The organism is Paraburkholderia sediminicola (assembly GCF_046030555.1).
Classification (GTDB): domain Bacteria; phylum Pseudomonadota; class Gammaproteobacteria; order Burkholderiales; family Burkholderiaceae; genus Paraburkholderia; species Paraburkholderia sediminicola_E.
The window spans coordinates 56,819-112,843 of the sequence record NZ_JAQQCH010000023.1 but is presented as its reverse complement, the minus strand read 5'-3'; the positions used below and the strand labels follow the sequence as shown (position 1 = coordinate 112,843).

The following is a 56,025-nucleotide window of genomic DNA, read 5'->3' as shown; positions in this document are numbered from 1 at the left end:
GGTCCCATGCGGAGCGCGCCGATCGAGCAATCCTGCTGACTACGTTGCCCAATCAATAAGGCTCGCCGACGCGCACGATCTTCAGCGTATTCGTGCCGCCTGCCTGGCCCATCGGCTCGCCGACGGTCAGCACCACCATGTCGCCGCGTGACGCGTAACCCTTGCTGACCACGGTTTCCAGCGCCTGCTGCAACGCGGTGTCGCGGTCGGTGCTCGTGTCCAGATGCAAGGACGTGACATTGCGGTAGAGCGCCATGGCCCGTTCGCTGCCGACGCGCGGCGTGAGCGCGAAAATCGGCACGTGCGTCCAGTGACGCGACATCCAGAGCGCGGTCGAACCCGATTCGGTCAACGCAACGATCGCCTTCGCGCCCAGGTGGAACGCCGTGAACAGCGCGCCCATGGCGATGGACTGGTCGATTCGCGTAAACGTGCGGTCGAGGAAATCCTTGTCCAGCTCCGACTGCTCCGACTTTTCGGCTTCGAGGCAGATCGCCGCCATCGTCTCGATGGTCTGCACCGGGTACTTACCCGCTGCGGATTCGGCTGACAGCATCACCGCGTCCGTACCGTCCAGCACCGCGTTGGCGACGTCCGACACTTCGGCGCGGGTCGGCACCGGCGCGTAGATCATCGATTCCATCATCTGGGTCGCGGTGATCACGAACTTGTTCGATTCGCGCGCCATACGAATCATGCGCTTTTGCAGCGCGGGAACTGCGGCATTGCCCACTTCCACGGCCAGGTCGCCGCGCGCGACCATGATGCCGTCCGATGCGTCGAGGATGCCTTGCAGTGCCGGAATCGCTTCCGCGCGCTCGATCTTCGCGATCATCTTCGGCTTGATGCCGTAAGGCGCCCCCGCGATGTTCGCGAGCTGGCGAGCCATTTCCATGTCGGTGGCGTTCTTGGGGAACGATACCGCGACGAAATCCACACCGAGCGACATCGCCGTGCGGATGTCTTCCATGTCTTTGGCCGTCAGGGCCGGCGCCGTCAGACCACCGCCCTGGCGATTGATGCCCTTGTTGTTCGACAGATCGCCGCCGATCTTCACGGTGGTGTGGATCTCGCTGCCGAGCACGCGCACGACGTCCAGCACGATCAGGCCGTCGTTGAGCAACAGCACGTCGCCCGGTTTCAGGTCTCGCGGCAGGTCCTTGTAGTCGAGGCCGACGCGGTCGTCGTTGCCGAGTTCGCATTCGGCGTCGAGGATGAACGGGTTGCCGGGAACGAGCGTGGTCTTGCCGTTTTCGAATTTGCCGACCCGGATCTTCGGGCCTTGCAGGTCAGCCATGATGGCAACTTCACGGCCGGCCTGGCGGGCCGCCTCGCGCACGAATTCGGCGCGCTGGCGGTGGTCGTCGGCGGTGCCGTGCGAGAAATTGAGCCGCACCACGTCGGCCCCTGCCTGAATCATTTGCAGCAGGATTTCCGGCGTACTGGAAGCCGGTCCGATGGTAGCGACAATCTTGGTGGCGCGATGCATGAGTCTCCTCGTCTGGGTGGGATCGCTGGAATGAGCGCTGCGAGTCGGATGCGGAGGCTGCGCACCGAAGGGTGCTGCTGGGGACTGCGCGCCGGTTGAAACCAGCGTCGCTTTATGGGGTGAAGCGGTGTTCGATACCAGCACGGGGGGGGCCGGTGGGGGGGCGAGCGCGACCTCTTCGTCCGGGAGTTCTGCCGGCGAGTGGGCGGTTTGTCCGGTGGACAATTCCGCTGCCTCGCTGGCAGTGGTCAACTCCGCGAGCGCGAGGGACAACTCGGATTCCTGCTGCTGCGGGGCCGCGGCTTCAGCCACGGCCGTTGTGGCGGCGGAGCGCGCTTCGCGCTCCCCTGCCTTTGCTGCTGCGGTGTTGCGCGGCTTGCCGGTAGGCTGGCTGCCGCGCGCTTTTGCAGACTTCGCTGAGGGGGAGCGCGTCACCACGTTAAGCCCGTGATTCCAGAACTTCGACCGCGGGCAGCTTCTTGCCCTCGAGGAACTCGAGGAAGGCGCCGCCGCCCGTCGAGATGTAGCTAACCTTGTCGTGGATGCCGTACTTGGCAATCGCCGCGAGCGTATCGCCGCCGCCTGCAATCGAGAACGCCGACGATTTGGCGATCGCGTCAGCCAACGTCTTCGTACCGTTGCCGAACTGGTCGAATTCGAACACGCCGACCGGACCGTTCCACACAATCGTGCCGGCTTTTTCCAGTTGTGCGGCGAGCACCCTGGCGGTTTCCGGTCCGATGTCGAGGATCATGTCGTCGTCCTCTACATCCGCGACAGCCTTGACTTCAGCCTTGGCGGTGGGCGAGAACGCTTTCGCCGTGACCACGTCGGTCGGGATCGGCACTGACGCGCCGCGGGCTTTCGCTGCGTCGATGATGACCTTGGCTTCTGCGACCAGATCGGCTTCGGCGAGCGACTTGCCGATCTTCAGGCCAGCCGCCAGCATGAACGTATTGGCGATGCCGCCGCCGACGATCAACTGATCGACCTTGTCGGCCAGCGACTTCAGAATGGTCAGCTTGGTGGACACCTTCGAGCCGGCGACGATCGCCACCAGCGGACGCTTCGGCGCGCCCAGCGCCTTGCCGAGCGCTTCGAGCTCAGCGGCCAGCAGCGGGCCGGCGCAAGCGACCGGCGCATATTTGGCGATTCCGTGCGTGGTGGCTTCAGCGCGGTGCGCGGTGCCGAATGCGTCATTCACGTAGATGTCGCAGAGCTTCGCCATTTTCTGCGCGAGCTCGTCGGAATCTTTCTTTTCGCCCTTGTTGACGCGGCAGTTTTCCAGCAGCACGACCTGGCCCGGCGCGACGTTCACGCCATTTTCGACCCAGTTGGCGACCAGCGGCACGTCACGGCCGAGCAGCTCGGCGAGGCGCTTCGCGACCGGCGCAAGCGAATCTTCCGGCTTGAACTCACCTTCGGTCGGGCGGCCCAGGTGCGAGGTGACCATCACGGCGGCGCCCGCGTCCAACGCGGCCTTGATCGCAGGCACGGAGGCGCGGATACGGGTGTCTTCGGTGATGTTGCCTTGATCGTCCTGCGGCACGTTCAGATCGGCGCGGATGAACACGCGTTTGCCGGCTAGCTTGCCTTCGGCGATCAGATCGGAGAGACGCAATACCTTGTTCATGGGCTTTTGTGCATGCGAGTTGATGGGAAGGCGGTGGCGGACAACGCGCTGGGGTCCCAAGCGCGGCAAACTCCAGCGCTTCGGCACGGCAGCGGCTCCACTGAATCGGGTGCCGGCGGCATGGCCGCGGCTGTCGCGCCATGCAGCGGCGCGCTTATCCCGGAAACGACCATTTTAACTGATCCACACTACCTTCTGACCCGCGACCAGGCGAATGTCCCGTATTTGAAGGATGCACCGCGCATGTGGCGGCGCAGCATTTTCCGTTCGATCAATTACATGAAGAGGCGCAAGAGCGTGAACACGACCATTCCCACCACAATCGTGCCGAGCATGGTGCGCCGCCACAAAAACCACGCAAGACCGGACAACGTTGCGTAAAACTCATGGTTCGACGGTGCGAAGGAGAGCCCGTCCGGCGTCGCCAGCACATCGGGCAGCACGACGGAGGCAAGCGCGGCGGCCGGCGCATAGCGCAGCATCCGCTGGACACGCGCCGGCAAAACCGTGCGCTCGCCGCCGATTAGAAACATCGCGCGTGTCACCGCGGTGACGAAGGTCATGCCAATAATGGCCAGCCAGATCTGCGTGGATGTCATCGGGAATCTCCGGCGCTGTTACGGATGCGGCGCAAATCGGCGCGCTCGACCATCAGATCGGCCGCGCTGCCGGCGACAATCGCCGCGATGACCGCGAGCGGCAGCGCGAGCCGGTACGGCAGGTCGAAAGCGAGCAGCGACACCACACCGGCGACGCTGACGGCGACCAGCGTGGAACGCGTGGCGATCGCCGACACCATGATGGGCAGCAGCGCCAGCGTGCCCGCGAGCGCGAGGCCCCAGTTGTCGGGAATCAGGCTCGCCAGCAGAATGCCAACGATCGACGACACCTGCCACGACAGCCAGCTGCACGTCGCCATGCCCCAGAAATACGCCTCCTTGCCCGGCACGTAACCGGTCTGGAAGCTCTTTTTCTGGAATAGCAGATAGATCACATCGCCGTTGAAATAACCGAGCACGATGCGCCGCCACATGGGCAAATAGGAGAAATGCGGCGCGAGGCCGGCGCTGAAAATCACGAAACGCGTATTGACCATCGCGGCCGTGAGCAGCACGGTCCAGATCGGCAATTTGGCGGCGAGCAGCGGCAGCACGGCCAATTGCGACGATCCGGCGTAGCACAGCAGCGACATGCTGAGCGCCTGCGGCAGCGTGAGCACGGATTTGCTCATTGCGATGCCGGTGACGAGACCCCAGGAGAAAATCGCCATCAGCGTGGGCGAATAGTCGCGCGCGCCCTGACGAAAGGCACGGCGATCTGTATCTGACAGACGAGCGAGCATGAGGCGAAACGCATTGGCACCAGGGGGCGCCGCAACGAAGGGAGGTCGGCGCCAGGTCGTCAAGCACCCGCTGGCGCATCCGGATATGAATTATGCGTGCGCCGAATTATAGCGCCCGCCGTGCGGCCAAATGCCCGTTTCGTGTGCAAAAGACGCTAAAATGACGCTCTCACACCCTACACCGCACCCGCTGGAGAATCGTATGTCAATGGCCGACCGCGACGGCAAGATCTGGATGGATGGCAAGCTCATCGACTGGCGCGATGCCACGATCCACGTGCTCACCCACACGCTGCATTACGGCATGGGCGTTTTCGAAGGCGTGCGCGCCTACAAGACGGCGGACGGCGGCACAGCGATTTTCCGTCTCCAGGAACACACCAAGCGCCTGCTGAATTCGGCCAAGATCTTCCAGATGGACGTGCCATTCGACCACGAAACACTGGCAGCCGCGCAGTGCGAAGTGGTCCGCGAAAACAAGCTGGAGTCCTGCTACCTGCGCCCCATCATCTGGGTCGGCTCGGAAAAGCTCGGCGTGTCGGCCAAGGGCAACACGATCCACGTGGCGATCGCCGCCTGGCCGTGGGGCGCTTACCTCGGTGAAGACGGTATTGCCAAGGGCATCCGCGTGAAGACTTCGTCGTTCACGCGCCATCACGTGAACGTGTCGATGGTTCGCGCCAAGGCGTCGGGCTGGTACGTGAACTCGATCCTCGCCAACCAGGAAGCGATTGCCGACGGTTACGACGAAGCGCTGCTGCTGGACGTGGACGGCTACGTGTCGGAAGGCTCGGGCGAAAACTTCTTCCTCGTGAACAACGGCAAGCTGTACACGCCGGATCTGGCATCGTGCCTCGACGGCATCACGCGCGACACGGTCATTACGCTGGCGCGCGACGCGGGCATCCAGGTGATCGAAAAACGCATCACGCGTGACGAGGTCTACACCTGCGACGAAGCGTTCTTCACCGGCACCGCCGCGGAAGTCACGCCGATCCGCGAACTCGACAATCGCACGATCGGTTCGGGCGCACGCGGCCCGATCACCGAGAAACTGCAGTCGGGCTTCTTCGATATCGTGAACGGCAAGAGCGACAAGTACGCGCACTGGCTCACCAAGATCTAACGTACGCTGCGCCGCCCTTCGGCCCTCGGCCTTCCGGCGGCGCAACGCACGCACTCTGCATACAACGAGAAAGTCCCCATGAGCGAAATCAAGGAAATGCCGCTGGTCGAACTGTCGGCAAAAGACCTGCCGGCGTATTGCCCGAATCCGTCGATGCCGCGTTGGAGCACGCACCCGCGTGTCTTTATCGACGTGACGCACGGCGAAGCGCGCTGTCCCTACTGTGGTACGCGCTACAAGCTGCGCGACGGCGAAGTGGTCAAGGGTCACTAACCTTGAACACTGCGCGCTGATCGCTGATCGCTTGCGGCGCTCTTTGCCGACGCGCCTGCTGCCTGGTTCGTCATGTGACGGACCGGCTGTGCTTTTGCAGCAGAGGGTGGCGAGGCAAGCGCTTCGCAGCAAAACCGCAGCCGCGGCGGCGCCGGCCATGCCGGATCTGCGCCGCAAGGCACGCGGCTTTTCCTCTTTTACACAATCGAACGCCACGCGCATGACTCGCGCGGCGCTTCGTTTCGACACCGGACACTCACTCTGATGCGTCGCGCGTTGGTTATCGCACCGAACTGGATCGGTGACGCATTGATGGCGCAGCCGCTGTTTGCGCGCCTCGTGAAATTGCATCCGCGCATCGTGATCGACGCGGTCGCGCCCTCATGGGTCGCACCCGTGCTCGAACGCATGCCCGAGATCCGCGACGTCTACGCCACGGACCTCGCGCACGGCAAGCTGCAGATGCTGCGCCGCTGGCAACTGGCGAGCGACTTGCGCGATGTCGGCTACGACGCGGCCTATGTCCTGCCGAATTCGCTCAAGTCGGCGCTGATTCCGTGGATGGCGGGCATTCCGCTGCGCATCGGCTACACCGGCGAAAGCCGTTACGGCTTGCTGAACGTGCGCCATGCGAATCCGCGCAAGGACGAGCGCCCGCCGATGGTCGGCCACTACGCCGCCCTTGCCTACGCACCAGGCGCCAAAATCCCCGACGACCTGCCGATGCCGCGGCTCGAAGCGGACCTGAACGAAGCCTCGCGCGTCTCCGCGCGCTTCAATCTGGATACGCGCGTGCCACTGCTGGTGTTCTGCCCGGGCGCCGAATACGGCCCGGCCAAGCGCTGGCCGCCCGAGCATTTCGCAGCGCTCGCGCAGATGGTCGGTCAATCGTTCCCGTATACGCAGATCATCGCGCTCGGCTCGCCGAAAGATGCGCCGCTTGCCCAGGCCATCGCCGAGAAGGCGCCGAACGTGCGTAACCTGTGCGGCCAGACCGCGCTGGGCGAGGCCTGTGCGCTGATCTCACGGGCCAATGCAGTCGTCACCAACGATTCCGGCCTGATGCACGTCGCAGCGGCGCTGCGCCGGCCGCTGGTGGCCGTCTACGGTTCAACCGATCCGCGCCACACGCCGCCCTTGTCTGAGCTCGCGAAGGTACAATGGCTTCATCTTGAATGCAGCCCCTGTTTTCAGCGCGAGTGTCCGCTCGGGCATCTGAACTGTCTGAAGCAGTTGAGCGCCGAGCAGGTATTCGGCGATTTGCGCGGCATGTTGCTTGCGCAACGTTGAACCCGGTTGATTCGACTGATACTTGCACGCAACACCGCGCGCCCCTGAGCGCGTCGCGTCATGTTCGCGCCTTGCGGCGCGGGCATTCTCGCGCTTAGGTGCGATTGTCCGGTGCTCCGGACTGTCCCGCTGACCGCTGACCGCTGCCCCGCAACCGCGCGCCGCGCACAAGAGACTGACGAGCCATGCCACGTTTTGCCCATATCTTCGAAGCCGCCGCCGATACGCTGAATGCCTATTACCAGGCCGTCGCCGAGGTCAATATCGACAGCTTGATGGGCCTGTGGATCGATGAGGAGTTCGTTAGCTGCATCTGTGCCGACGGCTCGCACCTGCACGGCCTCGACAGCATTCGCGCCGGCTTGCAAATTCAGCTCGAAACCACGCCCGTTTCAATCGAACCGCTCGATATTCGCGTCTACGACAGCCTCGGCACCGTCGTCTACGCCATTGCCGAAGCACACCGGCCGGCCGATCCCAAGGCTACGCCCGCGATGGTGTTCACGACTTACGTCATGGTCCACGAGCGCGGCGAATGGCGGATTGCGCATATCCATGCGAGTCCGATGCCGAATGAGGCCGCCAGTCAGTTCGCTACAAAGATGCGGCATGGTCAGGGGTCGCTGCACTGACGCCTGATGGGCGTCACCTCTGTTTTGCGGGTTTTACCTTTTTTGCTTCGACGCTGGTATGAGTACGCCTCGCAGGAAGTCGCTCGCCCCGAAGGCCGTCCCCGCAGGGGATTGGGAAACGACGCACGATAAATCCGCTTCTGCCGGCGCAGCACGCGCCGCGGCCGCTGTCGAGGCCACCGTCGATCTGCTCTATCGCGCGCCGCTCTGGTTGCCGAACCGGCATGCGCAGACCATTGTCCCGTCGCTGTTTGCGCGCCGTCCAGCCATTACCTTCCAGCGCGAACGCTGGGATACGCCTGATGGCGATTTCATCGATCTCGATTGGGTGGTGCATGACAGCGCGACAGCCTCCGCGCTGGCCCCCGCGTCCCCACCTCAAGCTCCCGCAGACGATGCTCCGCTGTTCGTCCTGTTTCACGGCCTCGAAGGCGGGTCCACATCGCACTACGCCGCCACATTGATGGCGGCCGCGCGCGAATACGGCTGGCATGGCGTCGTGCCGCACTTTCGCAGTTGCAGTGGAACGCTGAATCTCTTGCCGCGTTTCTACCATCTCGCTGACAGCAACGAAGTCGACTGGATCCTGCGGCGTTTGCGCGCCACACATCGTGGGCCGATCGTGGCGGCGGGCGTGTCGCTCGGCGGCAATGTGCTGCTGCGCTGGCTCGGCGAGCGGCGTGAAGATGCGTCGCCAGTAATCTCGGCTGCCGCGGCGATTTCGACGCCGATCGACGTGCATGCCGGCGGCCGTGCATTGTCCCAAGGCTTCGGCATGGTCTACACACGCAGTTTCCTGAAGACGTTGAAGCAGAAGGCCGAGCAGAAGCTGGTGCAGTTTCCGGGGCTGTTCGACCGCGACACAATGCTGGAGAGCCGCACAATGTACGACTTCGACAACGTGGTGACGGCGCCGCTGCACGGCTTTCGCGATACCGACGATTACTGGAGCAGCGCGACCACGCGACCGCTACTGCCTGGGATTGCCGTGCCGACGCTGGTGCTGAACGCACGCAACGACCCGTTCTTGCCGGCCGAAGCATTACCGGCGCGGCACGAGGTGTCGGCGTCAGTAGAACTCGATCAACCCAGGCACGGCGGCCACGCCGGCTTTATGACCGGACCTTTCCCGGGCCGCATCGACTGGTTGTCGCGGCGCGTGCTCGGTTATCTGGAGCGGTACGTCGATCATGGATGACATCGTCAAGCAGGCCCTGGCCAAATGGCCGAATGTGCCAAGTTGCATCGGATGGTTGATGCTGGACCGGCGCGGCAACTGGCGCATGCGCGATGAAGCCGCCCAGGCCAGTGGTGCGCCAGGTACGCCGATCCGGCATGAGGCGTTGCTCGGATTTATCAATCGGAATTACGACGCCGATGAACACGGTCAGTGGTTCTTCCAGAATGGGCCGCAGCGCGTGTATATCGAGTTGGGTTATACGCCGTGGGTGGTGAGGTTGTCCGCCGATGCCGCTGGGGTGCTTTCCTTGACGGATCAGGCCGGCGGGGCTTTCGAGCCTTCGGCCGTGTTTGTCGATGATGAAGGTGGGATTCTGTTTGTCGATGGCTCGGCGCCACCGAGAGTCGCGGTTTTGCACGATCATGATCTCGAGGTTTTTTCTGATCACGCAACGTTGGGCGACGACTCGCTGAGCGGGGCGTTTCGCTGGAACAATGGGGTTGTGCTGCCCTTGCAGGGTGTGCAGCGAAATGAGGTGGCCGCGCGGTTCGGGTTTGTCGAGAGTCCGGCGGCGAATGCCTAGTCTTTTGCCCGTTTGGCGTCCGGGTCCCTTGCGTGGTCCACGGTCTGGTCAGATCGCGAATGCCAGCAACCACTAACTCTTCTCATCAAGCCGTTCCTCTTTGTAGCGGCTTTCCATTTCATGTAACCGGGCGTCGACGGTAGCGAGATCGTAGTAGCCGATCGCCTTCAGATCACGCGCTTCCTTCAGTTGCCGGATGGCCGACGGCCAGGCCCCCTCGAGTGCGAATTTTTCGGCCAGCGCCCGATGCTGCGTCAACGCATCTCCACTGCCGGCGCTTGCCTGCGCGAGATACATCCACCAGGCAGGTTGATCGGGTTGTGCATGCGTTGCTTTAAGCGCCAGAGCCTGCGCGTCGGCAAATCGCTTCAAGGTCAGTAACGTCTGGATATGCATGTCGATCGCGGCGTTCGACTGCGGCCAGCGTTTCTGCGCAAAATCGGCAAGACGCGCCGCCTCGTCGTCACGCCCGGTGCGACGCGCAATGTCGGCCGCCAGCACGTCGAGGCTCGGCGAACTGCGCATGGGCTCACCTTCACCGCGTTCACCCGCTGCAAACGCAGCACGCGACGAAGCCAGCGACGCAGCCGCATCGTCGTATCGCTCAAGCAGCATCTGCCCGTAAGCAATCCCGTACCAGTTCGCGGCGACGTTCACCGCGGTACGGTCCTCGATTTCGGAGCGCAGGCGCGATATCTCGTCCGCGTATTCACTGCGCGAGCGATCCTGCAGCAGGCGCGCCCGCGCCCGCACAAAACCATATTCGGACGTCTGATGCGGCTGCCGGTAAGGCGCGCGCCGCGCACGGTCTTCCATGTCGGCGATTCGTTCGCCGGTCAGCGGGTGGGTGCGCGCGTAGGCCGGTATGCCCGTGTCGCTCATTGCCGCACGATCGAGGCGGCCGAAAAACGTCGTCATCGCGTAAGGATCGTAGCCGGCGCCGGCCAGCAGCAGAAAGCCGACGCGGTCCGCTTCATGCTCGGCGGAGCGCGAGAAACGCAACTGATTGTCGACCGCATAGGCCTGACCGCCGATCGCAATCGCACTGCCGAGATCGCCGCTATGCGCGAGCACACCCGCCAGAATGCCGAACAACAGGCCGGCGAGCGCGGCGTAGGAACTGCGCTCGCCGGTCGTAATCATCCGCGAAATGTGCCGCTGCAAGACGTGCCCCATCTCGTGGCCGAGCACAGAGGCGAGCTCGGACTCGGTTTGCGTCGTCACGATCAGGCCGGTGTTCACACCGATAAAGCCGCCCGGCAATGAGAAGGCGTTGATCTGCGCGTCGCGGACCGCGAACAACTCGAAGTCCGGACGATAGCCACCGATGTAGAGCGCGCTCGCCGCTGCGGCGAGTTTCGCGGCGACCGAGTTCAGGTAGTCGCGCACGAGCCAGTCGTCGAGATAATCGGGGTCGCGGCGCAATTCGCGCATCACGCGCTCGCCGAGTTTGCGCTCGGCTTGCGGCGTCAGCGAGCCGGATCCGCCGTTGCCGAGGTCGGGCAGTTGCTGCGTGACGATCGCGGCGCGCCAGCCGGCGGTCGCGCCACTATTGCCGGAGAAGCGGCTCTGCGCGCCGCCATAGACGCCGAATACACCTTGGGCGATGTCCGGCGGCACGGTGGGGTCGGCAAAGGTTTCGACCGGGCCGCTTTCCAAGGGCGGTTCCGCGGACTGCATATTGAGTGCGAGGCTCGTACTCGAAGCGGCGCGCGATTGCGCGAACGCGCCCGGCGGAGCCGCGAGCGCGACAGACAACAACGCTGCAAGAAACCGTTTCGAACGCATCGCGAGGTCGGTATGACGAAGTCGAAAAGCGACGCCCGCCGCTCGGACTAAGATAGCGGACATAGCGTAATTGTAATCATCCCGGCCCGTCCGACCACACTGCTATGATAGGCGCCCTCTGAAGGAGCCCAACCATGCCTGAACTCACTCATTTCGACGCTGCCGGCCAGGCGCATATGGTGGACGTCGGCGGCAAGCAGGAGACCAAACGCATCGCCATCGCGCGTGGCTCGATTCGCATGCTGCCGGAGACGTTCGCGCTGATCCGCGACGGCAACGCCAAGAAGGGCGATGTGATCGGCATCGCGCGCATCGCCGCGATTCAAGGTTCGAAGCGCACCGCCGATCTGATCCCGCTATGTCATCCGCTCGCGCTGACGCGCGTGAAAGTGGATTTCGAGCTCGATGAAAAGCTGCCTGGCGTGCATTGCACGGTGCAAGTGGAAACGCTGGGACGCACGGGCGTGGAAATGGAGGCGCTGACGGCCGTTCAGGTCGGCCTGCTGACGGTGTACGACATGTGCAAGGCGGTGGATCGCGGCATGATGATCACCGATGTGAAAGTGCTGGAGAAGCACGGCGGGAAGTCGGGGGATTGGGTGGCGGGTTGATGACGTCCAGCGTCGCCGCCCCGCTCCACCTCGTCAGCTACAGCTACAGCTACAGCTACAGCTACAGCTACAGCTACAGCTACAGCTACAGCTACAGCTACAGCTACAGCTACAGCAAAGAATAAGGCTACAAAACGACAGCGCGGCTCAATCGTCGTCGCTGTCGTCGTCCTGATTGACGTCGCCTGGCGGCATGCCATAGCGCTTGACCAGTTCCGCCTTGAAACCGGCCAGCGTCTTCTGCTCGTCGCATAGTGCATACAGGTAGGCCAGCTGCGACGGCCAGTCCTTCAGCTCCTGAGCAAAGATCTTCAGGCGCTCGACGGTGTCGAACGCTCCCGCCGTATCGCCGCTCAATGCCTGCAGCACCGCATACCGGCGCAGCACGGTTTCACCCGGCAGCAGCGCGATCGCCTGCTTGTGCATGGCGAGCTTGTGTTGCAAGTCCATCGAATTCATCGGCAACAGCGTCGCGAGCCCGTACTCGCCCCACGCCTGGAACAGGAACGACGGGGCGGCGCGATATTGCTCGGCGGGACGCGAGCCGTAATACAACACCTCGGCGCGCGCGTAGTCGCGATACACCGGATACAGCGAGGCCAGGCCTCCGAACACGATCACAGCAAACGCACCGAACGACAGGCGGCCAGGCACGAGGCGCAGCGGCCGTGTCTCGAGCAAGCCGAACACGAGCATCGCCGGCAGCAGGAAGAACATGTACTGCTGCGGATACTCGACCAGCGCATGCATGACCAGCACACCGATCAACGCGATGCCGAACACACGTGCGGCGCTCTGCGGCGCGCGGACCACGCGCATCAGCCACGTGATCAGGCCGAACAGCACGATCGCGAGGCCGATCAAACCCGTTTTCGCGAGCAGGTCGATGAAGATGTCGTGCGAATTATTGGCAATCTCGACGCCGCCCAGTGACTTCGCATACTCGAACTGATAGCTCGGAAACTCGCCCCAACCGACACCCAGCAGCGGATGCGCCTTGAACATCGTCCAACCGTATTTCCACAGCGCAAGGCGCGGCGCGATCTGGCCGGCGTCCTTGAAACGCTCAGCCGCGGACTGGCCGAGCTCCAGGTGGTAGTGCACGTTGGCCCAGCGGATCAGCGCGTTCACGACAAAGAACAGTACCGCCAACGCGATCGGGATCAGCCATTCGCGATTGCTGCGGCGCAGGAGCGGCTCACTACGCGTCTGCGCGAACGCCATCCAGAAACCCGCCACCACAATCACGCCCATCTGCAGCCAGGGGCCGCGCGATACGGTCAGCGCGAGCCCGATGGCGAAAATCGTCGAGACGAGCAGCCAGATGCTGACGGCAAGGCGGCGTGTCTGCACGAGGAACAGCGCACCCGCCATTGCGAACGCAATATAGGTGGCGAGGTGGTTCGCTTGCGCCATATTGCCGAACGGCCGGCGCTCGACGGTCACGTTATACGCGACGACCAGCGGCGACACGCGCGTCTCGAGGTGGAACAGCTGGATCACCTGGCAGAACACCGCAAACAGGCCGCCGACGATCAACGCCCCGGCCACCCAGCGCAGCGCTGTTTCGTTCAGCTTGACGCGTGCGAAGCCGTAGCCGGCATGCGTCGCCATGAATGCGGCGAGCAGGTAACCACCGCCAAGCCAGTTCATCGACGGCTGCGAGACCGGCAGCAGCGCGGATTGCGCCACCAGCACCAGCCCGAACAGCAACGGCACCAGCGCGACAACCGGCGACGCAAACGTCACACGCGGCCTGGCAGTCCACACCAGCTGCACGACACCCGCGCCCATCAGTAGATACAGCGCGAGCGCCGTGAATTCAGCGTAGAAGGTCGGTATCGGATACGTGTGGTTGACGACTGCATAAGGCAGCACCAACGCGAGAGCCAACAGAATGAGAGACAGGTAGCGCGCAAATGGGGTGGGCATCGAGTAACCGGTGGGCGTCAGCAACCGGCGCACTATACAAAAAAATCCTCCTGCTGTGCGCCGGCCGGGCTGAAATATCCCGAAAATCAGCCTTTTACGTTCGGATAACAACTCACCCGATCTTTCACCCCATCGCTTACGAGCGGCACTCCGGTGGTGCAAGGTTCGACGGTAATGACGGCGCATCGGCAGGTGCGGGTCCGGCGCCCGGTGCTGGCAACGAGGAGGCCGTTTTGCCGCCGGCGAAACACTCCCAGGTGACTGCGCCCGCCTGCACGGCGCCCTTGCTCAAGGCGATCCGCGCAGTTGGCGCGTCGGCATTGTCCGGCACCGAGGGCACCAGGGTCAGCGTATTCGACCCGGCAGGCGCGACGCGCGTCGTGAAAGCGACGGTGATCTGACCGGTGTCGTCGTCGACGTGAACGGATTCGACGTTGCGGGTGCCGGGTGGCGACGCATAACCGCCGCCGAACGCATTGCCGCTAGCGGCGTTTTCGGACACCGCGAGCCGCGCGGATGCCGCCAGCGAGAGCCCTTCGCCCACGCGACTGCGGGCCAGATAGTCCTGATACGCCGGAATCGCATAGGCCGCGATTACACCGACAATCGCCAGCACGATCATCAGTTCGATCAACGTAAAGCCGAAACCGAAACGGCGGCAGACGCGTGCAAACGGCGCGGTCCAGCGCGCCCGTTCGAACGCATTCCTTGGGGAAAGCGTGGTGTGTGAACAAGGGGAATACGGCAAAGTAACGGTCATCGGCAGGCTCCTGAAACGCAAAACGCCTGCCCCTCGAATCGGGGACAGGCGTTTCAATCGTAGCCAGCGGTGCTCGTTCCACACAGTCAGCCGAATGGCTAACGTTGTGCTGACGCGGCGGCGCTCAGGTCAGGTCAGATCGGCGTGCGGTTCGCATCGCGCCGGTCCGCTCGTGCGTCGGGTTCGATCTCAGCTCGCCGTGCGGCCTGTGCTGCGCCGCTCGACTCAGACTCAGCGTCAAACCGCTGCGCGATTCGCATTGCGCCGCTTGAGCAGATAACCGAGGATCACGACGAACAGCGCACCGGCAATGCTCATGCCGTACTCGGCCACCGGCGAGTCCAGGATCGGCCAACGGTCGCCGGCCGGGTCGTTGACGATCAGACCACCCGCGATCCAGCCGAGCAACGCGGCGCCGAGCGTGATGACGATCGGGAAGCGGTCGAGCAGCTTCAGCACCAACTGGCTGCCCCACACGATCAGCGGAATGCTCACCACCAGCCCGAAAATCACCAGCGCGAGACGGTGCGCCGGGTCAGCCGCCTCGGCCGCGCCCGCAATCGCGATCACATTGTCGAGACTCATCACGGCATCCGCGATGATGATGGTCTTGATCGCCGACATCAGCTTGTCGGCCGGCTTGACGTTCTCGTGGACATCATGCGCGGGCGCCATCAGACGCACGCCGATCCACAGCAGCAACAGGCCGCCGGCGAATTTCAGCAACGGTACGTCGAGCAGCGCCACGGCGAACGCAATCAGCGCGACGCGCAGCACGATGGCGCCGGCCGTGCCCCACAGCACGCCTTTCGTACGCTGCGCAGGCGGCAGGTTGCGGCAGGCAAGCGCTATTACGACAGCATTGTCCCCACCCAGCAGGATGTCGATGACGATGATCTGAATGACTGCGCCCCAATGGAGCGTGGCGAAGAACTCGAGCATGAGTGAAAGAATAAAAAGGAATCGGGCGCGTGGGCAATAAAAAAGCGGAGGAGTCTACACTCCCCCGCTTTTCAGGACTGCCTGCTCACGAAAGGGTTTCGTAAGCGTATCAAAAACGCGCCGTGACTGCGCGCGAATTTCGTTTTTACAGCATCGCCTTCAGAAGACGCGCCATTTCCGACGGGTTCTTCGTAACAGTGATGCCGCAGGCTTCCATGATTTCCAGCTTGGCTTCAGCCGTATCCGCACCGCCCGAGATCAGCGCGCCGGCGTGGCCCATGCGCTTGCCCGGAGGCGCCGTGACACCGGCGATAAAGCCAACCACCGGCTTCTTCATGTTGTCCTTGATCCACTCAGCGGCATTCGCTTCGTCCGGACCACCGATCTCGCCGATCATGATGACGGCGTCCGTTTCCGGATCGTCGTTGAACATCTTCATCACATCGATGTGCTTCAGACCGTTGATCGGGTCGCCGCCGATACCGACTGCCGACGATTGGCCGAGGCCGATCGCCGTCAATTGGCCAACTGCTTCATACGTCAGCGTGCCCGAACGCGACACAACGCCGATGCGGCCCTTGCGGTGAATGTGACCCGGCATGATGCCGATCTTCAGTTCGTCTGGCGTGATCGTGCCCGGGCAGTTCGGTCCAAGCAGCAGCGTCTTGCGGTTTTCTGCACGCATGCGGGCCTTGAGCTCGATCATGTCACGGACAGGAATGCCTTCCGTGATACAAATCGCCAGATCCAGATCGGCTTCGACCGCCTCCCAGATCGCAGCAGCAGCGCCTGCCGGCGGAACGTAAATCACCGAAACAGTCGCGCCCGTTTCAGCCTTGGCTTCAGCGACGCTTGCGTAGATAGGAATGCCTTCGAAATCTTCGCCAGCCTTCTTCGGGTTCACGCCCGCAACGAACGCTTCGCGGCCGTTTGCGTATTCACGGCAAGCACGCGTATGGAACTGACCGGTTTTGCCGGTGATGCCCTGCGTGATGACCTTGGTGTCTTTGTTAATCAGAATCGACATGTATTGACCTCTGTTCGTTTGGCGTCGCGCTATTGCGCCGCGAGGCAGGATGTTCACTGCCCGCGTCGCTCACGCGCCGCCATTCGTAATCCTGGTTAATCCTGGCTAAATGGATAACCGAGCGCTCTTTACTTGCCTTGAGCGGCCGCGACTACCTTCTGAGCCGCTTCTTCCATGCTGTCTGCCGCAATGATCGGCAGGCCGGATTCAGCGAGCATCTTCTTGCCCAGGTCTTCGTTCGTGCCCTTCATGCGGACCACGAGCGGCACCTTCAGCGACACGGCCTTCGATGCCGCGATCACGCCTTCCGCGATCACGTCGCAGCGCATGATGCCGCCGAAAATGTTGACCAGAATCGCCGTCAGGTTCGGATTCTTCAGCATGATCTTGAACGCTTCCGTGACCTTCTCGGTCGTGGCGCCACCGCCCACGTCCAGGAAGTTCGCCGGTTCGCCGCCGAACAGCTTGATGGTGTCCATCGTTGCCATTGCGAGGCCAGCGCCGTTCACGAGGCAGCCGATGTTGCCGTCGAGCGAGATGTAGGCGAGGTCGAACTTCGACGCTTCGACTTCAGCCGGATCTTCTTCGTCCAGATCGCGATACGCGACGATTTCCGGATGACGGAACAGCGCGTTCGAATCGAAGTTGAATTTCGCGTCCAACGCGATGACCTTGCCGTCGCCGGTCAGGATCAGCGGGTTGATTTCGGCCAGCGATGCATCGGTTTCCCAGAATGCCTTGTACAGGCCTTGCAGGATCGAACGTGCTTGCGGCAGCGAAGCGGCGGGCACGCCGATCTTCGTCGCAAGTTCGTCGGCTTCGGCGTCTTTCAGACCGGTCGACGGGTCGACCGCGATCTTGTGGATCAGCTCAGGCGTCTTTTCCGCGACTTCTTCGACGTCCATGCCGCCTTCGCTCGACGCCATCACGACGATCTTCTGCGAAACGCGATCGATCACGAGGCCAACATACAGTTCCTTCTTGATGTCAGCGCCTTCTTCGATCAGCAGACGATTCACCTTCTGGCCTTCCGGACCGGTCTGGTGCGTGACGAGCTGCATGCCGAGGATCTGGTTCGAGTATTCACGAACCTGTTCCAGCGACTTGGCGACCTTCACGCCGCCGCCCTTGCCACGGCCACCCGCGTGGATCTGAGCCTTCACGACCCATACCGGGCCGCCGAGCTCTTCCGCGGCTTTGACCGCATCATCCACCGAGAAGACCGGCTTGCCGCGCGGTACCGCGACGCCGAATTTCCGCAGGATTTCCTTACCCTGGTACTCGTGAATCTTCATGCGTGATTCCCTTCAGTCTGAGAGTTGGATTGAACATCGTTTCCGCTGCCGTCGTTCATGCCGGACGTGTTGCCGCCCCCACCTGTCTGGCGGGCCGCCCCGTCGCCTGACGATGCCACGCGATCCGCTGAACGCGGTGCGTGGCCATACCAGCGCGGATAAAACTGTTGCACCGCCTCGCCGTCGAAACGTAGCGCGTGGCAGCGTCCCAACTGGAATGGCGGTTTGTCGTTGGAATGCTCGTCTGTGCTGTTAGACGAATCGTCTCCTGAACTTCCGCTCGCGCCCGGCGTGCCTCCATTGGTGTTCCATACGTCGCCGGCGAAGGCCTGGATTGCAGCGGTCGGCAGAAGCGCGCACAACTCGGTGAGATGCGTGCAGCCAGCCGTGCCGGCCAGCAAACGGGCAGCATCGCGACGGAAGTTGTGGAACAGATTGAGCCCAATGAGGGCACGGTAGGCGGGATTGGCGGCTTGGCACAACCCTGGATAGGGCACCCAGTCGGACGACGCTTCGGCGTCGACGACGTTGAGCTTGCGATCGATGGTGATGCGAAGCCAGAGTTCATGGATCGGCTGACCATTTGGCCGGACGCCCGACGCAAGCACCACATCGCGCGGTTTTTCGTCGGTCAAGCACGCTTCCACATCCCACAGGCCATCGGCCCGCTCATAGGCTTCCGCTCTGATTGCGCGACGATGGCGCAACTGACGGGATACTGGCGGGGAGAGCGGCATGCGGAAAGGAAAGGCCGGATTGGAAAACCCTCAGATTTTAGCATACTGGGTATTTGAGACAGTTCGGAATGCGCAGCGCCGCCCGGCGAGCCGGAGAGCGCGGCAAACGCTATCTCAAAGTGGGGACGCGGCAGCGAAGCGCGGAGGTTTTCGCGCCGGGCCACGTGCGGTACCCAGCTAGTTGCCGCTTCACTCCTCGTCGATACCTTTGAGGATTTTGCCGATCGTCGCGCCGGAGAAACCGCGTGAGGCCAGAAAGCGCGCCTGCTTTGCCCGCTCGGCCGCCGTTTCGGGGAGCTGGCCGAATTTCTTTTGCCAGACGGTTTGAGCGCGCGCCAGTTCGGTTTCGCGCAGTTGCGCGCTGGCTTCTTCGACCAGCGTTTGGTCGACCGCATGCTGCTTCAATTCGCCGACGATCCGGCTCGCGCCCAACCGTGACGAGCGCCGATGGATCAGGCTCTCAGCAAACCGCGAATCGGACAGCCAGTTTTCGGCTTCCAGCGAATCGAGCAAGGTGTCGAGCGAATCGGTTTCTTCGACGAACGGCTTTAGCTTGCGCGCCAGTTCGGAGCGGCTGTATTCACGCCGGGACAAATAGCCGAGCGCACGTCCTTTTAACGAACGAGCGGGGCGTTGGGATTTTTTTTCGTCGTCCTGCCCTGGCTTCGCCTCACCGGGTGTGCGGCGTGAGCGGGTGTAGGTGGTTTCGGACGGGTCCGGTGCAGCTTGCGCGGAAGAATCGGACTGCGGCTGACGACCTGTGGCGCGATCGTGCGCATCGAACGACTCGAAGGGATCGGCGTCGCCGGCTGCGGCAAAAGGATCGACATCTGACGCGGACGAGCGCCGGGTGGCAGCGTTGCCGGCCGGATAGCGCGGTGAACGCGAGGTGGAACGCCCGAAGGAGCTTCCAGACGATTTGCCGAACGAACTTGATTTGCCGAACGAACTTCCGGACGAACTGCTGGACGAGTTTCCCGAAGACCGCCCAAACGATCGGGTGGGCCGGGAAGTCGACGAGGAAGAAGGTGACGACGAAGAGGATGACGACGACTCGATCGAATCGTCGCTACCGTCACGCGGGCCGTCCGCGTTGCGTCCAGCATTGGACAACGGCCGGCCCTTGCGTATCACGTGATGGTTACTCTTCTTCGCCCGCGACTTCGGCGGGTGCACCTGCCACCGCTTCCGCCATGGCATTCACGCCCAGCGATTCACGGATGCGGTTTTCGATCTCGCGGGCGATGTCCGGATTTTCACGCAGAAACTCGCGCGCGTTGTCCTTGCCCTGACCGATACGTTCGCCGTTGTAGCTGTACCAGGCACCGGCCTTATCGACGATCTTCGCTTGCACACCCAGATCGATGACTTCGCCCTGACGGGAAATGCCCTCGCCGTACAGAATGTCGAAAATCGCCTCGCGGAACGGCGGCGCAACCTTGTTCTTCACCACCTTCACGCGCGTTTCGTTACCGATCACTTCGTCGTTTTTCTTGATCGAACCGATCCGGCGAATGTCCAGACGCACCGACGCGTAAAACTTCAGCGCGTTACCACCCGTGGTGGTTTCCGGGTTGCCGAACATCACACCAATCTTCATACGGATCTGGTTGATGAAGATCACGAGGCAGTTCGTGCGCTTGATCGTGCCGGTGAGTTTGCGCAGCGCTTGCGACATCAGACGCGCTTGCAGACCCGGCAGCGAGTCGCCCATTTCGCCTTCGATTTCAGCTTTCGGCACCAGGGCCGCGACCGAGTCGATCACGATCATGTCGATCGAGCCTGAGCGCACCAGTGCGTCGGCAATTTCGAGCGCCTGTTCGCCGGTGTCCGGCTGCGAAACCAGCAGGTCGTTGACGTTCACGCCGAGCTTGCGCGCATACTGGATGTCCAGCGCGTGTTCCGCGTCGATAAACGCTGCCGTGCCGCCGAGCTTCTGCATTTCGGCGACGACTTGCAACGTCAGCGTGGTTTTACCGGACGATTCCGGGCCATAAATTTCGACCACACGGCCACGCGGCAAACCGCCGACGCCCAGCGCGATGTCGAGGCCGAGCGATCCGGTTGAGACCACCTGGATATCTTCGACCGCCTCACCTGCGCCGAGCCGCATGACCGACCCTTTGCCGAACTGTTTTTCGATCTGCGCGAGTGCGGCAGCAAGTGCCTTGCCCTTTTCAGCAGTCAGTCCAGCCGAGCCTTTCTTGCTTTCTTCCATGAATCGTCCTTTGCTATGATGAACGGCGTCCGAGGCAGATGTGCGGCCCGTTCTTAGAGGACAGCACACGAAACTCAGACACTGTATAAAAAAACAGTAGTTTTGGCAAGCGCGATTCTCATGCGAACGCGCATTTTTACTGTCACGCTGCCCAACTACCCACAATAATTTTCGGAGACGCTGTGCGCCGGGAGTTCACCCCACGGTGCCGGCAAGGCCAGGTTGGCGCACCATGCGAATTCTGATTGCCGAAGACGACAGCATACTCGCGGATGGTCTGGTTCGATCACTCCGCCAATCGGCCTATGCCGTCGATCATGTGAAGAACGGAGTCGAGGCCGACACCGCGCTTTCCATGCAAACTTTCGACCTGCTGATCCTCGATCTGGGCCTGCCGCGCATGTCGGGGCTCGAGGTGCTGCGCCGCCTGCGCGCCCGCAACTCGAACGTACCGGTGCTGATTCTCACGGCGGCGGACAGCGTCGACGAACGCGTCAAGGGCCTTGATCTCGGCGCCGACGATTACATGGCCAAGCCCTTCGCGCTGAATGAACTCGAAGCGCGCGTACGCGCCTTGACCCGGCGCGGCGCGGGTGGCGGCCCCACGGTGGTGCGGCATGGTTCGCTGTCGTTCGATCAGGTCGGCCGGATCGCCTATGTCAACGAACAGGTCATCGACCTGTCGGCGCGCGAACTCGGTTTGCTCGAAGTACTGCTGCAGCGGATCGGCCGGCTGGTGTCGAAGGAACAGCTCGTCGACCACCTGTGCGAATGGGGCGAGGAAGTCAGCAATAACGCGATCGAAGTCTACGTGCACCGGCTGCGCAAGAAGATCGAGCCAAGCGGTGTGCGCATCATCACCGTGCGCGGCCTCGGTTACTGCCTCGAGAAAGCCGCCCTGCCCGCGAACGCGAACGTGAACATGGGTGCCAATCCGCTCGCGCCACATGGCCTCGCCGAGCCCGAACCGCCCTCCTCGCCTGCGTCGGCCGCGATGCCGGCGAGTCATCACTACAAATAGAGGACACCCATGTCCGCACGCGCAGACCGCGCTACGGCGCACGCGGCGGACCTCGACGAGGCGCGCGACGAGCGCTACGCCAATCCGTTCGCCCCGCCCGACGAGACCGAAGCCGCCGCCGAGGCGCGCCCGCGCTCGCTGTTCGGCGAAATTCTCGACTGGATGCTGGCGCCGCTTCTGCTGCTTTGGCCGATGAGCCTCGCGGTCACCTACCTGGTCGCCAAGTCGATCGCCAACGGACCGTTCGACCGCGCGCTCGAAACCGACGCTTACGTGCTCGCCCGCCAGATTCATCCGATCAATGGCGTGGCGGAGCTGTCGCTGCCCGACTCCACCCGCGATTTTCTGCGCGCCGACAATGTCGACACCGTGTTCTATCAGGTTCTCGGCACGCACGGCGAACTGGTGGGCGGCGAGCGCGACATGCCGCTACCGCACGAGGAAGACCGTCCGCCGCCGGGCCTCGTTGAATTCCGTGACGACGTGCTGCGCGGCAACGATATCCGCGTCGCCTATACGACCGTCGAATTTCCACAGACGCCCGGCGCGCAGCCGGTTCTGGTACAGGTTGCCGAGACGCTCGACAAACGCAGCCAGCTTGCCAACGACATCATCAAAGGCGTGATCTTGCCGCAGTTCGTGATCCTGCCGCTGGCGATCCTCCTCGTGTGGTTCGGCCTGTCGCGCGGACTCGCGCCGCTGCACGCCCTGCAGGCGCACATCCGCGCACGCCGCCCGGACGATCTGTCGCCGCTCGAAGCCCGTCTCGCACCGCCGGAGATCGAGCCCCTGGTGACATCGTTCAACGATCTGCTGACGCGCCTCGAACAGAACATGGAATTGCAAAAGCGCTTTATCGCCGACGCCGCGCATCAGATGAAAACGCCGCTGGCCGGTCTGCGCACCCAGGCCGAGCTTGCACTACGCCAGGATGCCTCCCCGGAAGTCCACCGCTCGCTCGAGCAGATCGCCACCAGTTCGGAGCACGCGGCGCGCCTTGTCACCCAGTTGCTGGCCTTGGCGCGCGCGGAAAACCGCATGTCCGGGCAGATTTTCACGCCGGTCGAGGTGACGGAGATGGCGCGCAACGCCGTGCGCGACTGGGTTCAAGCCGCGCTCGCCAAGCAGATGGACCTCGGCTACGAAGCGCCCGAAGAACCGGTCGAAGTCGACGGCAATCCGGTCATGCTGCGGGAAATGCTCTCGAATCTGATCGACAACGCGATCCGCTACACGCCGGCTGGCGGACGGATCACCGTGCGGGTGCGGCACGACGTGACGGCGCGGCTCGTGCATCTGGAAGTCGAAGACACCGGGCTCGGCATTCCGGTGGCCGAGCGCTCGCGGGTAGTCGAGCGTTTTTACCGGATTCTCGGCCGTGAAGGCGACGGCAGTGGCCTCGGGCTGGCAATCGTCCGCGAGATCACGACGATGCATGGCGGGGCGATGGCGATCGACGATAACGTGTATCAAACGTCGCCGCGACTCGCCGGAACGCTCGTGCGTGTCAGCTTGCATGTGCTCAAACGGCCACGGGACTTACCCTAAGGGCGCAAGGGTTCACGCATTGGCCTTCACTCATATTGAGATATATTGGCCGCACATTACAAGAACTTATCGGCTACTTGCCGGTTTTTGACGTGAATTTCCTCATCACACCCGAGACCGCCATTTCACCCCGCCACGTCAGTACGCCGTAAGTTTCCACTCCAATAATCGGTTTCACGGGAATGCCTTTGCCGGCGGACCGCGTGCACATATCAATATTGGAGACGACATATGGCTACTGTTGGCGGGCAAATCTCGCACGTGCCGATGACGCACGATGAGAAGCGGGTGATCTTCGCATCGTCGCTAGGTACGGTTTTCGAGTGGTACGACTTCTATCTGGCCGGCTCACTTGCGATCTTCATCAGCAAGAGCTTCTTCTCCGGCGTCAATCCGACTGCCGCCTTCATCTTTACGCTCCTCAGCTTCGCCGCCGGCTTCGCGGTGCGGCCGTTCGGCGCGATCGTGTTCGGACGCCTCGGCGATATGGTCGGGCGCAAACACACGTTCCTCATCACGATCGTGATCATGGGCCTGTCGACCTTCCTGGTCGGCTTCCTGCCCGGCTATGCATCGATCGGCATTGCGTCGCCGGTGATCTTCATCGCGATGCGCCTGCTGCAGGGTCTTGCACTCGGTGGCGAATACGGCGGTGCGGCAACCTACGTCGCGGAACATGCGCCGGCGGGACGCCGCGGTTTCTATACCGCGTGGATCCAGACCACCGCCACGCTCGGCCTGTTCCTCTCGCTGCTGGTAATTCTCGGCGCGCGCACGGCCATGGGCGAAGACGCGTTCGGCGCCTGGGGCTGGCGCATTCCGTTCCTCGCGTCGATCATCCTGCTCGGCGTGTCGGTGTGGATTCGCCTGCAACTGAATGAATCACCGGTGTTCGCGCGCATCAAGGCTGAAGGCAAAACCTCGAAGGCGCCGTTGACCGAAGCATTTGGTCAGTGGAAGAACCTGAAGATCGTGATCCTCGCGCTGATCGGCCTGACCGCCGGCCAGGCCGTGGTCTGGTACACGGGTCAGTTCTACACGCTGTTCTTCCTGACGCAGACGCTAAAGGTCGATGGCGCGACGGCCAACATCCTGATCGCGATCGCGCTCCTGATCGGCACGCCGTTCTTCCTGTTCTTCGGCTCGCTGTCGGACCGCATCGGCCGCAAACCGATCATCATGGCCGGCCTGCTGATTGCTGCCTGCACGTACTTCCCGCTGTTCAAGGCGCTGACCCACTACACGAACCCGGCGCTGGAAACTGCTACGGCGAAAGCACCGATCGTCGTGATCGCGAACCCGGACGAGTGCTCGTTCCAGTTCAATCCGGTCGGCACCGCGAAATTCACGAGTTCCTGCGACATCGCCAAGAGCGCGCTCTCGAAGGCCGGCTTGAACTACGAGAACGTCGCAGCGCCGGCAGGCACGCTGGCGGAGATCAAGGTCGGCGATACGGTGGTCAACACGTATGACGGCAAGGCGGCCGACGCCAAGGACCAGGGCAAGACGTTCGACAAGACCCTGGCGACCACGCTGAAGACAGCCGGCTACCCGCCAAAAGCCGATCCGTCGCAGATCAACTGGCCGATGAGCGTGGTGATTCTGACGATCATGATGATCTACGTGACGATGGTCTACGGGCCGATTGCGGCGATGCTGGTGGAGATGTTCCCGACGCGCATCCGCTACACCTCGATGTCGCTGCCGTATCATATTGGCAATGGCTGGTTCGGCGGCTTCCTGCCGGCAACAGCGTTCGCGATCGTCGCGGCGAAGGGCAACATCTACTCGGGGCTGTGGTATCCGATTGTGGTCGCGCTCATCACGCTCGTGATCGGCATGCTGTTCGTCAAGGAAACCAAGAACTCGGATATCTACGCCCAAGACTGAAGCGCCTGACGGACGAGATGATCTAAAAAAGTTGTACGGCGGGGGTTGACAGCCCCCGGCCCTATCCTCATAATCTCGCTTCTTTCGGCGAATTAGCTCAGTTGGTTAGAGCGACGGAATCATAATCCGCAGGTCCGGGGTTCGAGTCCCTGATTCGCCACCAGTTGCAAGAAAAAGCCGCTGATCCACAAGGTCAGCGGCTTTTTTGTTTTTGGCTTTCCAAACAGCAACTTCAAGGAGGTTTCTTGATGACGTTCCGCACCGCCGCGCTTGCCGCGGCCACCGCATCCTTCGCGCTTATCACCGCCGCGTCGCCGCTCACCGTCAATGCCCAAATGCCGCCCGACAGTCAGTGGCGCGCCAGTTCGCTCATGCTTGCGACGTTGCTGCAGGACGGCTACAAAATCGCTGCGGTAGTGAATGGCGCCCACGTCGATTCCGGCTCGGCCAATACGATTTTCGTTCAGCGCGATCAGAGCGCTTTCAAATGCATCGACCCGTCGCCGGCCGATACGAAAACCAAGGCAGCGTGCTTCGAACTGGTTCAGCCGTCGGGGGCCGCGTCCGAATCCAAATGAACGAATGACTTTGCAGATGCGAGCCATCGGCCTGAAGGCTCGCAACGAAAAAGGAACTGGCGCAAGTCAGCTCCTTTGCAATACCTTGTCCGGTCCCGCGCTAACTGAAACGGGAGCAAGCCCCGCGTTCAACGATCGACGATGCGGCTGAGATTACCGCGCACGCGTTGCAACAGCGCGATGAGCTGCTTCGCTTCCTGATCGGTAAAACCGTTCAGCGCTTCGAGCGCGACTTCATCGCCTACTTTGCGGGCCTTGCCGAGAGTGCGCTCGGCCTTCGGCGTCATGCGCACCTGGCGCTCGCGGCGATCCTGCGGATTGGCCGTGCGCTCGATCCACCCCCCCTCTTCCATGCGGTCCAGCAGGCGTCCCGCCGAAATCGGCGCGACTTCGAGCAAATCCGCGAGCCGAGCCTGGTTGACGTCGCCGTAATGGGCGAGGTTGGCGAGCACGCGACACTGCGCGCGCGTCAGATCGACCGATGACTTCGCGAGATCGTCGAAACGCTTGCCTGTCAGGCGGCCGACGTCGGAAATCAGAAAGCCGAAACGTTCTTCGAGTTGGGTGTTCATGTGCGGATTATACGAAAGGCTTTCGTTTGTCATCGTCGGAATGGGTGCAAAACGGACGCAATTCAGGCTCCGCATAATTCCTGGTGGGCGCATGCGCTTGCAGCCGATATACTAAGCATGCTTACTATATCGAAGATCCAGCTCCCCCATGTCCTCCGACTCCCCGCCGACGAGCGCCGCCGCCCCGCTCAACCGGCCGATGATCAACGTCTCGATCATGCTCGCGACGTTGATCCAGACGCTCGACAGCACCATTGCCAACGTCGCACTGCCGCATATGCAGGGCACGCTGTCGGCGTCGCAGGACGAGATCACGTGGGTGCTGACCTCGTATATCGTCGCGGCCGCGATCGCCACGCCGTTGACCGGCTGGCTGTCCGACCGGCTGAGCGTCAAGCGGCTGCTGATCTTCGCGATCGGCGGGTTCACGGTAGCCTCGGCGCTATGCGGATTGTCGGAAACGCTGACGCAGATCGTCGCATCGCGTTTGCTGCAAGGGGTTTTCGGGGCCTCGCTGGTGCCGCTATCGCAGTCGATCCTGCTCGACATCAATCCGCGCGAAAAGCAGGGCCAGGCGATGGCGGTGTGGGGCATGGGCGTGATGGTCGGGCCGATTCTCGGGCCGACGCTCGGCGGCTGGCTCACCGATAGCTACAACTGGCGCTGGGTGTTTTTCATCAACGTGCCGATCGGCGCGTTCGCGCTGTTCGGCGTGGCAACCTTCCTGCCAGCGCGTGAACCGAAGCACGACGCGAAGTTCGACGCATTCGGTTTTGCCACGTTGGGTCTCGCCATTGGCGGGCTGCAGGCGATGCTCGACCGCGGCGAGCAGCTCGACTGGTTCGGCTCGCATGAAATCGTGATCGAGGCGCTGATCGCGGCGATCAGCTTCGCGTTCTTCCTCGTGCATACCGCGACCGTCGGCAAGAAATCGTTCTTCAAATACGAGTTGCTGAAGGACCCGAACTTCGCCACCGGCACGTTCTTCATCTTCGTGATCGGCGCGGTGATGTACGCGACACGCGCGTTACTGCCGCCGATGCTGCAAAACCTGATGAACTACCCGGTCGCGACCACGGGACTCGTCACGGCGCCGAGCGGCGCGGGAACCATGGTCGCGATGCTGATCGCCGGGCGGTTATTGAAGCGGGTCGATGCGCGGCTTCTACTGCTTGCAGGCTTCCTGATCTCTGCGTTCGCGCTGTGGCAGATGATGCAATACACGATCGTGTTGTCGGCGTCGGACATCGTCTGGCCTGGCGTGATTCAGGGCTTTGGTCTCGGCCTTGTGTTCGTGCCGTTGAGCGCGCTCACCTTCTCCACGCTTACGCCGGAACTGCGCGCGGACGGCACCGCGACGTACAGCCTGATGCGCAATATCGGCAGCAGTATCGGCATTTCGATCGTGCAGACGCTGATGACGCGCAACACGCAGGTGTCGCACGCGGACCTCGCCGCGAATATCACGCCGTTCAATCCGGCGATCCAGCCCATGCTCAATAGCGGCTCGAATTACGACCTGGCGGCGCTGAACGCGTCGATTACACAGCAGGCGTCGATGATCGCTTATCTGAACGACTTCAAGCTGATGTTCCTGGCAACGCTGCTGGTCATTCCGCTGCTGTTGTTGATCCGCCCGTCACGCCAGGCGCCGGACGCATCGGTAGCGCACGCAGCAATGGACTAACGTAGGCTGGGATGAGTTGCCGAGCGAAACACGTGGCGCATTCGCGCCGTGCTCACCCTTCGATTCTTCCGCGCGTCACGCCCAGCAACCCCGCCATCGCCTCTCGCGCCGCCACCGCGTCACGGTCGCGAATCGCTTCGAATACGGCCGTGTGCTCGCCAAGCGACGCGTTGAACACGTCCGCGCGTTTCGCATTCAGGCGTAGTTGCGCTTCCAACGTGCGCTCGATCAGCGTGCCGAGCGGAATCAGCAATTCGTTGCTGCATGCCGTCAGTACGCTCAAATGAAACTGCAGATCGGCGCGCACCCATTCGTCGACATTGCGTGCCCCGACCATCGACGCATGCGCCGCCGCCAGCGCATTGAAGGTGTCGCCCGTATGCGAGGCCGCCGCCAGACCCGCCGCGTACGGCTCGATCATCTCGCGCATTTCCTGCAACTTGAGCGCAAACGCCATTGGCTCGGCGACGCGCGAATACCAGTCGAGCACGTCGACATCGAGCAGATTCCACGCGATTTTCGGCCGCACTCGCGTGCCCACCCGCGGACGCGATTCGATCAGGCCCTTCGATGTCAGCGTGCGAAGCGCCTCGCGCAACACCGTCCGGCTCACGCCGAAGGTGTCCATCAACTCCGCCTCGCGCGGCAGGATCGAGTCAGGCGCGTAGTCGCCGCGCAGAATCGCGGTCGCCAGCAGATGAGCGACGCGCCCATGCAGATCGTGCTGAATAGCTTTCTCCCAGCGGCCTCTCGGCGCTATTGATAGCGGGCCTGAGCCCGGAACGACCGCGATTATCCGGCATCTCAACCGGCATACTCACTGCTTCGACGCCGGCCCGCACTCGGTGTCCAGCCAATATTTGGCCAATAGTACTATTAATAGTACTTAAACACCCTTTTGTTGTAGCATGTGAATCCTCGAAATTGCCCACACACGCAGGCACCCAGGCCGCAAGGAGACGCACACCATGAAAATCACCAAGCTCGAAACCTTCATCGTTCCGCCGCGCTGGTGCTTCCTGAAGATCGAGACCGATGAAGGCATCGTCGGCTGGGGCGAACCGGTGGTCGAAGGCCGCGCGCATACCGTGGCGACCGCTGTAGAGGAACTGTCCGACTACCTGATCGGCAAGGACCCGCTGCTGATCGAAGAGCACTGGCAGGTGATGTATCGCGCGGGCTTCTACCGCGGCGGCCCGATCACCATGAGCGCGATCGCCGGCGTCGACCAGGCGCTGTGGGACATCAAGGGCAAGCATCATGGCGTGCCGATTCATGCGCTGCTCGGCGGCCAGGTGCGCGACAAGATCAAGGTGTATTCGTGGATCGGCGGCGACCGTCCGAGCGATGTCGCGAATAACGCGCGCGCCGTGGTCGAACGTGGCTTCAAGGCCGTGAAGATGAACGGCTCGGAAGAATTGCAGATCATCGACACCTTCGACAAGGTGCAAGGCGTCATCGACAACGTCGCCGCCGTGCGCGAAGCGGTTGGGCCGAACATCGGCATTGGCGTGGACTTCCACGGCCGGGTGCATAAGCCGATGGCGAAGGTGCTGGCCAAAGAACTCGACCCGTACAAGCTGCTCTTCATCGAAGAGCCGGTGTTGTCGGAAAACGCGGAAGCCTTGCGCGACATCGTCAATCAGACCAACACGCCGATCGCCTTGGGCGAACGTCTGTATTCGCGCTGGGACTTCAAGCACATCCTGTCGGGCGGCTACGTCGACATCATCCAGCCGGACGCGTCGCACGCGGGCGGGATTACCGAGTGCCGCAAGATCGCGTCGATGGCCGAGGCGTACGACGTCGCGCTCGCGCTGCACTGCCCGCTCGGTCCGATCGCACTGGCCACCTGTCTGCAGATCGACGCGGTGAGCTACAACGCATTCATCCAGGAACAGAGCCTGGGCATTCACTACAACCAGGGCAACGACCTGCTCGACTACATCAAGAACCCCGAAGTCTTCAAATACGAAGACGGCTTCGTGTCGATTCCGCAAGGCCCGGGCCTCGGCATCGAAGTGAACGAAGAGAAAGTGCGCGAGATGGCGAAGGTCGGCCACCGCTGGCGCAATCCGGTGTGGCGCCACGAGGATGGCAGCGTCGCGGAATGGTAAGCGCGTGACTGGTTTGCCCGAATGATCGAACGCCGCCTGCGGGCGGCGTTATCTTTTCTGTCGTTGGCCGGGCACATGGTGCGAATCCGGCAACAGGTCGAGCCGGGCGTGCCTCAACCCTACGGTAGCGACGCGTTACGGTCGCGTCACGGTCGCGGCGTCGCAGTTACGTAACATCCCGGCCCGGCAGGGTCGAAAATCCCGTTTTCCGCGCCTTTACGGGCTTCCGCCCTCATCGCTCAAAGCCCCGCTGACAAAGGCTTTCACGCCTTTTGTTCGGCACCAGACATACGCATGGCCCACTCCTTGCTCAAATGCATTCAAACGACAAATGCATTGGGGAACATCATGGGCGAATTTCTTCCTGACTATCTGATCCGCGAACAGGCCGCCGTCGGCGCGCTGGTGGTGTTCGGCGTGCTTCGCATCCTCGGCGCGATGCTCGCCTATGAACGCGGCTGGCGCATTTCGGTCGTCGAAAAATGCTTTATCGCTGCCGCGGTGCTGTACTGCCTGCCGCAACTTTTCGATCTGCTGACGCACATGTACGGCTCGCGCGCCGCAGGCGCGGCGCTGGAAGGCAAAGCAGCGGGCTGCGCGATCGCCCTCTTCTGCGCGCCGATTCTCGGACACCGGCTCGGCCTCGAATAACCGGCTTCATCGAACGAAAATCCACCATGCGACTGGGAAAGAGACCTGCAAGGGCCGCAAAACCCGCCTACCGCGCCGGCGACGTCCTGACGCTCAAGTCCGGCGGACGCCCGATGACGGCCACCTGGACCGGGCCGGTGCTATTCGCGCCAGGCAACTGGCTGATCTGCCAGTGGTTCGGCAACAACGGCGAGCTGCAGCAGGAAATGTTTCCGGAAGAGACGCTGGAACGGGCGCACAACGCGCTCGCCGCCTAGAGGGTAGTAACGGATCAGCCGGCCACCGCCGGGCGACCGTGTGTATTGCGCCGCACGCCTTTGCTGTGCGGCGCTTTTTTTGACCTCAGCCCAACGCGGCGAATGCCGGCACGCTGTGCGACAACACGGCCGCTGCGACGAACACGCCGATCATCGCCAGCGCTTCCAGATACAGCACGTTGACGAAGGTATGCGCGTCCATCGTTGAGGCCGTGCGGCGCAAGCGCGGGAGCGCCAGGAAGCGGTTGAGTCCGCCGAGCACCAATGCGAGCGCGACCAGTGCAAGCTTCAGCGTCAGCACATGGCCCCACGTGCTCATCTCGATAGCTTCGAACGAGCCGCCAGAACCGCGCACGGCATTGAAAATACCAGTGAGCAGCACCAGTCCAACCGCGACCACCGACACGTGCGACACCTGCGTCGCTGTGCGGATCAGCATCCCGCGTGCGGTCGACGTGCCGAGCGCAGGCAATACCGAGAGCCCCGCCGCCATTGCCAGCCCGCCCCAGACGCTCGTGACCAGCACATGCAGCGTCTGCATGCCGATCGCCGCCGAGGCCGGACCGGCGTCGGCCGCATGGCCGAGCGACGCCTTGCCCGCCGCAATCGCAATCACCGCGAACCACAGCAGCGCATTGCGCAGCATGCCCGTGTGACTGGCCATCGCCGTGCCCAGCAACACCAGCGCGCCGGCGAAGGCCACGCTCCAGCCGTAACCGACGTGGGTTTGCGTCAATACAGTCGGCACCACGCCGATCGCCGCCGGCAAAGCGACACCACTCATCGACGCCGCCTGGTACAACAGCCAGCCGAGATCAGCGAGCACCAGCACGACGGTGGCTGTCAGCATCGACCGTTGCGCGCGCAACCAGGCGGCCCGCGCCGGCGCGATCTTGACCTGCGCGTCTTTGGCGAGCCACGCGCCGAGCAACGCCGACCCAACGGCAAACGCAAACGCGACATTCATGAGCGCGGCCATGGCGACCTGCCCGATCCAGAGTCCGTCGATGCTCATTTGACGATGAACGCAAAGTCGCCTTGGGTACGGTGGCCGTCCGTGGCAACCGCGATCCAGTGCACCGCATAGCGGCCCGCCGTCAGCTGCGGCAGCGCCAGGCGCATCGCCTTTGCGTCACTCTTGTCGACTTGCGACGCCGCCGGCGCGGCGGGCTTGCCGCTCGTGTCGCTCAGATCGATTCTGCTGAAAGCCGGCTCGAGCGGCTCGGTGAAATGGATCGTCACTTCAGTGGGCGCGGCCACTTCGGCGTTCGCCGCCGGCTCGCTCGACACCAGATGCGCATGGGCAAAAGCCGTGGACGTCATCACCAGCGCCGCGGCGCCGAACGTCAACGCACACAGCGCCGGACGGGGAAAATTGAATAGCTTCATGTAAGGCCGATAGCGTGTGGAAAGTGAAACGGTGGACGTTGAGCCGAGGAGCGTGGGCGCCGGACAGACGCCGGCGCGCCCGGAAGTGTACGCTTCGATGGTCGGCGCGCGCGTGGGTTCAACCTGCTTTGTTATCGCAGCCGACAGGAACGACACTTGCGCCCGCGGTTCTGCAGACAACATCGAGATGCCCGGGCCGCCGACCAGGCTACGATGCGCGTCAAACTGTCGCATGCCTGTCACACCCGGAACCTTCTCTTCTGTGGCAAATAGTCATCATCACCCTTCGATGATAGAATGCTGCGTCGCCGCAGCGCCGGCTGCCCTTCACACCGAGCCGCTCGAAGTTCGGTCAGGTCCCCGATTTTGATGGAGTTACGCGTGTCTTCAAGACGCATTTTCCGCCCGTTGCTTGCCCTTCTGCTGATCGGCTCCGCGGGTGTCTATAGCGCTGCGAAAGCGCAGACTCAACCGAAGGCCCCCGACACGATGGAAGCGCGCGTGCAAGGCTGCACGGCCTGCCACGGCTCGCATGGCCAAGGTACCGACAACGACTACTTCCCGCGTCTGGCGGGCAAGCCGGCCGACTATCTGTACAACCAGTTGCAGAATTTCCGCGAAGGGCGTCGCAAGTACCCGCCGATGAACTACCTCGTCACGTATCTCTCGGACGACTACCTTCATCAGATCGCCACGTACTTCTCGCAGCAACGTCCGCCGTACCCCACGCCGTCCAAGCCGACCGTATCGGCGAGCATCGTCGCGCGCGGTCAGCAGATCGTGCTGCATGGCGACGCATCGAAAGATATTCCGGCCTGTGCGGCTTGCCACGGCAAGGCGCTGACCGGTATGGAACCCGCTATCCCGGGTCTGGTCGGCCTGCATTCGGACTACATCAGCGCGCAGTTGGGCGCATGGCGTTCGGGCTCGCGTCATGCCATCGCACCTGATTGCATGCACACCATCGCCACCCGCCTGACCGATGAAGACGTGAACGCCGTCGCTGCATGGCTTTCCACGCAAACGGCCCCACAAAACCCCGTGCCGGCTCCGGCCCGCTCGATGAAGACTCCGCTTGCCTGCGGCAGCGAACCGCAATAAGGCACCGGGAGAGACACTCAAATGAAACGCAAGTCTTTGTTCGCCCTCTCGGCAGTCGTCGTCGTTGCGGCTGCCGCACTCGTTCCCGTCCTGTGGTCGGGCGGCGACAATCTGCATAACGGCACGGCGATGGCGGCAACGCCCGCCGACCAGGCCGCGCTGATCAAGAAGGGCGAGTACCTCGCCCGCGCCGGCGACTGTATCGCCTGCCACACGGTGCGCGGCGGCAAGCAGTTTGCCGGCGGCCTGCCCATGGCTACGCCGTTCGGCACGATGTTCACGCCGAACATCACGCCTGACGACCAGTACGGTATCGGCAAGTGGACGCAGGACGACTTCTACCGCGCCATGCACACGGGCCGTTCGAAAGACGGCAGTCTGCTGTACCCGGGCTTCCCGTTCACGAGCTACACCAAGGTCACACGCGCCGACTCGGACGCGATCTATGCGTACCTGCGCTCGGTTACGCCGGTCAATGTGCCGAGCCGTCCGCACGAACTGAAATTCCCGTTCAACCAGCGCAACATGCTGATCGGCTGGCGCACACTGTTCTTCCGTGAAGGCGAGTACAAGGCTGATCCGACCAAGTCGGTTGAATGGAACCGTGGCGCGTACCTGATCGAAGGCCTCGGCCACTGCGGCATGTGCCACACGTCGATCAACGCCATGGGCGGCCCGGTCAGCTCGGCTGCGTTCGCCGGCGGTTTGATCCCGCTGCAGAACTGGTATGCGCCGTCGTTGACGTCGAACAAGGAAGCCGGCCTCGGCGATTGGGAAACCAAAGACATCGCCGACCTGCTGAAGACCGGTGTGTCGAACCGTGGCGCGGTATTCGGTCCGATGGCTGAAGTGGTCCATAACAGCCTGCAGTACATGTCGGACGAAGACATCAACGCAATGGCCACGTACCTGAAGACGATTCCGCAGAAGAGCGAAGCACCGGAACCGCTGCAGCTCGAAACCTCGGAAAAGTTCGGTGGCGAACTGTTGAAGCAAGGTCAGAAGATCTACGCTGACAACTGCGCGAAGTGCCATGCGACGAACGGCCTCGGCATGCCGCCGTCCTTCCCGCCGCTCGCGAACAACCAGTCGATCCAGATGCCGTCGGCGGTCAACCCGATCCGTATGGTGCTGAACGGCGGTTATCCGCCGAGCACGACAGCCAACCCGCATCCGTACGGCATGCCGCCGTTCGCGCAGGCGCTGTCGAACACGGAAGTGGCCGCGGTCGTGACGTACATTCGTATGTCGTGGGGCAACCACGGTACGGCTGTGTCGCCGCAGCAAGTGTCCGATCTGCGTTCGGCGCCGCTCGACTAAGCAGCGTTCGATGCACCGGGGGCGCGGCCAGCTAAACGCGCGGCCGCGCCCTTCGTTTTTTCAGGACCGGTATCATGTGGGGATAAACCCTTATGAAACCGCGCAGGAGGAAAGAGCCGTGCATGTCGGTGAGCGTTTCAACAGCATTACCCATCTCGTCGGCGCCGTACTGTCGGTGGCGGGTCTTGCTGCGCTCGTGACAATGGGCGCGCTCGACGGTGACGCGTACAAAGTGGTGAGTTTCAGTGTGTACGGTGCAATGTTGTTCGTGCTGTATGCTATCTCGACGCTTTACCACAGCGTGCGCAACCCGCGCGTGAAAGCCGTTCTGCAAAAATGCGATCATTCGGCGATCTACCTGCTGATCGCCGGCAGTTACACCCCGTTCACACTTGTTACGTTGCGCGGACCGTGGGGCTGGTCGCTTTTCGGCGTAAGCTGGGGGCTTGCCGCTCTCGGCATCGTGCAGGAATTGACGCTCGGGCGACGCACCCGCAGCGTTTCGATGGTGCTGTATGTCTTGATGGGATGGCTCGCGCTCGTTGCCGTCCGCCCGCTGGTTCAAGCCTTACCGGCAGCGGGTACCGCCTGGCTCGTGGCCGGCGGGGTCATCTACAGCGCCGGCATCTACTTCTTCATCAACGACGAGCGCATCCGGCACGGACATGGTATCTGGCACCTGTTCGTACTGGCGGGCAGTCTGTGTCAATTCGTCAGTGTCGCGCGCTACGTCGCGTGACATCCCACGGCGGCGAAATGCAACTAAAGGCCAGTCAACGTGTCTGCATAGCGCGTTGAAGCATTCGGCACGCGTTTCCCGCGTGCCGCCGATTTCTCTGCGACCGGAACTGGGCTCTGGCCTCGAACGCGCCATGCGGGCGTGTTCATGCCGCGCTTGTACCCACCTAGGCCCATTTGGTGCCGTCTGGTGCCGTTCGCGAAACTGCATTGCAAAGAACATTTATGTCTTTTGATTCCCTCGGCTTGTCCGAACCGCTGGTCCGCGCTGTACTCGAACTCGGCTACACCACTCCGACTCCGATCCAGACGCAAGCGATCCCGGCCGTGCTCAACGGCGGCGACCTGCTCGCCGGCGCGCAGACCGGCACCGGCAAGACCGCCGGCTTCACGCTGCCGATCCTGCAGCGTTTGAACACCATGCCCGCCGTTACCACGGCCTCGGGCAAGCGCGCAGTACGCGCGCTGATCCTCACGCCGACGCGCGAGCTCGCCGCACAGGTCGAAGAAAGCGTGCGCGCTTACGGCAAGTACCTGAAGCTGAAGTCGACCGTGATGTTCGGCGGCGTCGGCATCAATCCGCAGATCGGCGCGCTGCGCAGCGGCGTGGACATCGTCGTCGCAACGCCGGGCCGTTTGCTCGACCACATGCAGCAGAAGACCATCGATCTGTCGCATCTCGAGATTCTCGTGCTGGACGAAGCTGACCGCATGCTCGACATGGGCTTCATCCACGACATCAAGCGCGTGCTTGCCAAGTTGCCGCCGAAGCGTCAGAACCTGCTGTTCTCGGCCACCTTCTCCGACGAGATCAAGACGCTCGCCGACAACCTGCTCGACTCGCCGGCACTGATCGAAGTCGCCCGTCGCAACACGACGGCCGAACTCGTCGCACAAAAGATCCACCCGGTCGACCGCGACAAGAAGCGCGAGCTGCTCACGCACCTCATCAAGCAACACAACTGGTTTCAGGTGCTGGTGTTCACGCGCACGAAGCACGGCGCGAACCGCCTTGCCGAACAGCTGACGAAAGACGGCATCAGCGCACTGGCGATTCACGGCAACAAGAGCCAATCGGCCCGCACGCGCGCGCTCGCCGAGTTCAAGGACGCCACGCTGCAGGTGTTGGTCGCGACCGACATCGCCGCACGCGGCATCGATATCGATCAGTTGCCGCACGTGGTCAACTACGATCTGCCGAACGTGCCGGAAGACTACGTGCACCGCATCGGCCGCACGGGTCGTGCTGGCGCATCGGGCGAAGCGATCTCGCTGGTGTGCGTCGACGAACTGCAACTGCTGAAGGACATCGAGAAGCTGATCAAGCGCCAGGTGCCGCAGGAAGTGATCGCCGGTTTTGAGCCGGATCCGACCGCGAAGCCAGAGCCGATCCTGCGCCGTGGCCAGGGTGGCGGCGGTGGCGGTGGACGTTCGCCGCGCCAGGGTCAAGGCGCGCCGAAGCGCGAGGGCGGTGGTCAGCGTGAAGGTGGCCGCCGCGACGGCGCAGCAGCGGCCAAGCCGGCGCAACGTTCGGGTCAGCGTCCGGCGAATGGTCAGCAGCAACCGAAGCCGCAAGGCGCGAAGCCGGCCGGCAACGGCGGGCAACCTCGCCGCGACGGCCAGCGTCATGAAGGCCAGCCGCGCGCAGCGGCACACGAAGGCAGCGCCGCGCAACATGCACCGCGCAAGCCGCAGGCAGCAAAGCCGCAAGGCGGCAATCCGGGTGCATTGCTGGGCGGCACGAAGTCGCGCAACGAAGCGCCGCGCGGCGGCCAGCCGACACGCAGCGGCCAGCGCGGCCGTTAAGCATTAAAGCAACTGTTAGCTCGCTAGCCGTAGTCCCAGACTAACGGCTAGTCGCAGCGGCGGCTTGCTTCAGGTGCTCGATCTGCCGTTCCCATCGATCGAGCACCGTCTCTCCTTCCCCTTCCAGTTCAAACGTAATACCACTCGTCAGGCGCGCATACCGCACGCTCTGCGCCTCTCCTGTGTCGATCGAGCCGATAAGGTACACGAGGCCGCTGTCATCGCCTGTCACGCCCGCTAGCGGCGTCAAACGCAACTGCACCTGATAGAACGCCTCATCGCAGACGAACGTCAACGCGGCCCGGCCGCGTTGCGCAATCACGCGCGCCGCCCGAGCCTGCGGCCACAAGGCGATGCATAGCGAACGCGAATCCGGCGCATACAACTCGCCGACACCGAGCAGCGAGGTGCGCACATGACCGTTCGCATCGACGGTAAGCAGCGATGCGGTGAAACCCGTCTTGCTCGCCAGCGACGAACCGTCGAACAACGTGCGGACAGCGTCAGGCCATTCGTCGAACACGTGTTGTTCGAGTGGACGTTCGGGTGCAGGGGAATCGCTCATCGTTCCGATCCAGTCTGAAACAGGTTGCCAGGGTAGCAAGGATCCATCATGCCTCGAAAAGCGAATGGCCCGCACAAGCGGGCCATTCATCTTCATCTCTATACGCCGTGGACTCAGCAGAAAAACATCAGCGGAAGAACACGTGCTGCGTGATCTTGGCGAGTGGGTAATGCACGCCAGGCTGAATCTTGGCCGGCAGATCGAGCGGCTTGAGCAACATCTTCACGCACATGTCCGCCGACAGATTGCGCCGCACCAACGCATTGATGCGCGCCGCGCGTTCGCGGTTGTAGGCCGAATCGTGCACGCGCTCCGGATAACGAATCGCGAACACATGACGCAACGCGATCTCCGAGTCTTCGTTCTTGATTTCCATCACACGGCGCATCAACGCGCCGAGAACCGCAAGACGGCCATTGCCTTCGATCTTGTTGTACTTCTTGAAGAACTTGAAAAAGTGCTTGTAGTGACGGACTTCGTCAGTGCGGATGTTGTCGGTGATCTGCTTGAGCACCGGCTCGTCCGAACATTCGCCGATCGCGCGATACAGCGTTGCCGTACCCGTTTCCACCACGCAGCGGGCCACCATCTCAAGCGCGCGGGTCTTTTCGAAGTCTTCGACCGAACAGGTCAGCGAATACTCCTCCATGAAATGGCGGAACGCGGTGTCCCAATCGAACTCAGGCCAGACGTAGGCGATATACGTTTTGAGCGCCCGGCCGTGCTGCATCTCTTCGGGTTCCCATTCCTGGTTGAGCCAGGCCGAGACTTCCGGGTCACCGTCGAAGAAAGTACTCAGATTACTGGTGTAAAGATCGGTGCCGCTTTCGATAAACGAAGCGGCGCACAACAGAAGCAGCAGGTCTTCGTTAGCCACTGCCTTCTGGCGATCTATGCGGGTGAGGTCGATATCCTCAATCCGCCAGGGCATCACATGGTTCAGCTCAGTGTGCATTGTGTCCTTGCTCCGAAAGCTGTATCGACTCGTGGAGCGCTCGAAACCGCCCACTATCGCAAGGGCGGTTCGCCGTGTCGGATACAGCGCCTTGAATTAGAGTTAACCCCTTGTATCTTGCATCTTAGCCGGTGTTTAGCAACTCTGCAGATAACCCAGCACAGACCATGCCGGACCGCCACAGTTCCAATTTCACGGTAGTCGAATCCTTCGGTTGATTACAAGCGAACACGCAAGGCACAAAAAAAGCCAGCTCGACGAGCTGGCTTTGGCTTGAACAGGACGGCGCGGGTTAAGCGCGGCACGGCTCGCTGCGGAGCACAACGACCGCCAGCAAAGCCGTCATGCGGGCTGAACGCCTTCGAGACGACGGACGCGCCGCATACGCCACGCGACCACGATGAGCGACAACCCCGAAAGCACCGCGGCAATCAGGACGTAGTAACTTGGCGCGAGTTTGTCGCCGGTCAAATGAATAAAGGTCTCCACAATCGTCGGCGCAAAGCCGCCGAAAATCGTCACGCCGATGCTGTAACCGATTGAAAGACCGGTCGAGCGCACTTGCGTCGGGAATATCTCGGACATCAGCGCGGGCATCGGTCCGGAGTAAGCCGCCTTGAAAATGCCAGCTGTGCCTTGCAACACTAACAGCCAGCCAATCGTCGGATGGGTCTGCAACCACGCGAACATCGGATAGATCAGCGTGCCCATCAGAATCGACGTGGTCAGCATGATGCGAATCCGGCCGATACGATCAGACAACGCACCCATCACCGGCGACAAAATGAACTGCAAACCGCCGTTGAGCACCACCACGCCGAACGACGCCGCCGCAGGCATGTGCAACTGCTTGACCGCGTACATCGGCATGTAGAGTTGCAACACGTACACACCGACTGTCGACTGCGCAACGATACCCACGGCCAGCAGCAGATTCACCCACTGGTTGCTGAACGACGCATCCTTTTCTGGCGTCTGCTGACGCTTGGCCGCTGTCTCACGCGCTTCGCGCAACGCGAGAAACTCCGGCGTCTCGTCGAGATGCGAACGGATGTAATAGCCCACCGGCCCGACCAGCAGACCGAACATGAATGGCAGGCGCCAGCCCCAGCTATTGAGTTGCTCGGGTGGCATCCACGCGGTCAGGAGCGAACCGAAGGCCGCCGCGGTGACCGCGGCCAGGCCCTGGCTTGCGAACTGCCAACTCGCGTAATAGCCACGCCGTGACGCGCTGTGCTCGACCATGAAGGCCGTCGCGCTACCGAACTCGCCGCCCACCGCGAAACCCTGCACGAGCCGCGCAAGCAGGATCAACACGGGCGCGGCGATACCGATCGACGCGTACGGCGGCATCACTGCCATCGTGAAGGTGCCGACCATCATCAGCGCGATGGCGAGGGTGAGCGCCGACTTACGGCCCTTGCGATCGCCATAGACGCCCAACACGACGGCGCCAAGCGGCCGCATCAGGAAGGAAATGCCGAAGGTGGCGATGGCGAGCAGCGTCGAGAGCCATTCGTCTTGCATCGGGAAGAACTGTTTCGCGATGATGGTCGCGAAGTAGCCGTAGACCAGAAAGTCGAACCACTCCAATGCATTGCCGACCGACGACGAAAACACGATACGTCGCACCATCGCTTTGGAAAGCGGTGCGGACGTGGAATGCGGGGATGCCGTCGCGGATCGCGACGCGGGGGTATTCATAATGTCTCCTGCCCTGCCTGGTGCTGGTTGCACTGGTTGCACTGGTTGCGCACGATGCGCGATGCATTGTCGACAGACGCAGCGAAACGAAGCGCAGCGGCCGCGTGAGTCGCGCCGCGCTCCGTCTGAATTGTTCAGAAGCCGGCTGCCAACCCGTCGCGACGGCTGTCGCTCGCCGCCACATAGCCGCGGTCCGGATCATTCCGGTCGAGCTTCCAGATGTACTGGCCGGAGCCAAAGTCCATGTACGGATCGTCGACCGACTTGATCGTGTGGCCCAGCTTCTGCAACGCCTCGGCGGTCTTCGGATCGAGCGTCGATTCGATGTCGATGGTGAAGTCGCGGTTGACCTTCCAGCGCGGCGCATCGCAGGCGGCCTGCGGTTGCTGACCGTAATCGAGCATCCGCACGATCGATTGCAGGTGGCCTTGCGGCTGCATGTCGCCGCCCATCACGCCGAAGCTCATCACCGCTTCCTGCTTGCCGTCCACCTGCTGCGTCAGGAACGACGGGATGATGGTATGGAATGGCCGCTTGCCGCCTTCCACCACGTTCGGCGACTTCGGATCCATCGAGAAGCCGCACCCGCGGTTCTGCATCGCAATGCCGCTGTCCGGCACCACGATGCCCGAGCCGAAGCCCATGTAGTTCGACTGGATGAAGCTGACCATCATGCCGCGCTCGTCGGCCACCGACATGTAGATCGTGCCGCCGGCCTTCGGCATGCCGAAGTCGAATTGCGTGGCGCGCTTGTGGTCGATCAGCTTCGCGCGCGACGTGAGGTACGCGTCGTCGAGCATCTGCTCGGGTGTCACTTCCATCGAACGCGGATCGGCGACATAGCGATAAACGTCGGCGAACGCCAGCTTCATCGCTTCGATCTGCAAATGCTGCGACTCGACGTTGTCGACGGCGAGTTCTTTCACGTCGAATTTTTCGAGGATGCCCAACGCGATCAGCGCCGCGATGCCCTGGCCGTTCGGCGGAATTTCATGCACGGTGTAGCCGCGATAATCCTTGCCGATCGGCTCGACCCAATCCGCGCGGTAGTTGCGCAAATCGTCGAGCGTCAACGCGCCGCCGCCTTCGCGCGCAAACGCCGCGATCTGTTCGGCGATCTCACCTTCGTAGTACGCACGCGGGCCTTGTTCCGCGAGCTTGCGCAGTGTCTTCGCGTGCCCGGGAAAGCGCACCAATTCGCTGACTTCCGGCGCACGGCCGCGCGGCATGAAGGTTTGCGCGAAGCCCGGCAGGTCCTTCAATTCCGGCACGGCAGCCGCCCATTTGTAAGCGACGATGCTCGCCACCGCGTGCCCACGCTCGGCGATTTCGATTGCCGGCTCCATCAGATCGGCGAACGGCAGCGAGCCGAATTTCTGATGCAACGCCTCCCAGCCGGCGATCACGCCTGGCACGGTAACGGCGTCCCAACCGCGCTTGGGTTGCTTGGCGAAGCCGTTTTCCTCACCGTATTTGCGCTTGAAGTAATCGACGTTCCAGGCCGCCGGCGACACGCCCGAAGCGTTCAGGCCGTGCAGTTTCTTGCCGTCCCACACCAGCGCGAAGGCGTCGCCGCCAAGGCCACACGACACCGGCTCGACCACCGTAATGGCGGCCGCCGCCGCGATCGCCGCGTCGACAGCATTGCCGCCTTTCCACAGCATCCGTAGACCGGCTTGCGCGGCGAGCGGGTGCGAAGTCGAAACGATGTTGCGTGCGAATACAGGTAGACGCGGTGTCGGATAGGGGTTTTGCCAGTTGAAGCCAGTCATGTCGAACACTCTCGAAAGCACGGGCCGGCACCCTCTCGAGCGCCGGAAACCATGGGAAGCGGGTAAAAACGGGGTAAAACGCGGAACCTTGGATTGCAGCGCGATCCGGCACAAAAAACAAATTCATTTATCAAATGAATAAATGCGCAAATGGTCTGAATGGGTCTTTGCGCAGTCGTCCCTGATCCGAACCATGACGCACGAGTTAGCGGACACGACATGTGATGGTCTTACAATACGCTCACCCCCGTTCACGCATCACCCGTTTTCCGGCTCGGCTGATCGCGCCGTTGGCGGGCAGCGCCGATAAAAACCCACGACCCGAGACCCATGACCCGAGACCCCCGCCTGACTCTCAATGCCCGGCAACAGGAACTGCTGGAGTGGGTGCAACGCGACGGCTTCGTGACCGTGGACGACCTCGCGGCCCACTTCGACGTGACGCCGCAGACGATCCGCCGCGACGTCAACTGGCTCGCCGACATGAACCTGCTGCGCCGCTATCACGGCGGCGCCAGTCTGCCGACCAGTTCCGAGAACGTCTCGTACACAGCGCGTCAGCGAATGTTCCATGACGAGAAACGGCGCATCGCGACGCTAGTGGCCACTCACATTCCCGACCAGGCGTCGCTCTTCATCAACCTCGGCACGACCACCGAAGAAGTCGCGCGCGCGCTCAACCGGCATCGCGGGTTGCGTGTGATCACCAACAATCTGAACGTCGCCAGCATGATGAGCGGCTATCCGGATTGCGAAGTGCTGGTGACGGGCGGCATCGTGCGGCCGTGGGACAAGGGCATCGTCGGCGAACTGGCGATCGACTTCATCCGGCAATTCAAGGTGGACTTCGCGATCATCGGAACGTCGAGCATTGAAACGGATGGCACGCTGCGCGATTTCGACACCCGCGAAGTGCGCGTGGCCGAGGCGATCATCCAGCATGCGCGCACGGTGTTCCTCGCCGCCGACAACTCCAAATTCGGCCGCCCGGCGCTCGTCCGCCAAGGTCATCTCGATCAGATCGACGCGCTTTTCACCGACGCCGCGCCGCCTGCCGAAATGAACGAAATGCTCGCCGCCGCCAACTGCCAGGTGTATATCGCCGAGTAATCCCAGGCCTCTTCGGCCATGTTGCAGCGCACGCGAAACTTCGAGTGAAATCAAGGATTTGACCGCTCCTCCAAACCGCCTCTGCGGGCTCCAATTGTCAAAGGGAAAATTTACTGGAGCCCCTTTGGTGTTTAACGGGCGTTTGACTACACTCCAGTTCCCCAGCGTCCGTTCTGCGTTGCATGGAGTGCTGGCAGCGTGAACCTGTCGTGATAGCCGTACCTCCCGCCTGATCCTCTAGCGGACTTCACTGGCATCTGGCCAGTCGCCGGCAAGGCCGTCCGCGTTAGCTTGACATGGAGAGAACGATGCTGAGTCCGCATGAATTCGCCACGTTGTTGCTCGTCAAGGACGCTCCCAATCAAGTCGACATGGAGCGAGAAGAACTCGACGCCCTGCTGGAACGCCAGCTTGTGCAACTCGAACGGCTCGCATCGGGCAACGAACAATGGCGCGTGACCGAAACCGGCGACAACGCACTCCGGGCCATCAAACGTTTCTCGTAGCACGTTGGGTTCTGAAGCCGACGACCGGCAGCATGACGACGGGCCACGCCGCAGCGACATTGCGCGCATCCTCGGTTCTTCCATGCCGCCACGCGTTTCTTGTCTCAAACGAGGCGGCCGCATAAACGGCCGCTTTGTTGTGCCCAATTCATTTACGCAGTAAATTGACGCGACGGACCTTCTGCCTTCGCGCATGCCAAAAACGCTCTCCTCCGACGACATCCAGCATTTCCGCGAAACCATGCGGCGCGTGGCCGAAAACGCGTTCGCCACGCGCGGCGCGCAGGGCGTGACAATGCGCGAACTGGCGAAGGAGCTGGGTTGCAGCGCGATGACGCCCTATCGCTACTTCCGCGACAAGGAGGAGATCCTTGCAATGGTCCGCGCGGCGGCATTCAACCGCTTCGCGGCGCGGCTCGAGGCAGTGGCCAAGGAAACGTCCGCGACCGACCGCTCCGCCATCAGCGATGCCTACGTGGCATTCGCGCTCGATGAACCGCACGCCTATCGCCTGATGTTCGATCTGAATCAGCAGGAAGGCGCGTACCCGGAACTCACCGCCGCGTCGCAGCGTGCCTGGCGCATGCTCGGGACGCACTTCGAGCAACTCGTTGCCGCGGGCATTCTGGAAGGCGATCCACAACTGATCGGCTATGCCTACTGGGCAAGCCTGCACGGCTTCACCATGCTCGCGCTCGCCAACCAGTTGCCGTTGCCACTGGCGCAACAAGCCGCCGCGAGCAACGCGCCGACGCGCGAGGCCGTGCTCGCGCAGATTCGCCGGATGTTGTGGCGCGGGGCCCAGCCGCAGCGCGGCTAGCCCTTCAGCCCTTCAGCCCTTCAACTCACTCAACGCGAATAGCCCGGTGGGAGGCACCGGGAAGCGAGGTCCGGGCGCGAAGCTCAGCCCGCCCGCAAGGTCGGATCAGCCGCCGCGCGCCAGCTCAACGCCTTGGCTCGCTGGTCGGTGAAGAACGTCACCCATTGATTACGCACCTGCGGGTCAGGACTCACTGCCAGGCTCGTGTAATGCTGCGCAAGCGACGCCTGGAACGCGCAGTAATCGTCCTTCGACAACTTGCCGCGCCGATTCGCCACATACGCGTCGAACATCGTCGCGTAGACACCTTGCGCGTCGTTGCCATAGTCGACTGTTTGAGAACTGCACATCTGCTGCAACGATGCGAACGAGGGCGCGCCCATCGTTCCGTTCAAGCTCGGCGAGCTGACGCATCCCGTCAGGAGCGCAGCGGCGCCGATCATCCAAAGTCCACGCATGAATTCACCTCGAAATGGCTGCTGCCGTGAGTATCGTCCGTGGCCGCGCGTTGCGCCACCACCTTAGCCAACTGTTAGAAGTGTGCGTAAGAAAACCGAACTTTACTTTTTCGAATATGTTCATTAAAGTTCGAAAACGAACACTATCGATTCGATAGTTTTTCCAAACAGCTTCCGGAATAGACGCAGGGGACACAGCAGGTGACGCAAGGCTCGAGATACGATTTGCTCGTCGTGGGCGGTGGGATCAACGGCGCAGGCATCGCACGCGATGCGGCGGGCCGCGGCCTGTCAGTGCTGCTCTGCGAACAGGACGATCTGGCGGCGCATACGTCGTCGGCCAGTACCAAGCTGATTCACGGCGGCCTGCGCTACCTCGAATACCGCGAATTCGGGCTGGTCCGCAAAGCCCTGCAGGAACGCGAAACGCTGCTGCGCGCGGCGCCACACATCATGTGGCCGCTGCGTTTCGTGATGCCGCACATGCCCGATCTGCGCCCAGCCTGGCTGATCCGCGCCGGCCTGTTCCTTTACGATCACCTCGCCAAACGCGAACTGCTGCCCGGCTCACGCGGCATTGTGATGCGCAACCACCCCGCCGGCGCGCCGCTGGTCGATTCGATCAAGCGCGGTTTCGTGTATTCGGACGGTTGGGTCAACGACGCACGTCTGGTCGTGCTGAACGCACTGGATGCGCAGGAGCGCGGCGCAAAGATTCTCACGCGCACCAAGCTGCTGAGCGCGGTGCGTGCCGGCGGCGAATGGCGCGCGCAACTCAAGCGCGCGGACGGCACCATCCTCGACGTGCGCGCGGCCTCGATTGCGAATGCTGCCGGTCCGTGGGTCGGCGAATTGCTGCATGGCGCGCTCGGCCGCGAGGCGACGCATAGCGTGCGCCTCGTGAAAGGCAGCCATATCGTCACGCGCCGTCTGTTCGAACACGATCACGCGTACATCTTCCAGAATCCGGACAAGCGGATCATCTTTGCGATTCCGTACGAACACGATTACACGCTGATCGGCACGACCGACCTCGAATATCGCGGCGACCCGTCGAAAGTAGCGATCGACGCCGACGAAATACAGTATCTCTGCGACTCGATCAATCGCTACTTCAAAGAAAAGATCTCGCCGCAAGACGTACGCTGGACCTACTCGGGCGTGCGTCCGCTGCTCGAGGAAGAAGGCGCGGACAACCCGTCGGCCGTCACACGCGATTACTCGCTGGAACTCGATGCGCCCGCAGGCGAGGCGCCGCTTCTGTCGGTGTTCGGCGGCAAGATCACGACGTTCCGCAAACTGGCGGAAGAAGCCGTCGACAAACTCGCGCACGCGCTGCACAACGGCACGCCTTCGTGGACGGCCGGGGTGCCGCTGCCCGGTGGCGATATTCCACAAGCCAATTTCGAGCGCTTCCTCGCCGGCTTCAAGCAACAGAATCCCTGGCTGCCTGCCGACCTGGCTCATCGCCTCGCCCGTGCGTACGGCACCCGCGTGAAGCACGTCATTGGCAACGCGCGCTCGGTGGCAGACCTGGGACGCGCTTTCGCGCCAGGTCTCTACGAAGCCGAACTCACTTATCTGCGCGACACCGAATGGGCGCGCAGCGCGCAGGACGTGTTGTGGCGCCGCTCGAAACTCGGCCTGCACGTCGAGCCCGGCACGCTCGATTCGATCACACGCGACATCGACACCTGGCTCGCTCGCGAACCGGCCCGACAGAATGCCTAGTCAGGTTACTTAGTCGGTCCAGATAGTGAGGTCACTCAGTTGAGCTGCCTGGTTAAGGCACTTGGTTAGGCTGCTCCGTTAGATCACCTGGTCAGGCTGTAGCAATGCGGCAGGCCGCTTGCATGACCCTGTTTAACCGAATCGATTTTCACCCCTCGGCTACTGACAAAGCCGGGACGCACAAGCTCAAACTGTTGCAGCCCGCTTAAAACAACAAGCCGTTCCCGTCGCCGGTCAGCAGTCCGGCGATTCATAAAACGCATGGAGAAGAGACAATGCAGGATCAGTACATCCTCGCGCTTGACCAAGGCACCACCAGCTCACGCGCGATGCTGTTCGACCGGCTCGGCAATATCGTGTCGACCGCTCAGAAAGAATTCCAGCAAATCTATCCGCGTCCGGGTTGGGTCGAGCACGACCCGCAGGAAATCTGGTCGACGCAGGCCGGCGTCGCCGCCGAGGCGGTCACGCGCGCCGGCATGAACGGCACGTCGATCGCCGCGATCGGCATTACCAATCAACGTGAGACCACCATTGTGTGGGACCGCGAAACCGGCCACCCCATCTATAACGCGATCGTCTGGCAAGACCGCCGCACTGCCGACTTCTGCGATCAGCTTAAAGAGCAAGGTCTCGAAGAAAAAGTCCGCGCGAAAACCGGCCTGCCGATCGATTCGTACTTCTCGGCAACCAAGATCCGCTGGATTCTCGACAACGTCGAAGGCGCGCGCGAAAAGGCGAAGCAAGGTCGCCTCGCGTTCGGCACGGTGGATAGCTGGCTCGTGTGGAACTTCACCAAGGGCGGCCTGCACGTCACCGACGTGACCAACGCGTCGCGCACGATGCTGTTCAACATCCACACGCTGAAGTGGGACGACGAACTGCTCGAAGCGCTCGATATTCCGCGCAACATGTTGCCGGAAGTGCGTGCGTCGTCCGAAGTGTATGGACCGACCAAGACCACTGTGTTCGCCTCCAAGATTCCGCTCGCGGGCATTGCCGGCGACCAGCACGCGGCCCTGTTCGGCCAGATGTGTACGCAGTCGGGCATGGTGAAGAACACCTACGGCACTGGCTGCTTCCTCGTGATGAACACCGGCGACAAGCCGATCGAATCGAAGAACAATCTCGTCACCACCATTGCGTGGCAGATCGGCGACCAGATCAATTACGCGCTCGAAGGCAGCATCTTCATCGGTGGCGCGGTAGTGCAATGGCTGCGCGACGGCCTCGGCATCATCAAGAACGCCACAGAAATCGAAACGCTGGCGCGCAGCGTGCCGCATAGTGACGGCGTGTATCTGGTGCCCGCGTTTGCAGGCCTCGGCGCGCCGCACTGGAATGCCCGCGCGCGTGGCACGTTGTTCGGTGTGACGCGCGGCACGAGCTCGGCGCATATCGCCCGCGCCGCGCTCGACTCGATCGCCTATCAATCGCTCGACGTCCTGAAAGCAATGGAAGCCGACTCCGGCATTCGCATCGGCGAATTGCGTGTGGACGGCGGCGCTTGCGCGAACAATCTGCTGATGCAATTCCAGGCGGACATTCTCGGCGTCGACGCAGTGCGTCCGAAAGTATCGGAGACAACCGCATTGGGCGCGGCGTATCTGGCCGGTCTCGCGGTCGGCTATTGGAAAGACGTGGACGAACTGCAAAGCCAGTGGGCGCTCGATCGCCGTTTCACGCCTGCGCTGCCGCATGCCGATGTCAAGGAATGCCTCGACGGCTGGAAGCGCGCGATCCGCGCCGCGAAGGCTTGGGCCGACACGCCCTGATTGCTGTCCTTCGGTTCCTAAGACACCTTTCGACATAACGAAGCCGCTTATTCGGCGGCTTCCCTAACAACTATATTTCGGATAACCAACGATGTCTCCTTACATTGCGGAATTCATCGGCACAGCGATTCTGGTGCTGCTCGGCAACGGCGCGGTCGCCAACGTGCTGCTCGCGCGCACCAAAGGCAAAGGCGCGGATCTGATCGTGATCGTGATGGGCTGGGCGATGGCCGTGTTCGTCGCCGTCTACGTCACGGCATCGTACAGCGGCGCGCACCTGAACCCCGTCGTGACGATCAGCCTCGCGCTGGCAGGCAAATTCGCGTGGGCCAAAGTACCAGGCTACATCGCGGCGCAGATGCTCGGCGGGATGGCCGGCGCCCTGCTCGTGTGGGTCGCGTATCGTCAGCACTTCAATAACGAAGGGGATGCCGACGTGAAGCTCGGCGTGTTCTGCACGTCGCCGGCCATTCGCAGCGTGCCGCATAACCTGCTCACCGAAATGATCGCGACGTTCGTGCTGATTCTCGGCGTACTGTATCTGGCTTCGCCGCAAGTCGGCCTGGGTGCGCTCGACGCGCTGCCGGTCGGCCTGCTGGTGCTCGGCATCGGTATTTCGCTCGGTGGCCCGACCGGTTATGCGATGAGCCCCGCGCGCGACCTGTCGCCGCGTCTGATGCACGCGCTGCTGCCGATTCCGGGCAAGCGCGACAGCGACTGGCGTTATTCGTGGATTCCGGTGTGCGGTCCGCTGATGGGCGGCGCGGCGGCAACTGGGCTGTATCTGTACCTGCACACACACTGATCTTGCGGCGCACGTAGGGCGCACATTGGCGCTCTATCGGCAAACTGCGGGCAAACTACAGTCAGACTAAGGACGCAAATAAGCGCCTACGGAAAACGATGGCGCCGCGCACGCGGCGCCAAAGCACGTATCATGATGCTTTCAATCTCCGCGCATGAGCTTGCAACTGCCCTGCTCGCGTGCCTCTCGCTTTCCGTTTTAAAGCATGATCGACCACCTCATCTGTGACTGCGACGGCGTGCTCGTCGACAGCGAAATCATCGCTGACCGCGTGTTGCTCGAAACACTGTCCGCCACCTTCCCCGGCCTCGACTTCGAACCCGTCGTCAAAACGGCGTTCGGCCAGCAGACTTCGCGCTTTCTCGAAGGCATCGAGAAGTCGTTCGATATCACGCTGCCCGCCGATTTCTTCAATACGATCGAACACAATGTCGAGCTCGCGCTCGCGGCGTCGCTCAGCCCGATCAACGGCGTGCGCGAGGCCTTGCAACGCGTGACGCTGCCGGCCGCGGTCGTGTCGAACAGCCGGATGGCGCGCGTGAATGCGTCGGTTCGGCGCGCGGGCTTGCAGCAGATTTTCGGCGAGCGGATTTTCAGCGCCGAACAGGTGGGACGGCCAAAGCCTTATCCGGATGTGTATCTGTTCGCGGCGAAAGCGCTAGGCGTGGACCCAGCGCGATGCATCGTCGTGGAAGATAGCGTGGCGGGTTTGAACGCGGCGCGGGCGGCAGGCATGAAGACGATTGCCTTCGTCGGTGCGAGCCATATTCCCGAAGGTTACGCGGACGCGCTGCGCAAAATGGGCATGACACGCATCATGAAGCATATGGATGAGCTGCCCGCACTGGTTGAAGCCGGTGTGCGAGGTGAATTCGGCGACGTGCAGTCGTAACGGATGCAGCAATAAGAAAGCCGGCTATCGTGAACTCACCCCGCACAGTTGGACATCCGTCCAACGATTTGGGGTGCCGTTCGCCGAAGCCGGCTTTTTTTCAAACGCGTGAGAATGCGTGAAGTTCGCGCTGGCGGGCGCCGTCGTCGTATAGAGCGACAAAACATCCGCGCTCGACCGCCAACAGATCGCCGCACGCCACACCGCTTAACGCATCAAGCCTCGTCGGCCACGCATTCGCGCGCCGTCGCCAGCGCCTGACGGAATTCCACCAGCTCGGCGATCGTCAGCATCGGCAGATTGTGTTGCGCGGCGAAGCGCTCCACGTCCGCGCCGCGCGTCATCGTGCCGTCCGCGTTCATCAGTTCGCACAGCACACCGGCCGGTTTCAGACCCGCGAGAATCGCCAGATCGACTGTGCCTTCGGTGTGGCCGCGCCGCGCGAGTACACCGCCGGGTTGCGCACGCAACGGGAACACGTGACCCGGGCGCACGATATCGGCAGGCTTCGCCGTATCGCTGATTGCCGCGCGAATCGTCGTCACGCGATCGAGCGCGGACACGCCGGTCGTCACGCCATCGCGGGCTTCGATCGAGACCGTGAACGCGGTGCCGTGACGGCTTTCGTTGTTGACGGCCATCGGCGGCAGTTCAAGCGCGCGGATTTTGTCGTCCGGCAAACACAGGCAGACGATGCCGCTGCATTCGCGGATCAGCAAGGCCATGGTTTCGACGGAAAGGCGCTCGGCGGAAACGATCAGATCAGCTTCGTTCTCGCGGTCGTGATCGTCTTGCAGGACGACAGCGCGGCCATCGCGCATGGCTTGCAAGGCGGCGGCGATACGCGGCGGAACGGGCTCGGTGGCGAGCAGGGGAAGGTCGAGAATTGCGTTGTCCGCAATCACCGACGGAGCAGGAAAAGTAGCAAAGGACATAGTTGAAACGCTCATCGCAAAAGTTGGGCGAAAAACGTTTCAGGGCATTGCAAACAGACAAAGACGCGCCGTTGAACGCCGCGCAAAGCGACGCTCGCGCACCGCTCCAACCTCGGGCGGCGCCACGGAAACGAACATGACTATCTGCACATCTTCTTCCATCCGGACTCTAACCGTCGGCTCTGGCTTCTCACCAGATCTGCTGACCCCACTGCGCTTTCGATACGCTGAAAGCTGAACGAAGCGGGCGCTCGCGGGCTCACCGGCTCACGCTTTCGCGCTGCCGGCATACCGCCGGTGGGGAATTTCGCCCCGCCCTGAAGACGCACTGATTGCCGGATCGACCGGCTGGCAAAGCATACAACAGACGCGCGCGACCTGCAGCGCTACCCCTACTGATTAGACGGACATCTCTGCTTCGCAGCGAATCCGTCGCCAAAAACCTGACGTATCAGACCGGCGCGGCCTGCCGTGTCAAATCGTGCGGCGCGGGCACATCCCAGCGCGGCGGCGTTTCTGCCTTCAGCGTCACGCGGAACGCGCGCGCTTCGGTGTCACCGGGATTGCGCAGGCTGTGCGGCTGGTCGGCGTCGAACACGATCGCATCGCCCGTGGCCAGCAATTGACGTTGGTCGTGCACGCTGACTTCCAGCGTGCCTTCGCTCACCACCAGATTCACCGTGGTGCCCGGCGCGCGGCGCGTGCCGGCTTCGGTATGCAATGGCGCGATACGCAACTCGTGAAACTCGGCAGCGGTCGGCTCGGCGTCGGGATAAAGCGGCCGGGCCGAGTAGCGCCCATTCGAACTGACGAGCCGCGACGAACGCTCTGCCGGCAAATGCTCGAAGCCGTTGGTCGCATGACGTCGCAAGAACGCCGCCACCGATACCTTCAACGCCGCGGCCACCTTGCACAGCACCTTGATGGACGGCACGCTGCGCGCCGACTCGATCTGCGCGAGCATTGCTCGCGAGACGCCGGAAGCGCGGGCCAGAGCGTCGAGGGAAAGTTGGCGCTCGGCGCGCAAACGGGCGAGATTCACGCCGACCAGATGTTCAAGAGCATCGAAGGGTTCAGCGGTACGCGGCGACGCATCGGTGTCAGCCGTGGGATCGCGAACCAGCGCAAGCGGGGAATGCATGATTGCCTCCAGTAGCGCCGCCGGACGGCGGGCAAGCGGTTAGTGGAAGCAAGATAGCATCGCGCCCTGCTACGCCCAACGAAGTTATCTTCACACTGTTATCAGCATTGCGGAGGACGATTCTCGCAAAGCTTGTGCGAATTTCTCATATGGGCGTGCTTCGGCTCGGAGACGTTCGAGCCCGAACATGCCCTCGTGCACATCCATCCGGGGAGATCAGGTGCGCCTGACGCGCACTCAGGCACAGGCAGGCACACTCAGGCGCGCTGCGCGATGACCGATGCCGGCGCATCCATCCGCGCCGCGAACCACGTGAGCAGCAATGCCGCCACGCTGACCGCCGCCGCGACCCACGGCAGCGTATCGAGCGAATGGCCATGATTGATCACCAGACCACCAAGCCACGCGCCGCCCGCATTGCCCACGTTGAATGCGCCGATGTTCAACGTCGAAGCCAGATTTGGCGCGGCAGCGGCCTTCTCGACCACGCGCATCTGCAACGGCGGCACGGTCGCGAACGCAGCAATACCCCACACGAAAATGGTAATCGCCGCGGCCACCTGCGAATGACTGGTCCGCGCGAAGATCGCCATCACCACCGCGAGCGCCACCAGAATACCCATCAGCGAAGGCATCAGCGCACGGTCCGCGAGCTTGCCGCCCACGGTATTGCCGATCGTGAGACCTACGCCGAACAGCACCAGAATCAACGTCACGCCACGTGGTGAGAAGCCGCTGACCTGTTCGAGAATCGGCGCGATATAAGTGAACACGACGAACACGCCGCCGAAACCAAGCACCGTCATCGCGAGCGCGGTCCAGACTTGCGGATCTTTCAGCACTCGTACTTCGTGGCCCAGGCCGACCGGGCCGGCATCATGACGATTCGGCACCAACAGCGACACGCCCGCCAGCGACAGGACGCCAAACGCGCTGACAATCCAGAATGCCGCGCGCCAGCCGAATTCCTGGCCGACGAACGTGCCGAACGGCACGCCAAGCACATTTGCCAACGTCAAGCCGGTGAACATCAGCGCAATCGCGCTCGCCCGCTTTTCAGCCGGCACGAGCGAAGCCGCCACCACCGCGCCGATGCCAAAGAAGGACCCATGTGCGAACGACGTCACCACGCGCGCGATCATCAGCACCGAATAGCTGGACGCGATCGCGCACAGCGTATTGCCGACGATGAACACACCCATCAGCAACTGCAACGCGAGCTTGCGCGGCATCTTGCTGGTGACCACCGCGAGCAGCGGCGCGCCGACGGCCACGCCGAGCGCGTAGCCGCTCACCAGCAAACCGGCCGACGGAATCGACACGGACAGATCGCGCGCGACCTCGGGCAGCAAGCCCATGATCACGAACTCGGTCGTACCGATCGCGAAAGCGCTAATCGCTAGCGCCAGTAATGGAATGGGCATTTTTCTACTCCGGTTCTAAAGTTGAGCGTGTTAGTGCTGAGCGCGGCGCGGCGCCGTCACGAATTCGACGACCACGCCAGGCGCGAGCGCGACGAACAGTTGCAATTCGGCTGGCTGCGGCCCCATCTGCGGCACTTCGGCGAGCTGATAAGGCATGTCCGCCGCATGGAGGCGCTGCAATAGCGCCTGCCATTCGTCAGCGCTCTCCAGCCGGAACGCGATATGGTCGATGCGCGGTGCCGCCCTGCCCGCTATGGCGGGCACCGTTGCATTGATCAGATGAATCACTGGGCGGCCATTTGCATACAACCAGTAGCCGTCGATAGAAAACGGCGGACGCGCGCCCTCCGTCAGCCCGACCACGTCGACGAAGAAACGTCGGGCAGTGTCGAGGTCGGCGGTGACGATCGTTGCGTGATCGAGTTGCATGGTGAGCCCACAGAGCACAAAGGGTTTACGAGGCGTGCATTGTGCGCGGAACACGTCAATTTGATAATTGGCGTAGCATTTGAAGCATTTTCAAATTATTTTTAAAGATCGCTGATCGCTATGGATAACCTCGGTGATATCCGCCTGTTCGTCGAAGCGGCGCAGCAAGGCAGTCTCTCGGCGGCGGGCCGCAAGATGGGTTTGACGCCGGCCGCCGCCAGCGCGCGGCTGGCCAAACTCGAATCCGGCCTGAAAGCGCGTCTATTCGAGCGCACCACCCGTCAGCTCAGGCTCACGGACGAAGGCCGCCTCTACCTGAACTGCTGCCGCCAGGCGCTGCGATCGCTCGACGACGCCGAAGCCGTGCTGCAAGCCGGCCAGGGCGTCGTGCGCGGCAAGGTGCGGATCTCCGCGACCTCGGACTTCGGCCGCAATCTGCTGATGCACTGGCTCGACGAGTTCAACGCGCTTTACCCGGAAGTCACGTTCGCGCTGACGCTGTCGGACTCGCTGTCGAATCTGGTGCAGGAAGATATCGACCTGGCGATCCGTTTCGGCGTGCCGCAGGACAGTTCACTGGTCGCTCGCAAACTCGCGCCAAACCGGCGTGTCCTGTGCGCGTCGCCGGACTACATTGCACGCAGGGGTGAACCGAAAGACCCGCACGATCTGGCGAATTTCGATTGCATCGTGCTCGGCACCGCGTCGGGCCCGGTCAACGAGTGGCGTTTTACGCGTGGCGACGAAGTGCAGCACTACACCGTGCCGCTCGACGCTGCTCGCGAGACGAATGACGGCGCCGTGGCCCGCGAATGGGCGCGGCGCGGCTACGGGATCGTCATCAAGTCAATGTGGGACGTGGAAGCGGACTTGCGCGGCGACTGCCTGAAAATCCTGCTGCCCGAATGGCGCTACCCGGACGCGCCCTTGCACGCGCTCTACCACCGCAACCGCTTCATGGCCCCGCGCGTGCGCGTGCTGCTGGATTTTCTGAGCGAGCGCTTCGCGCAGGTGTCGGACGAACTGGAAGGCCTGCTGGGCTTGCCGCCGGAGCACCCTCGAGCAATAGCCGCGGCGGAAACCGCATCCGGTGAAGGGCTATAATATTGAGCTACGCTGCAAACGTGCATTGAAAGCGGATCCCAATGGACCCGAACAGGCTGCACCCAGGACCGCGACCGGGGACTCAAACAGAGCCCAAGCGCCGCCCCGCGGCCCTCCGCACGTTTTCACCCCTCTTCACCTTTTAAACGACGCCCCCAGGTTAACCACTGCGACCGGCGAAAATCGATGACCAAGAAAGTTTATGTAAAGACCTACGGCTGCCAGATGAACGAGTACGACTCCGACAAAATGGTCGACGTACTCGGCGCGGCTGAAGGCCTCGTCAAGACCGACACGCCGGAAGACGCGGACGTCATTCTCTTCAATACCTGCTCGGTGCGCGAAAAAGCGCAGGAGAAAGTCTTC

The 56,025-nt window shown here is 62.5% G+C and carries 55 protein-coding genes, 1 tRNA gene and 1 riboswitch (1 of these 57 running past the window's edge); of the genes, 30 read left to right on the top strand and 26 right to left on the bottom strand.

The features are described from left to right. Positions 1 to 52: 52 nt before the first annotated feature. From pyk to PQQ52_RS27440, 4 genes are all read right to left on the bottom strand, one after another. The gene (gene pyk / locus PQQ52_RS27455; RefSeq protein ID WP_408218416.1) at positions 53 to 1,489 is read right to left on the bottom strand and encodes a pyruvate kinase; all 1,437 of its coding nucleotides are present in this window, start codon (positions 1,487 to 1,489) and stop codon (positions 53 to 55) included. Positions 1,490 to 1,928: 439 nt separating this feature from the next. Next, positions 1,929 to 3,122 carry a phosphoglycerate kinase gene (locus PQQ52_RS27450; protein ID WP_408218385.1) on the bottom strand — a complete coding sequence of 398 codons (1,194 nt, stop codon included), beginning with the start codon at positions 3,120 to 3,122 and terminating at the stop codon, positions 1,929 to 1,931. A 275-nt stretch (positions 3,123 to 3,397) separates the two neighbouring features. Further along, positions 3,398 to 3,721, bottom strand: a complete 324-nt coding sequence (locus tag PQQ52_RS27445) for an AzlD domain-containing protein (RefSeq protein WP_408218383.1) — start codon at positions 3,719 to 3,721, stop codon at positions 3,398 to 3,400. Beyond that, complete coding sequence (locus PQQ52_RS27440) at positions 3,718 to 4,464, bottom strand: AzlC family ABC transporter permease (protein WP_408218380.1); 747 nt, start codon at positions 4,462 to 4,464, stop codon at positions 3,718 to 3,720. Before PQQ52_RS27440 ends, PQQ52_RS27445 begins: the two co-directional genes overlap by 4 nt. Before the next feature lie 202 nt (positions 4,465 to 4,666). Between PQQ52_RS27440 and PQQ52_RS27435 the strand changes: the two genes are divergently transcribed. The 6 genes from PQQ52_RS27435 (at position 4,667) to PQQ52_RS27410 (ending at position 9,548) form a co-directional block, all read left to right on the top strand. After that, positions 4,667 to 5,590, top strand: coding sequence for a branched-chain amino acid transaminase (locus tag PQQ52_RS27435; RefSeq protein WP_408218377.1), 924 nt, complete (start codon positions 4,667 to 4,669; stop codon positions 5,588 to 5,590). 78 nt (positions 5,591 to 5,668) lie between these two features. Next, positions 5,669 to 5,863, top strand: coding sequence for a zinc-finger domain-containing protein (locus PQQ52_RS27430; protein WP_017772808.1), 195 nt, complete (start codon positions 5,669 to 5,671; stop codon positions 5,861 to 5,863). A gap of 264 nt (positions 5,864 to 6,127) precedes the next feature. Beyond that, on the top strand, positions 6,128 to 7,153 hold the full coding sequence (waaF, locus tag PQQ52_RS27425; RefSeq protein ID WP_408218374.1) for a lipopolysaccharide heptosyltransferase II: 1,026 nt from the start codon (positions 6,128 to 6,130) through the stop codon (positions 7,151 to 7,153). A 185-nt stretch (positions 7,154 to 7,338) separates the two neighbouring features. Next, on the top strand, positions 7,339 to 7,785 hold the full coding sequence (locus PQQ52_RS27420) for a nuclear transport factor 2 family protein (RefSeq protein ID WP_408218371.1): 447 nt from the start codon (positions 7,339 to 7,341) through the stop codon (positions 7,783 to 7,785). A gap of 58 nt (positions 7,786 to 7,843) precedes the next feature. Then, on the top strand, positions 7,844 to 8,983 hold the full coding sequence (locus tag PQQ52_RS27415) for a YheT family hydrolase (RefSeq protein WP_408218369.1): 1,140 nt from the start codon (positions 7,844 to 7,846) through the stop codon (positions 8,981 to 8,983). Continuing rightward, positions 8,976 to 9,548, top strand: a complete 573-nt coding sequence (locus PQQ52_RS27410) for a DUF2946 family protein (RefSeq protein WP_408218367.1) — start codon at positions 8,976 to 8,978, stop codon at positions 9,546 to 9,548. Before PQQ52_RS27415 ends, PQQ52_RS27410 begins: the two co-directional genes overlap by 8 nt. A 72-nt stretch (positions 9,549 to 9,620) precedes the next feature. Here PQQ52_RS27410 and PQQ52_RS27405 read toward each other — a convergent pair whose 3' ends face one another. Then, positions 9,621 to 11,336 (bottom strand): M48 family metalloprotease, encoded by a 1,716-nt coding sequence (locus PQQ52_RS27405; RefSeq protein WP_408218364.1) that lies wholly within the window; start codon positions 11,334 to 11,336, stop codon positions 9,621 to 9,623. A gap of 134 nt (positions 11,337 to 11,470) precedes the next feature. Here PQQ52_RS27405 and moaC point away from each other — a divergent pair, with 134 nt between their 5' ends. Together moaC and PQQ52_RS27395 are read left to right on the top strand one after the other, a co-directional pair. Further along, positions 11,471 to 11,947, top strand: a complete 477-nt coding sequence (moaC, locus tag PQQ52_RS27400) for a cyclic pyranopterin monophosphate synthase MoaC (protein ID WP_408218362.1) — start codon at positions 11,471 to 11,473, stop codon at positions 11,945 to 11,947. Then, positions 11,947 to 12,072, top strand: a complete 126-nt coding sequence (locus PQQ52_RS27395) for a hypothetical protein (protein WP_408218360.1) — start codon at positions 11,947 to 11,949, stop codon at positions 12,070 to 12,072. Before moaC ends, PQQ52_RS27395 begins: the two co-directional genes overlap by 1 nt. 22 nt (positions 12,073 to 12,094) lie before the next feature. Here the strand turns inward: PQQ52_RS27395 and PQQ52_RS27390 are convergent, their stop codons facing one another. The 8 genes from PQQ52_RS27390 to recA all read right to left on the bottom strand — a co-directional run bounded on the left by PQQ52_RS27390 (position 12,095) and on the right by recA (position 20,858). Then, on the bottom strand, positions 12,095 to 13,879 hold the full coding sequence (locus PQQ52_RS27390) for a PglL family O-oligosaccharyltransferase (RefSeq protein ID WP_408218357.1): 1,785 nt from the start codon (positions 13,877 to 13,879) through the stop codon (positions 12,095 to 12,097). 136 nt (positions 13,880 to 14,015) lie between these two features. Beyond that, positions 14,016 to 14,639: a pilin gene (locus tag PQQ52_RS27385; protein WP_408218355.1), complete on the bottom strand. Its 624-nt coding sequence runs from the start codon at positions 14,637 to 14,639 to the stop codon at positions 14,016 to 14,018. A gap of 237 nt (positions 14,640 to 14,876) precedes the next feature. Further along, a complete protein-coding gene (locus tag PQQ52_RS27380; protein WP_408218352.1) occupies positions 14,877 to 15,581 on the bottom strand; it encodes a TerC family protein in 705 nt (234 codons plus the stop codon). A 145-nt stretch (positions 15,582 to 15,726) separates the two neighbouring features. Further along, complete coding sequence (sucD, locus tag PQQ52_RS27375) at positions 15,727 to 16,608, bottom strand: succinate--CoA ligase subunit alpha (RefSeq protein WP_097390342.1); 882 nt, start codon at positions 16,606 to 16,608, stop codon at positions 15,727 to 15,729. A gap of 128 nt (positions 16,609 to 16,736) precedes the next feature. Next, positions 16,737 to 17,903, bottom strand: a complete 1,167-nt coding sequence (gene sucC / locus PQQ52_RS27370; RefSeq protein ID WP_211613843.1) for an ADP-forming succinate--CoA ligase subunit beta — start codon at positions 17,901 to 17,903, stop codon at positions 16,737 to 16,739. Further along, positions 17,900 to 18,640, bottom strand: coding sequence for a DUF2889 domain-containing protein (locus PQQ52_RS27365; protein ID WP_408218349.1), 741 nt, complete (start codon positions 18,638 to 18,640; stop codon positions 17,900 to 17,902). The genes sucC and PQQ52_RS27365 overlap by 4 nt, the downstream gene beginning before the upstream one ends. Before the next feature lie 189 nt (positions 18,641 to 18,829). Continuing rightward, positions 18,830 to 19,753, bottom strand: a complete 924-nt coding sequence (recX, locus tag PQQ52_RS27360; RefSeq protein ID WP_408218413.1) for a recombination regulator RecX — start codon at positions 19,751 to 19,753, stop codon at positions 18,830 to 18,832. Positions 19,754 to 19,781: 28 nt separating this feature from the next. Beyond that, positions 19,782 to 20,858, bottom strand: coding sequence for a recombinase RecA (recA, locus tag PQQ52_RS27355; RefSeq protein WP_408218346.1), 1,077 nt, complete (start codon positions 20,856 to 20,858; stop codon positions 19,782 to 19,784). A gap of 232 nt (positions 20,859 to 21,090) precedes the next feature. On the opposite strand from recA, the gene PQQ52_RS27350 reads away from it, so the two are divergent. From PQQ52_RS27350 to PQQ52_RS27330, 5 genes are all read left to right on the top strand, one after another. After that, entirely contained in the window at positions 21,091 to 21,879 is a 789-nt protein-coding gene (locus tag PQQ52_RS27350) for a response regulator (protein ID WP_408218343.1), read from the top strand. Positions 21,880 to 21,888: 9 nt separating this feature from the next. Beyond that, positions 21,889 to 23,427, top strand: coding sequence for a sensor histidine kinase (locus tag PQQ52_RS27345; protein ID WP_408218340.1), 1,539 nt, complete (start codon positions 21,889 to 21,891; stop codon positions 23,425 to 23,427). A gap of 231 nt (positions 23,428 to 23,658) precedes the next feature. Next, positions 23,659 to 25,317 (top strand): MFS transporter, encoded by a 1,659-nt coding sequence (locus tag PQQ52_RS27340; protein WP_408218337.1) that lies wholly within the window; start codon positions 23,659 to 23,661, stop codon positions 25,315 to 25,317. An 86-nt stretch (positions 25,318 to 25,403) separates the two neighbouring features. After that, positions 25,404 to 25,480, top strand: a tRNA-Met gene (locus PQQ52_RS27335). A gap of 85 nt (positions 25,481 to 25,565) precedes the next feature. Next, entirely contained in the window at positions 25,566 to 25,895 is a 330-nt protein-coding gene (locus PQQ52_RS27330; protein WP_408218410.1) for a hypothetical protein, read from the top strand. A gap of 128 nt (positions 25,896 to 26,023) precedes the next feature. On the opposite strand, the gene PQQ52_RS27325 is transcribed toward PQQ52_RS27330, so the two are convergent. After that, entirely contained in the window at positions 26,024 to 26,467 is a 444-nt protein-coding gene (locus PQQ52_RS27325) for a MarR family winged helix-turn-helix transcriptional regulator (RefSeq protein WP_408218334.1), read from the bottom strand. A gap of 148 nt (positions 26,468 to 26,615) precedes the next feature. Here PQQ52_RS27325 and PQQ52_RS27320 point away from each other — a divergent pair, with 148 nt between their 5' ends. Then, positions 26,616 to 28,154: a DHA2 family efflux MFS transporter permease subunit gene (locus PQQ52_RS27320; RefSeq protein WP_408218332.1), complete on the top strand. Its 1,539-nt coding sequence runs from the start codon at positions 26,616 to 26,618 to the stop codon at positions 28,152 to 28,154. Positions 28,155 to 28,206: 52 nt separating this feature from the next. On the opposite strand, the gene PQQ52_RS27315 is transcribed toward PQQ52_RS27320, so the two are convergent. After that, positions 28,207 to 28,914, bottom strand: a complete 708-nt coding sequence (locus PQQ52_RS27315; RefSeq protein ID WP_408218407.1) for a FadR/GntR family transcriptional regulator — start codon at positions 28,912 to 28,914, stop codon at positions 28,207 to 28,209. A gap of 208 nt (positions 28,915 to 29,122) precedes the next feature. On the opposite strand from PQQ52_RS27315, the gene dgoD reads away from it, so the two are divergent. The 3 genes from dgoD (at position 29,123) to PQQ52_RS27300 (ending at position 31,179) form a co-directional block, all read left to right on the top strand. Further along, positions 29,123 to 30,271 (top strand): galactonate dehydratase, encoded by a 1,149-nt coding sequence (gene dgoD, locus PQQ52_RS27310; RefSeq protein WP_408218329.1) that lies wholly within the window; start codon positions 29,123 to 29,125, stop codon positions 30,269 to 30,271. A gap of 348 nt (positions 30,272 to 30,619) precedes the next feature. Beyond that, a complete protein-coding gene (locus PQQ52_RS27305) occupies positions 30,620 to 30,922 on the top strand; it encodes a hypothetical protein (RefSeq protein WP_408218326.1) in 303 nt (100 codons plus the stop codon). A 26-nt stretch (positions 30,923 to 30,948) separates the two neighbouring features. Beyond that, positions 30,949 to 31,179 (top strand): YodC family protein, encoded by a 231-nt coding sequence (locus PQQ52_RS27300; protein WP_408218323.1) that lies wholly within the window; start codon positions 30,949 to 30,951, stop codon positions 31,177 to 31,179. An 85-nt stretch (positions 31,180 to 31,264) separates the two neighbouring features. On the opposite strand, the gene PQQ52_RS27295 is transcribed toward PQQ52_RS27300, so the two are convergent. Both PQQ52_RS27295 and copC read right to left on the bottom strand, forming a co-directional pair. Next, on the bottom strand, positions 31,265 to 32,194 hold the full coding sequence (locus tag PQQ52_RS27295; protein ID WP_408218321.1) for a CopD family protein: 930 nt from the start codon (positions 32,192 to 32,194) through the stop codon (positions 31,265 to 31,267). Continuing rightward, positions 32,191 to 32,568, bottom strand: a complete 378-nt coding sequence (copC, locus tag PQQ52_RS27290) for a copper homeostasis periplasmic binding protein CopC (protein ID WP_408218403.1) — start codon at positions 32,566 to 32,568, stop codon at positions 32,191 to 32,193. The genes PQQ52_RS27295 and copC overlap by 4 nt, the downstream gene beginning before the upstream one ends. 369 nt (positions 32,569 to 32,937) lie before the next feature. Here copC and PQQ52_RS27285 point away from each other — a divergent pair, with 369 nt between their 5' ends. The 4 genes from PQQ52_RS27285 (at position 32,938) to PQQ52_RS27270 (ending at position 37,533) form a co-directional block, all read left to right on the top strand. Beyond that, positions 32,938 to 33,669: a c-type cytochrome gene (locus PQQ52_RS27285; protein WP_408218318.1), complete on the top strand. Its 732-nt coding sequence runs from the start codon at positions 32,938 to 32,940 to the stop codon at positions 33,667 to 33,669. 21 nt (positions 33,670 to 33,690) lie between these two features. Then, on the top strand, positions 33,691 to 34,989 hold the full coding sequence (locus PQQ52_RS27280; RefSeq protein WP_408218315.1) for a c-type cytochrome: 1,299 nt from the start codon (positions 33,691 to 33,693) through the stop codon (positions 34,987 to 34,989). Positions 34,990 to 35,107: 118 nt separating this feature from the next. Beyond that, on the top strand, positions 35,108 to 35,728 hold the full coding sequence (gene trhA / locus PQQ52_RS27275; RefSeq protein WP_408218312.1) for a PAQR family membrane homeostasis protein TrhA: 621 nt from the start codon (positions 35,108 to 35,110) through the stop codon (positions 35,726 to 35,728). A 224-nt stretch (positions 35,729 to 35,952) separates the two neighbouring features. Further along, positions 35,953 to 37,533, top strand: coding sequence for a DEAD/DEAH box helicase (locus PQQ52_RS27270; RefSeq protein ID WP_408218309.1), 1,581 nt, complete (start codon positions 35,953 to 35,955; stop codon positions 37,531 to 37,533). A 40-nt stretch (positions 37,534 to 37,573) separates the two neighbouring features. On the opposite strand, the gene PQQ52_RS27265 is transcribed toward PQQ52_RS27270, so the two are convergent. The 4 genes from PQQ52_RS27265 to ggt all read right to left on the bottom strand — a co-directional run bounded on the left by PQQ52_RS27265 (position 37,574) and on the right by ggt (position 42,529). After that, entirely contained in the window at positions 37,574 to 38,098 is a 525-nt protein-coding gene (locus tag PQQ52_RS27265) for a hypothetical protein (protein ID WP_408218306.1), read from the bottom strand. A gap of 127 nt (positions 38,099 to 38,225) precedes the next feature. After that, a complete protein-coding gene (locus tag PQQ52_RS27260) occupies positions 38,226 to 39,053 on the bottom strand; it encodes a ferritin-like domain-containing protein (RefSeq protein WP_408218304.1) in 828 nt (275 codons plus the stop codon). A 342-nt stretch (positions 39,054 to 39,395) separates the two neighbouring features. Next, positions 39,396 to 40,757 carry an MFS transporter gene (locus tag PQQ52_RS27255; RefSeq protein ID WP_408218301.1) on the bottom strand — a complete coding sequence of 454 codons (1,362 nt, stop codon included), beginning with the start codon at positions 40,755 to 40,757 and terminating at the stop codon, positions 39,396 to 39,398. Between the two features lie 134 nt (positions 40,758 to 40,891). Beyond that, entirely contained in the window at positions 40,892 to 42,529 is a 1,638-nt protein-coding gene (ggt, locus tag PQQ52_RS27250) for a gamma-glutamyltransferase (RefSeq protein WP_408218299.1), read from the bottom strand. 330 nt (positions 42,530 to 42,859) lie between these two features. On the opposite strand from ggt, the gene PQQ52_RS27245 reads away from it, so the two are divergent. The 3 genes from PQQ52_RS27245 to PQQ52_RS27235 all read left to right on the top strand — a co-directional run bounded on the left by PQQ52_RS27245 (position 42,860) and on the right by PQQ52_RS27235 (position 44,965). Next, positions 42,860 to 43,639, top strand: a complete 780-nt coding sequence (locus tag PQQ52_RS27245; protein WP_408218296.1) for a DeoR/GlpR family DNA-binding transcription regulator — start codon at positions 42,860 to 42,862, stop codon at positions 43,637 to 43,639. 308 nt (positions 43,640 to 43,947) lie between these two features. Next, the gene (locus tag PQQ52_RS27240; protein ID WP_408218294.1) at positions 43,948 to 44,145 is read left to right on the top strand and encodes a hypothetical protein; all 198 of its coding nucleotides are present in this window, start codon (positions 43,948 to 43,950) and stop codon (positions 44,143 to 44,145) included. A 193-nt stretch (positions 44,146 to 44,338) separates the two neighbouring features. After that, on the top strand, positions 44,339 to 44,965 hold the full coding sequence (locus tag PQQ52_RS27235; protein WP_408218292.1) for a TetR/AcrR family transcriptional regulator: 627 nt from the start codon (positions 44,339 to 44,341) through the stop codon (positions 44,963 to 44,965). 83 nt (positions 44,966 to 45,048) lie between these two features. Here the strand turns inward: PQQ52_RS27235 and PQQ52_RS27230 are convergent, their stop codons facing one another. After that, positions 45,049 to 45,423, bottom strand: coding sequence for a hypothetical protein (locus PQQ52_RS27230; protein ID WP_408218290.1), 375 nt, complete (start codon positions 45,421 to 45,423; stop codon positions 45,049 to 45,051). A 201-nt stretch (positions 45,424 to 45,624) separates the two neighbouring features. Here PQQ52_RS27230 and glpD point away from each other — a divergent pair, with 201 nt between their 5' ends. The 4 genes from glpD to PQQ52_RS27210 all read left to right on the top strand — a co-directional run bounded on the left by glpD (position 45,625) and on the right by PQQ52_RS27210 (position 50,626). Further along, entirely contained in the window at positions 45,625 to 47,154 is a 1,530-nt protein-coding gene (gene glpD, locus PQQ52_RS27225; RefSeq protein WP_408218287.1) for a glycerol-3-phosphate dehydrogenase, read from the top strand. Positions 47,155 to 47,429: 275 nt separating this feature from the next. Then, positions 47,430 to 48,929 (top strand): glycerol kinase GlpK, encoded by a 1,500-nt coding sequence (gene glpK, locus PQQ52_RS27220; RefSeq protein WP_325047375.1) that lies wholly within the window; start codon positions 47,430 to 47,432, stop codon positions 48,927 to 48,929. A 91-nt stretch (positions 48,930 to 49,020) separates the two neighbouring features. Further along, positions 49,021 to 49,734 carry an MIP/aquaporin family protein gene (locus tag PQQ52_RS27215; RefSeq protein WP_408218284.1) on the top strand — a complete coding sequence of 238 codons (714 nt, stop codon included), beginning with the start codon at positions 49,021 to 49,023 and terminating at the stop codon, positions 49,732 to 49,734. 205 nt (positions 49,735 to 49,939) lie between these two features. Continuing rightward, the gene (locus PQQ52_RS27210; RefSeq protein WP_408218281.1) at positions 49,940 to 50,626 is read left to right on the top strand and encodes an HAD family hydrolase; all 687 of its coding nucleotides are present in this window, start codon (positions 49,940 to 49,942) and stop codon (positions 50,624 to 50,626) included. 215 nt (positions 50,627 to 50,841) lie between these two features. Here the strand turns inward: PQQ52_RS27210 and ribB are convergent, their stop codons facing one another. From ribB to PQQ52_RS27190, 4 genes are all read right to left on the bottom strand, one after another. After that, positions 50,842 to 51,561 (bottom strand): 3,4-dihydroxy-2-butanone-4-phosphate synthase, encoded by a 720-nt coding sequence (ribB, locus tag PQQ52_RS27205; protein WP_408218278.1) that lies wholly within the window; start codon positions 51,559 to 51,561, stop codon positions 50,842 to 50,844. Positions 51,562 to 51,707: 146 nt separating this feature from the next. Next, positions 51,708 to 51,890: riboswitch (FMN riboswitch) on the bottom strand. Between the two features lie 122 nt (positions 51,891 to 52,012). After that, positions 52,013 to 52,702: a helix-turn-helix domain-containing protein gene (locus PQQ52_RS27200; RefSeq protein ID WP_408218275.1), complete on the bottom strand. Its 690-nt coding sequence runs from the start codon at positions 52,700 to 52,702 to the stop codon at positions 52,013 to 52,015. 257 nt (positions 52,703 to 52,959) lie between these two features. Continuing rightward, positions 52,960 to 54,126, bottom strand: a complete 1,167-nt coding sequence (locus PQQ52_RS27195) for an MFS transporter (protein ID WP_408218272.1) — start codon at positions 54,124 to 54,126, stop codon at positions 52,960 to 52,962. Positions 54,127 to 54,156: 30 nt separating this feature from the next. Beyond that, positions 54,157 to 54,555, bottom strand: coding sequence for a VOC family protein (locus tag PQQ52_RS27190; RefSeq protein WP_408218269.1), 399 nt, complete (start codon positions 54,553 to 54,555; stop codon positions 54,157 to 54,159). A 120-nt stretch (positions 54,556 to 54,675) separates the two neighbouring features. Between PQQ52_RS27190 and PQQ52_RS27185 the strand changes: the two genes are divergently transcribed. Beyond that, positions 54,676 to 55,659, top strand: a complete 984-nt coding sequence (locus PQQ52_RS27185; protein ID WP_408218267.1) for a LysR family transcriptional regulator — start codon at positions 54,676 to 54,678, stop codon at positions 55,657 to 55,659. Positions 55,660 to 55,845: 186 nt separating this feature from the next. Then, positions 55,846 to 56,025 carry the 5' end (the start) of a tRNA (N6-isopentenyl adenosine(37)-C2)-methylthiotransferase MiaB gene (gene miaB / locus PQQ52_RS27180; protein ID WP_408218264.1) on the top strand. The gene runs 1,194 nt beyond the window's last position, so the window shows 180 of its 1,374 coding nt (coding positions 1-180); the start codon lies at positions 55,846 to 55,848; the stop codon falls past the right edge of the window.

Coding starts and splice junctions, on each gene's coding strand:
- PQQ52_RS27390 (WP_408218357.1), bottom strand. CDS start 13,879: ATGCCCACCCCATTTGCGCGCTACCTGTCTCTCATTCTGTTGGCTCTC.
- PQQ52_RS27445 (WP_408218383.1), bottom strand. CDS start 3,721: ATGACATCCACGCAGATCTGGCTGGCCATTATTGGCATGACCTTCGTC.
- sucD (WP_097390342.1), bottom strand. CDS start 16,608: ATGTCGATTCTGATTAACAAAGACACCAAGGTCATCACGCAGGGCATC.
- PQQ52_RS27195 (WP_408218272.1), bottom strand. CDS start 54,126: ATGCCCATTCCATTACTGGCGCTAGCGATTAGCGCTTTCGCGATCGGT.
- PQQ52_RS27280 (WP_408218315.1), top strand. CDS start 33,691: ATGAAACGCAAGTCTTTGTTCGCCCTCTCGGCAGTCGTCGTCGTTGCG.
- PQQ52_RS27295 (WP_408218321.1), bottom strand. CDS start 32,194: ATGAGCATCGACGGACTCTGGATCGGGCAGGTCGCCATGGCCGCGCTC.
- PQQ52_RS27420 (WP_408218371.1), top strand. CDS start 7,339: ATGCCACGTTTTGCCCATATCTTCGAAGCCGCCGCCGATACGCTGAAT.
- PQQ52_RS27230 (WP_408218290.1), bottom strand. CDS start 45,423: ATGCGTGGACTTTGGATGATCGGCGCCGCTGCGCTCCTGACGGGATGC.
- PQQ52_RS27350 (WP_408218343.1), top strand. CDS start 21,091: ATGCGAATTCTGATTGCCGAAGACGACAGCATACTCGCGGATGGTCTG.
- PQQ52_RS27235 (WP_408218292.1), top strand. CDS start 44,339: ATGCCAAAAACGCTCTCCTCCGACGACATCCAGCATTTCCGCGAAACC.
- PQQ52_RS27320 (WP_408218332.1), top strand. CDS start 26,616: ATGTCCTCCGACTCCCCGCCGACGAGCGCCGCCGCCCCGCTCAACCGG.
- PQQ52_RS27300 (WP_408218323.1), top strand. CDS start 30,949: ATGCGACTGGGAAAGAGACCTGCAAGGGCCGCAAAACCCGCCTACCGC.
- PQQ52_RS27270 (WP_408218309.1), top strand. CDS start 35,953: ATGTCTTTTGATTCCCTCGGCTTGTCCGAACCGCTGGTCCGCGCTGTA.
- ggt (WP_408218299.1), bottom strand. CDS start 42,529: ATGACTGGCTTCAACTGGCAAAACCCCTATCCGACACCGCGTCTACCT.
- PQQ52_RS27450 (WP_408218385.1), bottom strand. CDS start 3,122: ATGAACAAGGTATTGCGTCTCTCCGATCTGATCGCCGAAGGCAAGCTA.
- PQQ52_RS27305 (WP_408218326.1), top strand. CDS start 30,620: ATGGGCGAATTTCTTCCTGACTATCTGATCCGCGAACAGGCCGCCGTC.
- PQQ52_RS27405 (WP_408218364.1), bottom strand. CDS start 11,336: ATGCGTTCGAAACGGTTTCTTGCAGCGTTGTTGTCTGTCGCGCTCGCG.
- PQQ52_RS27440 (WP_408218380.1), bottom strand. CDS start 4,464: ATGCTCGCTCGTCTGTCAGATACAGATCGCCGTGCCTTTCGTCAGGGC.
- PQQ52_RS27265 (WP_408218306.1), bottom strand. CDS start 38,098: ATGAGCGATTCCCCTGCACCCGAACGTCCACTCGAACAACACGTGTTC.
- PQQ52_RS27185 (WP_408218267.1), top strand. CDS start 54,676: ATGGATAACCTCGGTGATATCCGCCTGTTCGTCGAAGCGGCGCAGCAA.
- waaF (WP_408218374.1), top strand. CDS start 6,128: ATGCGTCGCGCGTTGGTTATCGCACCGAACTGGATCGGTGACGCATTG.
- PQQ52_RS27380 (WP_408218352.1), bottom strand. CDS start 15,581: ATGCTCGAGTTCTTCGCCACGCTCCATTGGGGCGCAGTCATTCAGATC.
- ribB (WP_408218278.1), bottom strand. CDS start 51,561: ATGTCCTTTGCTACTTTTCCTGCTCCGTCGGTGATTGCGGACAACGCA.
- PQQ52_RS27430 (WP_017772808.1), top strand. CDS start 5,669: ATGAGCGAAATCAAGGAAATGCCGCTGGTCGAACTGTCGGCAAAAGAC.
- recA (WP_408218346.1), bottom strand. CDS start 20,858: ATGGAAGAAAGCAAGAAAGGCTCGGCTGGACTGACTGCTGAAAAGGGC.
- glpK (WP_325047375.1), top strand. CDS start 47,430: ATGCAGGATCAGTACATCCTCGCGCTTGACCAAGGCACCACCAGCTCA.
- PQQ52_RS27395 (WP_408218360.1), top strand. CDS start 11,947: ATGACGTCCAGCGTCGCCGCCCCGCTCCACCTCGTCAGCTACAGCTAC.
- PQQ52_RS27200 (WP_408218275.1), bottom strand. CDS start 52,702: ATGCATTCCCCGCTTGCGCTGGTTCGCGATCCCACGGCTGACACCGAT.
- PQQ52_RS27410 (WP_408218367.1), top strand. CDS start 8,976: ATGGATGACATCGTCAAGCAGGCCCTGGCCAAATGGCCGAATGTGCCA.
- PQQ52_RS27210 (WP_408218281.1), top strand. CDS start 49,940: ATGATCGACCACCTCATCTGTGACTGCGACGGCGTGCTCGTCGACAGC.
- PQQ52_RS27190 (WP_408218269.1), bottom strand. CDS start 54,555: ATGCAACTCGATCACGCAACGATCGTCACCGCCGACCTCGACACTGCC.
- PQQ52_RS27260 (WP_408218304.1), bottom strand. CDS start 39,053: ATGCACACTGAGCTGAACCATGTGATGCCCTGGCGGATTGAGGATATC.
- PQQ52_RS27255 (WP_408218301.1), bottom strand. CDS start 40,757: ATGAATACCCCCGCGTCGCGATCCGCGACGGCATCCCCGCATTCCACG.
- PQQ52_RS27215 (WP_408218284.1), top strand. CDS start 49,021: ATGTCTCCTTACATTGCGGAATTCATCGGCACAGCGATTCTGGTGCTG.
- dgoD (WP_408218329.1), top strand. CDS start 29,123: ATGAAAATCACCAAGCTCGAAACCTTCATCGTTCCGCCGCGCTGGTGC.
- PQQ52_RS27245 (WP_408218296.1), top strand. CDS start 42,860: ATGACCCGAGACCCCCGCCTGACTCTCAATGCCCGGCAACAGGAACTG.
- moaC (WP_408218362.1), top strand. CDS start 11,471: ATGCCTGAACTCACTCATTTCGACGCTGCCGGCCAGGCGCATATGGTG.
- copC (WP_408218403.1), bottom strand. CDS start 32,568: ATGAAGCTATTCAATTTTCCCCGTCCGGCGCTGTGTGCGTTGACGTTC.
- PQQ52_RS27285 (WP_408218318.1), top strand. CDS start 32,938: ATGGAGTTACGCGTGTCTTCAAGACGCATTTTCCGCCCGTTGCTTGCC.
- PQQ52_RS27340 (WP_408218337.1), top strand. CDS start 23,659: ATGGCTACTGTTGGCGGGCAAATCTCGCACGTGCCGATGACGCACGAT.
- PQQ52_RS27345 (WP_408218340.1), top strand. CDS start 21,889: ATGTCCGCACGCGCAGACCGCGCTACGGCGCACGCGGCGGACCTCGAC.
- PQQ52_RS27325 (WP_408218334.1), bottom strand. CDS start 26,467: ATGAACACCCAACTCGAAGAACGTTTCGGCTTTCTGATTTCCGACGTC.
- PQQ52_RS27435 (WP_408218377.1), top strand. CDS start 4,667: ATGTCAATGGCCGACCGCGACGGCAAGATCTGGATGGATGGCAAGCTC.
- PQQ52_RS27385 (WP_408218355.1), bottom strand. CDS start 14,639: ATGACCGTTACTTTGCCGTATTCCCCTTGTTCACACACCACGCTTTCC.
- PQQ52_RS27415 (WP_408218369.1), top strand. CDS start 7,844: ATGAGTACGCCTCGCAGGAAGTCGCTCGCCCCGAAGGCCGTCCCCGCA.
- PQQ52_RS27365 (WP_408218349.1), bottom strand. CDS start 18,640: ATGCCGCTCTCCCCGCCAGTATCCCGTCAGTTGCGCCATCGTCGCGCA.
- PQQ52_RS27330 (WP_408218410.1), top strand. CDS start 25,566: ATGACGTTCCGCACCGCCGCGCTTGCCGCGGCCACCGCATCCTTCGCG.
- PQQ52_RS27240 (WP_408218294.1), top strand. CDS start 43,948: ATGCTGAGTCCGCATGAATTCGCCACGTTGTTGCTCGTCAAGGACGCT.
- pyk (WP_408218416.1), bottom strand. CDS start 1,489: ATGCATCGCGCCACCAAGATTGTCGCTACCATCGGACCGGCTTCCAGT.
- sucC (WP_211613843.1), bottom strand. CDS start 17,903: ATGAAGATTCACGAGTACCAGGGTAAGGAAATCCTGCGGAAATTCGGC.